This window comes from Chromohalobacter nigrandesensis, from assembly GCF_023061285.1.
In the GTDB taxonomy this organism is placed as follows: domain Bacteria; phylum Pseudomonadota; class Gammaproteobacteria; order Pseudomonadales; family Halomonadaceae; genus Chromohalobacter; species Chromohalobacter nigrandesensis.
On record NZ_JAKGAM010000001.1, the window covers coordinates 456,654 to 514,324 of the forward strand.

The 57,671-nt window shown below is 60.8% G+C and carries 48 protein-coding genes and 6 tRNA genes (2 of these 54 cut by a window edge); 22 read left to right on the top strand and 32 right to left on the bottom strand.

Features of this window, described 5'->3' with window-relative positions; all coding sequences use genetic code 11:
- Window positions 1–701, top strand: the 3' end of a protein-coding gene (locus L1073_RS02125; protein ID WP_246896601.1) for an efflux RND transporter permease subunit. 2,422 nt of this gene lie to the left of the window's left edge; the window shows 701 of its 3,123 coding nt (coding positions 2,423–3,123); its start codon lies off the left edge, out of view; the stop codon is at window positions 699–701.
- Between the two features lie 139 nt (window positions 702–840).
- Here the strand turns inward: L1073_RS02125 and L1073_RS02130 are convergent, their stop codons facing one another.
- Window positions 841–1,842 (bottom strand): aldo/keto reductase, encoded by a 1,002-nt coding sequence (locus L1073_RS02130; protein ID WP_246896602.1) that lies wholly within the window; start codon window positions 1,840–1,842, stop codon window positions 841–843.
- 353 nt (window positions 1,843–2,195) lie between these two features.
- Here L1073_RS02130 and L1073_RS02135 point away from each other — a divergent pair, with 353 nt between their 5' ends.
- The 7 genes from L1073_RS02135 to L1073_RS02170 all read left to right on the top strand — a co-directional run bounded on the left by L1073_RS02135 (window position 2,196) and on the right by L1073_RS02170 (window position 9,783).
- Window positions 2,196–3,950 carry a methyl-accepting chemotaxis protein gene (locus L1073_RS02135; RefSeq protein WP_246896603.1) on the top strand — a complete coding sequence of 585 codons (1,755 nt, stop codon included), beginning with the start codon at window positions 2,196–2,198 and terminating at the stop codon, window positions 3,948–3,950.
- 238 nt (window positions 3,951–4,188) lie between these two features.
- The gene (locus L1073_RS02140; RefSeq protein ID WP_246896604.1) at window positions 4,189–5,412 is read left to right on the top strand and encodes a multidrug effflux MFS transporter; all 1,224 of its coding nucleotides are present in this window, start codon (window positions 4,189–4,191) and stop codon (window positions 5,410–5,412) included.
- 149 nt (window positions 5,413–5,561) lie between these two features.
- On the top strand, window positions 5,562–6,086 hold the full coding sequence (locus tag L1073_RS02145) for a cytochrome b (protein WP_246896605.1): 525 nt from the start codon (window positions 5,562–5,564) through the stop codon (window positions 6,084–6,086).
- 289 nt (window positions 6,087–6,375) lie between these two features.
- On the top strand, window positions 6,376–7,848 hold the full coding sequence (locus L1073_RS02155) for a Na+/H+ antiporter NhaC family protein (RefSeq protein WP_246896606.1): 1,473 nt from the start codon (window positions 6,376–6,378) through the stop codon (window positions 7,846–7,848).
- Window positions 7,849–7,885: 37 nt separating this feature from the next.
- Window positions 7,886–8,443 carry a contractile injection system protein, VgrG/Pvc8 family gene (locus tag L1073_RS02160; protein ID WP_343322453.1) on the top strand — a complete coding sequence of 186 codons (558 nt, stop codon included), beginning with the start codon at window positions 7,886–7,888 and terminating at the stop codon, window positions 8,441–8,443.
- A 253-nt stretch (window positions 8,444–8,696) separates the two neighbouring features.
- The gene (locus tag L1073_RS02165) at window positions 8,697–9,380 is read left to right on the top strand and encodes a helix-turn-helix domain-containing protein (RefSeq protein ID WP_246896607.1); all 684 of its coding nucleotides are present in this window, start codon (window positions 8,697–8,699) and stop codon (window positions 9,378–9,380) included.
- Window positions 9,364–9,783, top strand: coding sequence for a PIN-like domain-containing protein (locus tag L1073_RS02170; RefSeq protein ID WP_246896608.1), 420 nt, complete (start codon window positions 9,364–9,366; stop codon window positions 9,781–9,783). Before L1073_RS02165 ends, L1073_RS02170 begins: the two co-directional genes overlap by 17 nt.
- Window positions 9,784–9,807: 24 nt before the next feature.
- Here L1073_RS02170 and L1073_RS02175 read toward each other — a convergent pair whose 3' ends face one another.
- Entirely contained in the window at window positions 9,808–10,038 is a 231-nt protein-coding gene (locus L1073_RS02175) for a hypothetical protein (protein WP_246896609.1), read from the bottom strand.
- Here L1073_RS02175 and L1073_RS02180 point away from each other — a divergent pair.
- Window positions 10,037–10,471, top strand: a complete 435-nt coding sequence (locus L1073_RS02180) for a very short patch repair endonuclease (protein WP_246896610.1) — start codon at window positions 10,037–10,039, stop codon at window positions 10,469–10,471. The two genes, L1073_RS02175 and L1073_RS02180, sit on opposite strands and share 2 nt — an antisense overlap.
- A 299-nt stretch (window positions 10,472–10,770) precedes the next feature.
- Here the strand turns inward: L1073_RS02180 and L1073_RS02185 are convergent, their stop codons facing one another.
- The 13 genes from L1073_RS02185 to L1073_RS02245 form a co-directional block, all read right to left on the bottom strand.
- Complete coding sequence (locus L1073_RS02185) at window positions 10,771–11,289, bottom strand: hypothetical protein (RefSeq protein WP_246896611.1); 519 nt, start codon at window positions 11,287–11,289, stop codon at window positions 10,771–10,773.
- Between the two features lie 14 nt (window positions 11,290–11,303).
- Window positions 11,304–12,383, bottom strand: coding sequence for a hypothetical protein (locus L1073_RS02190; protein ID WP_246896612.1), 1,080 nt, complete (start codon window positions 12,381–12,383; stop codon window positions 11,304–11,306).
- A gap of 483 nt (window positions 12,384–12,866) precedes the next feature.
- Window positions 12,867–12,954 (bottom strand) — tRNA-Ser (locus tag L1073_RS02195).
- 105 nt (window positions 12,955–13,059) lie between these two features.
- Window positions 13,060–13,539 (bottom strand): YiiD C-terminal domain-containing protein, encoded by a 480-nt coding sequence (locus L1073_RS02200; protein WP_246896949.1) that lies wholly within the window; start codon window positions 13,537–13,539, stop codon window positions 13,060–13,062.
- A gap of 26 nt (window positions 13,540–13,565) precedes the next feature.
- A complete protein-coding gene (locus tag L1073_RS02205; protein WP_246896613.1) occupies window positions 13,566–14,126 on the bottom strand; it encodes a nitroreductase family protein in 561 nt (186 codons plus the stop codon).
- A gap of 95 nt (window positions 14,127–14,221) precedes the next feature.
- Complete coding sequence (gene queF / locus L1073_RS02210) at window positions 14,222–15,055, bottom strand: NADPH-dependent 7-cyano-7-deazaguanine reductase QueF (protein ID WP_246896614.1); 834 nt, start codon at window positions 15,053–15,055, stop codon at window positions 14,222–14,224.
- Between the two features lies 1 nt (window position 15,056).
- Entirely contained in the window at window positions 15,057–15,830 is a 774-nt protein-coding gene (locus tag L1073_RS02215; RefSeq protein WP_246896615.1) for an ABC transporter permease, read from the bottom strand.
- Window positions 15,827–16,789: an ABC transporter ATP-binding protein gene (locus L1073_RS02220; RefSeq protein ID WP_246896616.1), complete on the bottom strand. Its 963-nt coding sequence runs from the start codon at window positions 16,787–16,789 to the stop codon at window positions 15,827–15,829. Before L1073_RS02220 ends, L1073_RS02215 begins: the two co-directional genes overlap by 4 nt.
- 127 nt (window positions 16,790–16,916) lie before the next feature.
- Window positions 16,917–16,992, bottom strand: a tRNA-Glu gene (locus tag L1073_RS02225).
- Between the two features lie 179 nt (window positions 16,993–17,171).
- A tRNA-Gly gene (locus tag L1073_RS02230) sits at window positions 17,172–17,246 on the bottom strand.
- A 39-nt stretch (window positions 17,247–17,285) separates the two neighbouring features.
- Window positions 17,286–17,361: transfer RNA gene (locus L1073_RS02235), tRNA-Glu, on the bottom strand.
- Between the two features lie 50 nt (window positions 17,362–17,411).
- Window positions 17,412–17,486 (bottom strand) — tRNA-Gly (locus tag L1073_RS02240).
- A 23-nt stretch (window positions 17,487–17,509) separates the two neighbouring features.
- Window positions 17,510–17,585: transfer RNA gene (locus L1073_RS02245), tRNA-Glu, on the bottom strand.
- 201 nt (window positions 17,586–17,786) lie between these two features.
- Between L1073_RS02245 and msrB the strand changes: the two genes are divergently transcribed.
- From msrB to htpX, 4 genes are all read left to right on the top strand, one after another.
- A complete protein-coding gene (gene msrB, locus L1073_RS02250) occupies window positions 17,787–18,188 on the top strand; it encodes a peptide-methionine (R)-S-oxide reductase MsrB (RefSeq protein ID WP_246896617.1) in 402 nt (133 codons plus the stop codon).
- A 108-nt stretch (window positions 18,189–18,296) separates the two neighbouring features.
- Complete coding sequence (gene ylqF / locus L1073_RS02255) at window positions 18,297–19,253, top strand: ribosome biogenesis GTPase YlqF (RefSeq protein ID WP_246896618.1); 957 nt, start codon at window positions 18,297–18,299, stop codon at window positions 19,251–19,253.
- A gap of 161 nt (window positions 19,254–19,414) precedes the next feature.
- Window positions 19,415–20,647: a pyridoxal phosphate-dependent aminotransferase gene (locus tag L1073_RS02260; protein WP_246896619.1), complete on the top strand. Its 1,233-nt coding sequence runs from the start codon at window positions 19,415–19,417 to the stop codon at window positions 20,645–20,647.
- A 176-nt stretch (window positions 20,648–20,823) separates the two neighbouring features.
- Window positions 20,824–21,726, top strand: a complete 903-nt coding sequence (htpX, locus tag L1073_RS02265; RefSeq protein WP_246896620.1) for a protease HtpX — start codon at window positions 20,824–20,826, stop codon at window positions 21,724–21,726.
- Between the two features lie 135 nt (window positions 21,727–21,861).
- On the opposite strand, the gene pdxB is transcribed toward htpX, so the two are convergent.
- Window positions 21,862–23,013 (bottom strand): 4-phosphoerythronate dehydrogenase PdxB, encoded by a 1,152-nt coding sequence (pdxB, locus tag L1073_RS02270; protein ID WP_246896621.1) that lies wholly within the window; start codon window positions 23,011–23,013, stop codon window positions 21,862–21,864.
- 193 nt (window positions 23,014–23,206) lie between these two features.
- On the opposite strand from pdxB, the gene L1073_RS02275 reads away from it, so the two are divergent.
- Window positions 23,207–23,491 (top strand): hypothetical protein, encoded by a 285-nt coding sequence (locus tag L1073_RS02275; RefSeq protein WP_246896622.1) that lies wholly within the window; start codon window positions 23,207–23,209, stop codon window positions 23,489–23,491.
- Window positions 23,492–23,527: 36 nt separating this feature from the next.
- On the opposite strand, the gene rlmKL is transcribed toward L1073_RS02275, so the two are convergent.
- A complete protein-coding gene (gene rlmKL / locus L1073_RS02280; protein WP_246896623.1) occupies window positions 23,528–25,741 on the bottom strand; it encodes a bifunctional 23S rRNA (guanine(2069)-N(7))-methyltransferase RlmK/23S rRNA (guanine(2445)-N(2))-methyltransferase RlmL in 2,214 nt (737 codons plus the stop codon).
- A gap of 238 nt (window positions 25,742–25,979) precedes the next feature.
- Between rlmKL and rmf the strand changes: the two genes are divergently transcribed.
- The gene (rmf, locus tag L1073_RS02285) at window positions 25,980–26,186 is read left to right on the top strand and encodes a ribosome modulation factor (RefSeq protein ID WP_246896624.1); all 207 of its coding nucleotides are present in this window, start codon (window positions 25,980–25,982) and stop codon (window positions 26,184–26,186) included.
- A gap of 128 nt (window positions 26,187–26,314) precedes the next feature.
- Here rmf and L1073_RS02290 read toward each other — a convergent pair whose 3' ends face one another.
- The 6 genes from L1073_RS02290 to L1073_RS02315 form a co-directional block, all read right to left on the bottom strand.
- Entirely contained in the window at window positions 26,315–27,319 is a 1,005-nt protein-coding gene (locus L1073_RS02290; RefSeq protein ID WP_246896625.1) for a quinone-dependent dihydroorotate dehydrogenase, read from the bottom strand.
- Window positions 27,320–27,468: 149 nt separating this feature from the next.
- Window positions 27,469–28,536: a hypothetical protein gene (locus tag L1073_RS02295; RefSeq protein WP_246896626.1), complete on the bottom strand. Its 1,068-nt coding sequence runs from the start codon at window positions 28,534–28,536 to the stop codon at window positions 27,469–27,471.
- A gap of 140 nt (window positions 28,537–28,676) precedes the next feature.
- Window positions 28,677–33,515, bottom strand: a complete 4,839-nt coding sequence (locus tag L1073_RS02300) for an NAD-glutamate dehydrogenase (protein WP_246896627.1) — start codon at window positions 33,513–33,515, stop codon at window positions 28,677–28,679.
- A gap of 173 nt (window positions 33,516–33,688) precedes the next feature.
- Window positions 33,689–34,810, bottom strand: coding sequence for a tRNA (uridine(54)-C5)-methyltransferase TrmA (gene trmA / locus L1073_RS02305; protein WP_246896628.1), 1,122 nt, complete (start codon window positions 34,808–34,810; stop codon window positions 33,689–33,691).
- Window positions 34,811–34,868: 58 nt separating this feature from the next.
- Window positions 34,869–35,681, bottom strand: a complete 813-nt coding sequence (gene murI / locus L1073_RS02310; RefSeq protein ID WP_246896629.1) for a glutamate racemase — start codon at window positions 35,679–35,681, stop codon at window positions 34,869–34,871.
- Window positions 35,678–36,571, bottom strand: a complete 894-nt coding sequence (locus L1073_RS02315) for a LysR family transcriptional regulator (RefSeq protein WP_246896630.1) — start codon at window positions 36,569–36,571, stop codon at window positions 35,678–35,680. The genes murI and L1073_RS02315 overlap by 4 nt, the downstream gene beginning before the upstream one ends.
- 129 nt (window positions 36,572–36,700) lie before the next feature.
- Here L1073_RS02315 and L1073_RS02320 point away from each other — a divergent pair, with 129 nt between their 5' ends.
- Together L1073_RS02320 and L1073_RS02325 are read left to right on the top strand one after the other, a co-directional pair.
- Window positions 36,701–37,165, top strand: coding sequence for a LexA family protein (locus tag L1073_RS02320; RefSeq protein WP_246896632.1), 465 nt, complete (start codon window positions 36,701–36,703; stop codon window positions 37,163–37,165).
- Window positions 37,153–38,412, top strand: coding sequence for a Y-family DNA polymerase (locus L1073_RS02325; RefSeq protein ID WP_246896633.1), 1,260 nt, complete (start codon window positions 37,153–37,155; stop codon window positions 38,410–38,412). Before L1073_RS02320 ends, L1073_RS02325 begins: the two co-directional genes overlap by 13 nt.
- 29 nt (window positions 38,413–38,441) lie before the next feature.
- Here the strand turns inward: L1073_RS02325 and L1073_RS02330 are convergent, their stop codons facing one another.
- Window positions 38,442–38,987 (bottom strand): hemerythrin domain-containing protein, encoded by a 546-nt coding sequence (locus tag L1073_RS02330; RefSeq protein ID WP_246896950.1) that lies wholly within the window; start codon window positions 38,985–38,987, stop codon window positions 38,442–38,444.
- A 362-nt stretch (window positions 38,988–39,349) separates the two neighbouring features.
- On the opposite strand from L1073_RS02330, the gene L1073_RS02335 reads away from it, so the two are divergent.
- Window positions 39,350–40,684, top strand: coding sequence for a replication-associated recombination protein A (locus L1073_RS02335; RefSeq protein ID WP_246896634.1), 1,335 nt, complete (start codon window positions 39,350–39,352; stop codon window positions 40,682–40,684).
- A 125-nt stretch (window positions 40,685–40,809) separates the two neighbouring features.
- On the opposite strand, the gene L1073_RS02340 is transcribed toward L1073_RS02335, so the two are convergent.
- The 4 genes from L1073_RS02340 to L1073_RS02355 all read right to left on the bottom strand — a co-directional run bounded on the left by L1073_RS02340 (window position 40,810) and on the right by L1073_RS02355 (window position 48,154).
- The gene (locus tag L1073_RS02340) at window positions 40,810–42,069 is read right to left on the bottom strand and encodes a hypothetical protein (RefSeq protein ID WP_246896635.1); all 1,260 of its coding nucleotides are present in this window, start codon (window positions 42,067–42,069) and stop codon (window positions 40,810–40,812) included.
- The gene (locus L1073_RS02345) at window positions 42,066–42,692 is read right to left on the bottom strand and encodes a condensin complex protein MksE (RefSeq protein ID WP_246896636.1); all 627 of its coding nucleotides are present in this window, start codon (window positions 42,690–42,692) and stop codon (window positions 42,066–42,068) included. The genes L1073_RS02340 and L1073_RS02345 overlap by 4 nt, the downstream gene beginning before the upstream one ends.
- A complete protein-coding gene (locus L1073_RS02350) occupies window positions 42,689–46,387 on the bottom strand; it encodes an ATP-binding protein (protein ID WP_246896637.1) in 3,699 nt (1,232 codons plus the stop codon). The genes L1073_RS02345 and L1073_RS02350 overlap by 4 nt, the downstream gene beginning before the upstream one ends.
- Before the next feature lie 156 nt (window positions 46,388–46,543).
- Window positions 46,544–48,154: a BCCT family transporter gene (locus L1073_RS02355; protein WP_246896638.1), complete on the bottom strand. Its 1,611-nt coding sequence runs from the start codon at window positions 48,152–48,154 to the stop codon at window positions 46,544–46,546.
- 180 nt (window positions 48,155–48,334) lie between these two features.
- Between L1073_RS02355 and L1073_RS02360 the strand changes: the two genes are divergently transcribed.
- The 3 genes from L1073_RS02360 (at window position 48,335) to L1073_RS02370 (ending at window position 51,919) form a co-directional block, all read left to right on the top strand.
- Window positions 48,335–50,308, top strand: coding sequence for a RecQ family ATP-dependent DNA helicase (locus tag L1073_RS02360; protein WP_246896639.1), 1,974 nt, complete (start codon window positions 48,335–48,337; stop codon window positions 50,306–50,308).
- 80 nt (window positions 50,309–50,388) lie between these two features.
- A complete protein-coding gene (locus L1073_RS02365) occupies window positions 50,389–50,745 on the top strand; it encodes a 4a-hydroxytetrahydrobiopterin dehydratase (RefSeq protein WP_246896640.1) in 357 nt (118 codons plus the stop codon).
- On the top strand, window positions 50,729–51,919 hold the full coding sequence (locus tag L1073_RS02370) for an amino acid aminotransferase (protein ID WP_246896641.1): 1,191 nt from the start codon (window positions 50,729–50,731) through the stop codon (window positions 51,917–51,919). Before L1073_RS02365 ends, L1073_RS02370 begins: the two co-directional genes overlap by 17 nt.
- A gap of 91 nt (window positions 51,920–52,010) precedes the next feature.
- Here the strand turns inward: L1073_RS02370 and L1073_RS02375 are convergent, their stop codons facing one another.
- The 4 genes from L1073_RS02375 to dkgB form a co-directional block, all read right to left on the bottom strand.
- Window positions 52,011–52,427 (bottom strand): hypothetical protein, encoded by a 417-nt coding sequence (locus tag L1073_RS02375; protein WP_246896642.1) that lies wholly within the window; start codon window positions 52,425–52,427, stop codon window positions 52,011–52,013.
- 142 nt (window positions 52,428–52,569) lie between these two features.
- Window positions 52,570–53,829 carry a D-amino acid dehydrogenase gene (locus tag L1073_RS02380; RefSeq protein WP_246896643.1) on the bottom strand — a complete coding sequence of 420 codons (1,260 nt, stop codon included), beginning with the start codon at window positions 53,827–53,829 and terminating at the stop codon, window positions 52,570–52,572.
- A gap of 153 nt (window positions 53,830–53,982) precedes the next feature.
- On the bottom strand, window positions 53,983–55,308 hold the full coding sequence (locus tag L1073_RS02385) for an MATE family efflux transporter (RefSeq protein ID WP_246896951.1): 1,326 nt from the start codon (window positions 55,306–55,308) through the stop codon (window positions 53,983–53,985).
- Between the two features lie 134 nt (window positions 55,309–55,442).
- Entirely contained in the window at window positions 55,443–56,258 is an 816-nt protein-coding gene (gene dkgB / locus L1073_RS02390; protein WP_246896644.1) for a 2,5-didehydrogluconate reductase DkgB, read from the bottom strand.
- A 294-nt stretch (window positions 56,259–56,552) separates the two neighbouring features.
- On the opposite strand from dkgB, the gene L1073_RS02395 reads away from it, so the two are divergent.
- Window positions 56,553–57,671 carry the 5' portion of a diguanylate cyclase gene (locus L1073_RS02395; RefSeq protein ID WP_246896646.1) on the top strand. It continues 696 nt past the right edge of the window, so the window shows 1,119 of its 1,815 coding nt (coding positions 1–1,119); the start codon lies at window positions 56,553–56,555; the stop codon falls past the right edge of the window.

Here is a 57,671-nt window from a genome sequence, read left to right on the forward strand (position 1 = left end):
TCACTCTGGAAGCCAATCTCGAAGACGGCACCTCCATGGGTGAGGCACTGGGGTATCTCAACGCCATCGCCGACGAGGAACTGCCCGCCGACGCCATGATCGATTACAAGGGTCCCTCGCGCGACTATCAGGAAGCCAGCGGTGCCACCGCCTTCCTGATGCTCATGGGTCTGCTGGTGGTCTTCCTGGTGCTCGCGGCGCAATTCGAGAGCTTCGTGCATCCGCTGGTCATCATGCTGACCGTGCCCCTGGCAATAAGCGGCGCCTTGCTCGGCCTGTGGCTGACCGGACAATCGCTGAACATCTACAGCCAGGTGGGCATCGTGATGCTGGTGGGGCTCGCCGCCAAGAACGGCATCCTCATCGTCGAGTTCGCCAACCAGCTCCGCGACGAGGGGCGTGCCTTCCGCGATGCCCTGATTGACGCCTCGGTAACACGCCTGCGCCCGATCCTGATGACCGCCGTGACCACCATGGCCGGCGCCGTGCCGTTGATTTTCGCCAGCGGTCCCGGCGCCGAGACGCGCCTGGTCATAGGCACGGTCATCTTCAGTGGCGTGGCCGCCGCGACGCTGTTTACGCTGCTCGTCGTGCCCGTCGCCTACGATCTGCTGGCACGCCACACCGGCTCGCCCGGCGACGTGACAAGGCGCCTCGAACGCGAAATGCGCACAACATCACATGATACGTCCGCGCCTTGATAAAAAAACCCCGGCCATCCTAGCCGGGCATTTGCACGGCGTGTCCTTTGCCGTACATTCATCATAGGCGGTATGGCGACGTTTACCTGTCAGTGATATCTGACACGCGATGTACGTTTAACGCTGACAGCGCCTTGCATCACGCAAACTCTTCGGTATCGACATCCGCCTGCTGAGCATCGTTGTAGCGTCCGCCACGCACTTGATCGGGCGTCATCATGGCATTCAACGTGGTGAGCGATGCAGCATCCAATTGCAATGTCTCGGCTGCCAGATTCTCGCGCATGTGCGCGATATCACGCGTGCCGGGGATGGGCACGATATCGCTCCCCTGCGCCTTCACCCATGCCAGCGCCAATTGCCCCGGCGTGATCTCCAGCTCATCGGCCAGCGCAGTGAAATCTGCCAACAGGCGCTGATTGTGCGGATAATGTTCGTCGCTGAAGCGCGGCATGCCGCGCCGCATGTCGCTTTCTTCCAGACGTGCCGGGTCCGGCACCGCATCCGCCAGAAAACCACGCCCCAACGGGCTGAACGCCACCAGCGTAGTGCCCCGTTCGCGACAGGCTTCAAGCAAGGCAATCTCGGGGTTGCGCGTCCACAGCGAATATTCCGACTGCACCGCCGCTACTAGATGCTCGGCGTGGGCACGGCTCAGCGTCTCGGCGGAGACCTCGGAAAGCCCCACCGCACGCAGCTTGCCCTCCTCGACCAGCCGCCCCAGCGCCCCGACGCTCTCCTCGATGGGCACCTGGCGATCCATGCGATGCAGGTAATAGAGATCCAGCCGGTCGGTACGCAGGCGCTGCAAGCTCGCCTCGCACTGGCGGCGCAGCGTCTCGGGACGCCCATCGATCACCTTGCGCCCCAATGCCGGATCGATCGCCATGCCGCACTTGCTGGCCAGCAGCAACTGATCGCGCCGCCCCTCGAGCGCCTTGCCCACCAGCGACTCATTCGCCGTCGCTCCGTAAAGCGTCGCGGTATCGAAATGGCGATAACCCATCTCGAACGCCGCCTGCAACGCCCGCACACCCTCGGCATCCGGCACCGGCGTCCCATAGCCATGGGACAAGTTCATGCAACCAAGCCCGATGATCGGCGACGCGACTTCCTCAAGAAGAGACAACACATTCGGCATGGGGAATCCTTGTAAACGGATGATAAAAAAGACTGGGCAGTAGCCTGGATGACAGAGACACAGCTTAGCAAGATAACGGCGTACAAGGCTGCGGTTCCACAGGTGTTGAAAAGCTTCGGCTGGTGTTTCTGGAGCGCATTCACCACTGCCAAGTCCATCAAGCATCTTAAGGGCGGTGCATTGGAAAAGGAACTCGATGACCAGGCGCCGGTAGTCTGCACGCTTAGTACGCCCCATGAATCTGACGGGAGGGTGACTTATGCATGGTTAACCAAAGTCGCATCCAGACGCTCTCGTGTATGCCGATAAACAATGAAATGAAGCATTCACGCTGAGTACGGGAGGTCGTCTGGATGGCCACGACAAAACACGGGTCACACCGCGGTATTTCGCTAAGCCTGCAGGGCAAGGTTCTGCTGCTGGTTCTGGTGCCACTCTTCCTGGTGACTGTCACCCTGATCGGGGTAGTCGCCTACGACCTGACGCAGGCATCGCGCAATGCGCTGGCCGAGCAGCGCGACATGTTGGTCGAATCGCGTAAAGCCGCCGTACAGAACGTTATAGAAACCGCCAAGTCTGCCATTGCCCCCATCGTCGCCGAGGCCGGTCCCGACGACGCCGAAGCCAAGGCCCGCGCCAAGGAGATCCTCAGCAGCATGCGCTTCGACGGCAGCAACTACGTCTTCGCCTACGCCTACGATGGCACCACCCTGGTGCAGCCGGTGAAGCCGGAAAGCATCGGAAAGAATGCCATCAAGACCCAGGACAAGCACGGCAACCTGCTGATCAGCGACATGATCGACCTCGCCAAGCAGGGTGGCGGGCATTACCAGTACGCCTGGCCGCATCCAGACAGCGGCGAGACCGAAACCAAGTATTCCTACGCCACCGGCATCGACAAGTGGAACTGGATGCTGGGCGCCGGCACTTATGTCACCGAAATCGACGCAGCCATGGCTGCTGTGGAGGCTACCCAAGCGGCCGAACTGCGCAGGGTTCTGATCGCTACCATACTGATCGGTGCAGCTATCTTCGCCATCGTGGCCCTCGTCGCCTACTGGCTGACTCGGCGCACCATTCAGCCCATCCGCCGCACCGCCCATGCCATGCAGGACATCGCCCAGGGCAAGGGTGACCTGACTCGGCGCCTCGCGGTTGAAAGTCGCGACGAGGTCGGCGAGCTGGCGACCCAATTCAATGCTTTCGTGGCACGCATGCAAGAGACCCTGCGCGAGGTGCGCGCCAGCACCGCCCATGTCACTCGCGCCTCGGACGAGATTGCCCACGGTAGCGAAGAATTGGCAACACGTACCGACCAGGCTGCCGCCAACCTGCAGGAAACGTCGGCCTCGATGGAAGAGATCACCTCCACCGTCACGCATAGCGCCGAATCGGCCCAGCAGGCCAATCAACTGGCCCAGACCACGGCCGACGTGGCACGCCGCGGCGAAACCTCGATGAACCAGGTCGAGCGCACCATGAACGATATCAACGCCTCGGCGACCAAGATCGGCGAGATCATCACCATGATCGACTCGATCGCCTTCCAGACCAATATCCTGGCACTCAACGCCTCGGTGGAAGCGGCCCGCGCCGGCGAGCACGGTCGCGGTTTCGCCGTAGTCGCCGAGGAAGTACGCACGCTCGCCAGCCGCTCCAGCGAGGCCTCGCGGGAGATACGCGAGCTGATCGATACTTCTGCAACGTACACCCGCTCGGGCACCGAACTGGTGCGCAATGCGGGCGAGACCATGCAGGAGATCGTCACCAGCGTGGCCCGCGTCACCGATGTGATCGGCGAGATCAGCGCGGGCGCGCGGGAGCAAAGCAGCGGCATCAGCCAGGTCAATGTCGCGGTGACGGAAATGGACACCATGACCCAGCAGAACGCCGCCATGGTCCAGCATACCGCCGCCAGCGCCGACGCCATGCGCGAACACGCTCAGCGCCTGAGCCAGTTGATCAACGGCTTCGTGCTCGGCGAAGACGAGGGGTCGTCGGCATCCCGTCCACCTGCAACGCAGCCGGCGGTACACTCGACATCGGCCCGAAACGAGAAAACCAAGTCGCCGGTATCCAGCGAGGGGGATGACTGGGAAGCGTTCTAGGTTTGTACGAATGATATCCCGACAAGCGGAACCGCGCTTCACTCGCAATACCGAGTGGCCGACAAATGTCCGTCACTCGGGCGAGACATCGGGAAATGGTTGTTTCTCGCGAATCCGCCCTCGAACATTCGCTAGGCTTTGGGCAAATAGTCATACAACGCCAATTCGCGTAAGGTGCTAATGGCTATCGCGCTATTTAATTCTGGCAGATTCTCATTTCACCTTCACGAGGCGCTTCGTGACCGACCCCGCCACTTCGACGCCCTCCCCCGACACGGGCACTCCCGCACGTGCGGTGCCGGCGTTATGGATGCTGGTGCTCATCACGCTGGCCGGCACATTGGCCATGCATATCTTCGTGCCGTCGCTACCCATTGCCGGCGAAGCCTTGCACGCCAACAACGCCCAGATGCAATTGACGATCAGCCTCTACATTCTGGGGCTTGCGCTCGGCCAACTCTTCTATGGGCCATTGTCCGATGCGCTGGGTAGAAGACCCGCACTGATGCTGGGCATGCTGATCTACAGCGTGGCCGGCATCGTCGCTTGGCAGGCTCAGAGCGTCGAAATGCTGATCACGGCCCGCTTCTTTCAAGCGTTCGGCGGATGCGCAGGCCTGGCATTGGGACGTGCGATGATCCGCGATACTGCCGCCCCGGACCGCGCCGTACAGCGGCTAGCGGTACTCAATCTGGTGGTGGCCATCGGCCCAGCGCTGGCGCCACTGGCCGGGAGCCTAATGACCATCACACTGGGCTGGCGTAGCGTACTACTAGCGTTGTGTTTGATGGGAATCGGTAACCTACTGTTCGTGTGGCGGCTGATGCCGGAAACCGCGCAAGCCACGGGCCGTGTCAATCTGCCCCGCCTGGCCCATGAGTATCGCACCTTGATTCGCTCCCCTGCTTTCATCGGCTATGCGATCGGCGGTGGCTGCGCCACCACCGCCATGTTTGCCTTCGTTGCCTCGGCGCCGTTCATCTTCGTCGAACAGTTGGGAAAGCCAGCGAGCCACGTGGCGTATTATCTTTCCTTGCTGATTCTGAGCATTTCTTTAGGCAACTTCATCACCAACCGCACCACTCATCGTATCGGGCTGGTTCGGTTGATGCTATCGGCGAGCCTGCTGAGCCTGGCCGGAGGCATCTCGATGCTGGTCGTCGTGTTCGCCGGCTGGGCATCCGTCGTCACCCTTGAGGCTTCGATGCTGCTGTTCACGCTGGGCGTGGGCATGACCGGCCCGACGGCACTGACGCTGGCCGTCGGCATCAACCCCAAGGTCGTGGGCTCGGCCGCTGGCCTCTACGGATTTGCTCAGATGGGCATCGGCGCTCTGTGCACCGCGCTCGCCGGGCTGGGTGACAATCCGGCTCAGGCAGCGGCCATGGTGCTGGCCACGGCCGCCATTATCGGGCAGATAGCGCTGAGAACCGCACTGCGGTTCGATCGCCAGGCAAAGTGACGGGGGTCGATTCGCTTTAAATAGCGGGGCCTCAAGAATTAGCAGTACCACAAAAGCTGGGTAAAACACCAAGTAGTAAGAACATCGATAAGGACACCCGAGTCCAAAGATGAGAATATTAAGTATTCTTGTTAATGCGGATTGACGTCATGTTGAGTGATTCACCCAGCCACTACGGCAGCATCACGCGATGCCTGCACTGGCTCATCGCGATTCTGGTCATTCTTCAACTGACCAGCGTGTTCTTCAATATTCTGTGGGAGGGGAACGTCTACAGTCAGGCTGTCGTCCAGTGGCATACGACCATTGGCGTCGGCATTCTGACATTGATGGCCATACGCACGCTGTGGGCCATCTCCCAACTCAGACACCGGCCAGAGCACCATGGCGCACTTCAAAAGGTGGCGATATGGGGTCACGCGCTGATGTATCTAGTGCTGTTGCTGATGCCGCTGTCGGGTATGGCATTCACTTGGGGATCGGGCTACGGCATCTCTGTATTCGATACGGCGTATTGGACCGACGCCGATGTGCCCTGGGCCGCCGCATTCGGCCAAATCCATGTGCCTCTTTCGTGGTTCCTCTCCGCGCTGGTGACCGGACATATCGTCATGGCGGATTATCACCGGTTGATTCGGCGCGACGACACGCTAGTTCGGATGCTCGGGCGCTAGGTTTGTACGAAAAGTCCGTTCTGCTAATTTTGCCCATATTGCAGCCGCATAGGTCCTTTATGGCAGGACGCTACGAGCTTTTCGAGTACAGTCGGTCGCTGATCAAGGACATCGTTTCACCGCAACAGCCGATGGGTCGACCAAGGCGGAATGACCGCCAGATATTGAACGGCATCTACACCTTAGCCTAGTGTTTAGGCTCGCTCCTGATACGCATCTGTCAACTACCAACAAAAGGATCAATCGCATGGATGCTCTAATATCGCTGGCTCCCCCCATCGCCGCTGTCGTGCTGGCGCTGCTCACGCGCCGAGTCAATATCTCGCTCTTCTTGAGCATTTTTCTGGGCGCCTGGATCGTGGCTGGCAATCCGTTTGCAGCCGTCGGCCAGACGTTCGATTGGTTCGCGGAGGTAATGACGGACGAATGGAACGCTCGCTTTCTCGTCCTCGTATCCTTGCTCGGCGCCGGTGCCGCCTTCATGCATACCACCGGCGGCTCCCAAGCCTTGGCAAAGTGGCTTTCAGGCAAAGTTTCCTCCTCGAGAGGCTCTCTCCTTCTCACCTGGCTGCTCGGCGTCGTGATCTTCTTCAACGACTACGTCAACTCGGTCATCGTGGGGAATGCCTCGCGCGACCTGACAGCCAGGCATAAAGTCTCGAGGGAAAAGCTGGCCTGGACCATCGACGCAACGTCCGCGCCCATGGCGACCCTGGGTCCCGTCTCCGACTGGATCGGTTACCAGGTCTCGCTCATCGCTGGCGCGTTCGCCGTGCTCAGCTTGACGAGCGAACAACCCTACTGGACCTTTCTGCAATCGATTCCCTGGAATTTTTACGCCCTGCTTTGCCTCGCCTCGGTGCCCATGATCCTCATCATGGGCGACTTCGGCCCCATGAAGCGCGCCGAGCATCGCGCGCAAACAACCGGCGAGCTCGTCGCACCCGGCGATAATCCATTATCCAGCGTCGAAGAAGACCTTGGCGACGTGCCCGAAGGCAGAGGACGCGTGTGGAATTTCTTGATCCCCCTTGTCGTGCTTATCGGCGTCGCATGTTGGGCGCTCTGGTATACGGGCGGGGGTAATGAAGGTAAGCCGCTGATGGAGGCGATTGCGGATACCGATGTCAGTGTCTCGCTCAGTTGGGCCGCCTTCGCGATGGTCGTCGTCGGGATCGTCATGGCACTGCTTCAGCGCCAATCATTGGAAGCCTGCGAGAACACCTTGTTGGCTGGCTTCAAGACCATGCTACCGGCGCTGGTCATTATGGTATTGGCCTGGTCGATCGGCACCGTCACAGGCGCTCTTGAAACCGGCGATCATGTCATAGCAGCAACACAGAGCTGGCTGTCGCCAGCACTACTGCCGATCATCATTTTCGCCATTGCCATGGTGATATCCTTCTCGACCGGGAGTTCCTGGGGCGCCATGGCGATTCTGACGCCCATTGGCGTGCCTCTGGCATACAACATCGGCGACATGACGCTCGTGAGCATGGCGATCGGCGCTATTTTCTCCGGCTCGATCTTCGGCGATCACTGCTCGCCCATCTCGGACACGACGGTGATGGCCTCCATCTTCTCTGGCTCCGATCACGTGGCCCACGTCAAAACCCAAATCCCTTATGCACTCGTTCCGGCCTCCGTCAGCGCCCTGCTCTATCTGGGGACGATCGTCATCGCCTCACCCTATATCCTGTTGGCTCTCGGCCTAATGATTCAGGCAGTAGTTATCAAGCTCTTAGCCTCGAGGCGCACCTGACGCAAGCACGATGTGAAGTGCTGAGCAACTGATCGATATCGACCAGACCGAAGAGAGCGATCTGAATTTCCTCACCCGCCTGGGCGAGCGGTTTGACGCCATCGCCGCCGTGAAAGCCAGCCGGATGCTGTTCACCAATGCCGGCGAAGCACTGACCGCGAGTGGCCTGGCCATGCCCGCCGTGACCCTCACGCGCCGCGACGGCGACCGGCACTGCTACAGCGTCACCGATCGCGACGCCTATACCGGCGTCGTCGCCTACTGGAGCGACAAGGCCAACGCCGAACGCCAGCGCGTCATTGCCGGCAGCGACGACGACGCCAAGGAACTGCGCCCCACCTACGCCAGCCAGGCCGACGCCCTGGACACCGCCCAAGCCGAATGGCGACGCGTGCAACGCGGCGAAGCCACATTCGACATCACCCTCGCCCAGGGGCGCCCGGACATCCTCCCCGAATCGCCACTCACGGCCAGCGGCTACAAGCCCGACATCGACGCCACGCCCTGGATGGTGACCGAGGTGGAACACTCGCTGGGCGACAGTGGCTTCGGAACTAGGTTGCAGTGTGAGGTGAGTGGGGCTGAGGCTGGCTGATCACCCAAGCCACAGACATACAGACTCAACCTACCGCTGTTGGCATGCACGCCTATCCATCAACACCTAAGAGATTGTTTTAAAATTGAAAAATAGGACGCATACACTTCTTTCCCTATCGATAGTACCTATTCTTTCGTTGAGCTAGCTTCACCATTTCTCTATAGTCCACCACACTGTAAGACAAACTACTTGAGAAGAACGAACTGGCATTCAGTCGGTCATAAAGCGTAGGGCAAAGACGGGAGGTGCCATGACGACATTAGCAGGCATAGGGCTATACAGCCCCAAACAAGCGGAGAGGCTCATCGGTGTCGATGCAGCCAAAATCCGTCGTTGGCTGCTCGCTGCGGATAGTCCGAACGGCCCTCTCTGGCATCCCGAGCCCGAAGCCCTGGGGCTTGAAGATACGCTGAGCTTCAAAGATCTTCTGGAAATCCGTGCCGTTGAGCAGTTTCGCAAGCATGGCGTATCGCTGCAGACCATTCGCGCCGCCTTGACCAACCTCAGTGAGCTAATGCAGAGAAACTACCCTCTCTTGCATCCTCAACTGGTGACGGATGGGAAGGATGTGATTCTCAGAGCAATGAAGGACGACGGCGAAACCGCCATGACTGACCTGACCAAGTTTCAGGACGTGATGGCTGAGGTCGTTGCTCCCTCAATTAAAGACCGCATCACTTTTGATGCCAGCAACAACCCGATTCGTTGGTCACCTGATCCCAGCGATCCCGGCATTGTGGTCGACCCGAAGTTCGCCTTCGGTAAGCCGATCGTCCTTCCGAGCCACATGTCTACCCTCGCTCTCTTCCAGGCATACGAAGCCGAAGATGGCGATGCTGATGCAGTGGCCAGGAACCTTGAAATCACCGTGGATGAGGTGGTTCGCGCCGTTAGCTTTGAAAAAAGGATAGCGGCGGTTGAATTTCTTCATTGATGAGAACCTCAGTCCTAGCCTTGCCGAAGCCCTGAACCATCTTGCCGACCTCTGTAAAGAGCGACATACCGTTGTGCCTGCCCGCAAGTTCAATGGTGGTCCTGGTACACCAGATCTGGAGTGGCTAGAAAGACTGCAGCAAGAAGGTGACTGGGCCATCATTTCTAAGGACCGCTTCAAAAAAGGCGATCCTGAGCGCCTTGCCTTCGAGCAGGCTGGCATCACCATCTTCAACTTGGGCAAAGAGTGGAATCGCAAAAAAGGCTGGGAGACCGCACTTCAGTTGATCCGGTGGTGGCCTTTCATATCCCGGGAGGTCCTCAAAACCAACGACCCCATGCTTTATGAGCTTCCCTGGGGAGTTAGGGAAACACTCAAGGGCCGCAGGCTAGCCAAGAAGTAATCCCGGCCATCATTAGCCGGGATCTCACCACCCATACCGCCGCGCCTGGCTCACCACCACGCCGCGTAGATCCGACTGCCGCGCCCATAGCGACTCACGCGGCCCGGTGGTCGGCATCAGCCGCAAACGCCCGCCGATGCGATGACTGCTGAATAGCAGCGTCTCGCCCTGCCAGTCCATCACCACCAGGTCGGAAGGCGAATGAGGTAACCTAGTGGTCGACCACGTTGACAGCGAGACACGCTCCAAAATCATGGCCACGGTCGGCGGTAAAAACACCGGCCCGGAAATGGTAGTGCGTCGCTATCTACACGCCAGAGGCTACCGTTTCCGCCTCCACCGTAAAGACCTACCCGGCAAGCCGGATTTGGTGCTTCCCAAATACCGGCTCGTCATCTTCGTCCACGGCTGCTACTGGCATCGCCATTCAGGCTGCTTCTACGCCAGCACGCCGAAAACGCGCATCGCCTTCTGGCAAGAGAAATTCGAGCGCAACCTCGCACGAGACTGGCGACAACAAGACGCGTTGATTGAGGCGGGATGGAGGGTACTCATCGTCTGGCAGTGCGGCTTGAGGCACAGCCGGGAGGATATCGACGCCATCGAAACTGCTATCGTCGGCAGTGACACCATGAACGAATGGCCGGCGCAGCCGCCCAGGACACGCAACGACGATGAGAGACCGTAGCCGTGCTCTGGTAGCGACTGAACAAAGGAAACGTGAGAAAGAATGTGAAGGCCCGTTGCCGGGCCTGTTGGCTACCCTACAATCCGAGTCGCGTCGCATCCTGCTAGCGCCCGGCATACCTTAGTCGACACTTATTAAAATAATACTAAAATAAAGGGATGGCAACCTTGAGGGTGAAGCATCAGTAGCTCAATGCTTGTGAATCAGACTGGTATCCACCTGCCAACCATCTACGCGCAGCTTATAATTTTCCAGGCATGTCCCCATAGAATCTAAAGATAAGAAGACAGCTTCATACATTAAGAATCGTTTTTAATTCTTTCCTGCCTCACACGCCGCCTCACTCTTTTTAATAATGAAAAATTCTTGCTAACTACTATCATTATGGAGTCGACTTGGGCATACGTAAGAGTCAGCAAAAAAACCACCGAAAAAGCCTTCAGTAGCTCAAGATCAGCTTCAAAGTAATCAAAGGCACGAAGCAGGGGAAAAGCAACTTGAGCGAGCACAACAAGAATTATAACCACAGCCGACATTAATACAATATGGAACAGCTCAGATAGATAATTAGCATCTTTTACCGTTTGCTTTAGCGATTCAGTGACGTCGCCACGATCACGACCTGCTTCACTTTTTATTGCATTAGGGAATATGATTGCAATCCATGCACCTATTATAGCAAATATAATAGAAGATATATTCAGGAGAACCCCTAGGACATTAATAAAGTCAGCGCCATGGAAATCCGAAAGATTTCCATAAGAAAACCAGCCTATGCCGGAAGACACCAAGATCACAACGAAGTATCTGAGAAGCATTCACAGCACTCCTTTCAAGGAAGGTTCTCTCGCGATGAGTCTAGGGCAGCATGTAAAGAAGATGCATTTATATAACCTTTAAAATCGGCTTGAAGCTCAATTTCCACATCGTTCCTAACAGCATTACCTAAAAACGATATGCTGGATCCATCTTTCAAAATGGCTGAAAAATTTTCAAGCTCCCCATTTTCATGAGCTTCAGCCACATTTGAATGTATCTCCCTCAACTCATCTTCTGTCGGCTTCCAGGAAATTTCACTTTTATATCTTACTGTAGAAATCTTCCTTGGACTTTCAAGCAAGCTTCTAAAAATGCCTCTGCCGCTGGCATGATTCTCTTTATAACGTTCACCAAAGCTTTGTTTCTCACCAGCATCACTAGTCATATAGAACTTCTCTATACGCCTCAATCTGGTGATATCTTCCTTCTTTTCCAAAAGTTTATCAAGCACCAAGCCGCTTTTCTCAATACCTAAATAAACCTTAGGGGTAATATTTTCAACTATTTTCTCAAAAGTCCCGTCTGGAGAATACCCTTTCACGGAGTGCTCGACATTACCCTCGGTTATAGCTTTGAATTTTGATACCACACAATCTGACCGGCTTCTCAAAAACCCTTCAATATAACTTACCAAATTCCCCTTGCCACGATCAGAATGGTCAAACTCCAAAGAAATCATCTTAAGATCATCAAACCTGAACCAAAAATAAACAGGAAATCCTGGTATCAACTTATCTATATCAAAATTTTGAGTTTCAACCCCACTTGTGACACCTGGCTCATTACCTCTTGGCAAACCATAAATATCACCCCTATTTGAGTTAACTTCTTTCCACAAAACCAACACTGCCTCATTCGAGGCCTGATCGAAATACCCGTCTGCGAAATATGTATTACGAGGTGTCCGTCCCAGTCCAGGCTTGTAGGTAAAGGTATTTTCGATGCAAGAAGTTTCGCCTCCCCACTTTATGAGGCTGGCAACAATTTCGAACGGACCAGGAAAACCCGGTTCGAAGTTGCGTCCTTTTTTATACCCCATGCCACCGAGTTTGTAAGCCGTGGCGGTAGCATCAAGTACAATATTATTTGCCATTTTTCCCTCGCGTACCCGGGTCTATGCCCAGTGTCAGTCTATAATTTATCGTTTCGCTGCATGCCTATAATTTTTTATGCAAATGCAGTTATGTCTTCAAAAAATTTTGCCAATCCTGACCCGGCACCGGCCCAGGATCTCCACGTCCTGCATCTCGTAGGACTTGATCATCTCTTTTTCGTAAGCGTGGTTGTCGCTGATCAGCAGCCAGGCCCCGCCCGCGACGCGTAGCACCCGCTGGAAGCTTACGTTTGAGCTAGTCCCCGAATAGCCAGGCCCCACTCACCCATCTATCACTACCCGACACTCAAAACACTTAGGAAACACTACCGAAAGCCACAGTCGCTGTCATTCCTAAATGAGCGGATATGCGACCAAACGGGGATGGTGAAGACGAGGGCGGGAACCCGGGAAGTGCTGGGTGGCCCTTCCAAAAGCCAGACACAAAAAAGCCGCTGATGGCTCAGCGGCTTTTCTAAATTCTGGCGGAGGGGGAGGGATTCGAACCCTCGAAGCCTTTCGACTTACGCGCTTTCCAGGCGCGCTCCTTCGACCACTCGGACACCCCTCCGCAAATTGTAGTCCCGCCGGGAGGCCTTGGCCTTGTCCGTCAGAACGGCGCACATACTATCGAGCTAAGTGCTGTTTTGCAAGCGATTTTCCCCTCTGCGGAGAATCACTTGAGTACGGCGTAGCTGCCTTGAGCTTCTATGCAGAGGGTGTCACCGCAGTAGACGCGCTGCACGAGTTTGATCCGCCCTCGCCCTTTCTCGGTGAGCGCGGTATCGAGCCTGGCAATGCCGTCGGCTTCGAGGGGAAAGCACTGCATGTGGTAGTCGGCCGTCACGGGGACGAGAAAACGCTGCTGGCCTTCGGCGATCACCACGTCTTGCGCCCTGCCCTGGGCGCGTAGCCAGAGCGTCGTCCAGCACCAGCCAAGCAAGGTGGTTTCACCGGCAAGGGCGCCGCCGAAGCCGGTGCCCTTGTCGTTGAGGTTGTCGGCCAGTGCCACCCGCCAACTCAGTGTTGAATCCTTCCAGGCGGGCTGTTGAATGCCGTAATGCGCGACTTGAGGGATCGCCTCATGCAGCCAGGCGAAAAAGGCGTCGAGGTCTTCCCCACCGCCTGCCTCGGGCAACGGCAAGCGGGGATGCATCACCCCCGGCTGACGCGGTGTCTCGTTCACGACCAGCGCTCGACGAAGTCTTCGGGATCGCGCTCTGGCAGCGGCTTGTGGCGCCCGCCCATCTGACCGAGGTAGAGAAAGCCAACCAGTTCGTCGTCATCGGCCAGGCCGAGACCTTCACGCACAGTGGAGTCGAAGGCGTAGTGACCGGTGCGCCACATGGCGCCCAGGCCTTGCGCCTGCGCGGCAAGCAGGATGCCATGCGCTGCACAGCCCGCGGAGAGCACCTGTTCGATACGCGGTACTTTAGGGTGATCAGGCGTAACCTTGGCGATCACTGCGATCAGCAACGGCGCCCGCTTGGGCTTCTTGCGCGCGGCGTCGAGGTGTCCGTCATCGATATGCGGATTGAGGCGCTGCTCGGCCTTGGCGTAGAGCTCGCCCAGTCGGTCGAGCCCCTCGCCGGAGAATTCGATGAACCGCCAGGGCGTCAGATCGCCGTGGTCGGGGGCTCGCAACGCGGCACGATAGAGTGCATCCAACTGCGCACGATCCGGCGCGGGGGCGGCCAGTTTTCCCATCGAGCTACGTTCATGAAGCAGGGTCATCGCCTCCACGGGCGTCTCCTTGGCCGTTGACTGTAATAAATACATGCGGTCGGCGGCGCGAGCGTTCAATGACGCTGGCGCTCGCTTTCCGGCAAAAATCCTGTCTACTGGCGCGCGAGGCGTAGCGGCAAGGGTGGGCGCTCGCCGGGAGTGCCGCGCCAGGGGCTGATATCCAGCCCGCCCCGCCGCACGTAGCGCGCCATGACCAGCAGCCGCTCCGGCCTGGCCCGCGCCATCAGATCGACGAACAGGTGCTCGACGCAGTGCTCGTGAAAGTCCTGATGCTGGCGGTAGGAAATCAAGTACTTGAGCAGCGCCTCGCGCACCAGTTTGGGGCCGCGATAGCGAATCAGCACGCTGCCCCAGTCGGGCTGACCGGTCACCGGGCAGTTGGACTTGAGCAGGTGCGAGTGCAGCGTTTCCTCGACGATTTCCTCGCCCACTTCGAGCAGCGCGGGCGTCGGCGTGTAGTGCTCGATGCTCACATCGAGGTCATCCAGACACTCGCCGGGCAGCGCTCGGGGCGTCAGGGCCTCGTCTTCGACGCCGAACAATTCTACCGTGACCGGCGCGCCCGCCGCCTGGGCCAGATCACGCTCGAGGATCTCGACCACCGCCGCACGGCTATCGAAGCGCGTCTGATTGAAGCTGTTGAGATACAGCTTCCAGGATTTCGATTCGATCAGCGACGGTGAATCGGCGGGCAGCCGAAAGCGCGCCACGGCGACGTGCGGTTTGCCCTTTGCGTCCAACCAGGAAAGCTCGAAGGCGTGCCATTCGTCCTCGCCGACGAACGGCAGCGCGGCATCGTCGAGCCCCAGCGGGGCGCGATTGGCCTGCCGGGGAATAGGAAACAGCAAGCCGGCATCGTAGTGCTCGGGATACGCGGACTCGCGTCCTAGCGGCGCATGCTCGAGCGTATCGGCGCGTTCATTCATGTCAGCTACGAATCCCCTTGCCACGCTCGAGCATCCACAGACCCACCATGAAGAACACCACGATGAATACGGCGATGGCCACCAGCGCCCCGCCGACCGGAATGTCCGAGACGCCGAGAATGCCGTAACGGAAGGCGTTCACCATGTACAGGATGGGATTGATCATCGACACGCCTTGCCAGAAATTCGGCAGCATATGGATCGAATAGAACACCCCGCCCAGATACGTCAGCGGCGTCAGCACGAAGATCGGCACGATCGAGATGTCATCGAACTTGTGCGCTACCAGCGCGTTGATGAAACCGCCGATGGAGAACAGCAACGCCGTCATGATCACGACCCCGATGGTCACTAAGGGATGATGAATCGAGAGGTCGGTGAAGAACATCGACACCACGGTGACGATCAAGCCCACCGCCAGGCCGCGCGACGCCCCACCGACCACGAAACCGCCGAGGATCACCCAGTTGGGCATCGGCGAGACCATCATCTCCTCGACGCTGCGCTGAAACTTGTTGGAGAAGAAGCTCGAGGCCACGTTGGAATAGCTGTTGGTGATCACTGCCATCATGATCAGCCCGGGGACGATGTAATCGATATAGGGGATATCGTCCATGGGCCCGATGCGCGAACCGATCAGATTGCCGAAAATAATGAAGTACATGGTCATGGTGATCGACGGCGGCAGCAGCGTCTGCGGCCAGATACGCATGTAGCGGCGCACTTCCTTGGTCACCAGCGTCCACAGGGCGATCCAGGTCTGCCAGGCATTCATGAGCGCACCTCCACCTTGTCGGTGGATCGGCCGCTTTCGGCGTTGGCGTGTTCGACCATCGACACGAACATCTCCTCCAGACGGTTGGCACGGTTGCGCATCGAGACGATTTCGAAGCCCTGCGCGGAAAGCTGCGCGAAGGCGTCGTTGAGCCGCTGCCCGCGTTCGACGGAAAGCGCCAGTTGCGTGGCGTCTACACGTTCCACACTGAAGCCTTCAAGCGTCGGCGCAGTCTCGACCGGATGCGCCAGATCGAGCAGGAAGGTCTCGGTATTGAGCTGGGCCAGCAGGTCACGCACGCTGGTGTTCTGAACGATATCGCCGTGATTGATGATGGCGATGTTACGACACAGGCTCTCGGCCTCTTCCAGATAATGCGTGGTGAGGATGATGGTGGTGCCTTCACGATTGATGCGCTTCATGAATTCCCACATGCTGCGGCGCAGCTCGATATCCACCCCGGCGGTGGGCTCATCGAGAATCAAAAGCCGTGGGCGATGAATCAACGCGCGCGCGATCATCAGGCGGCGCTTCATGCCCCCCGAGAGCATCCGGGCACTGCCCTTGCGCTTGTCCCACAGACCGAGATCGCGCAGCAACTGCTCGGCGCGGGGCTTGGCCTCGCGCATCGGCATGCCGTAGTAGCCGGCTTGGGTCAGGACGATATCCTCGACCTTCTCGAACTGGTTGAAGTTGAATTCCTGCGGCACCACGCCGAGGTGATACTTGGCCTTGGCGAAGTCACGGTCGATATCGATACCGAATACGCTTACGCTGCCACCGGTCTTCTGCACCAGGGACGAGACGACCCCTAGGGTGGTGGATTTGCCCGCGCCGTTAGGGCCGAGCAACGCAAAAAAGTCGCCTTCGGCGACGTCGAGATCGATGCCCTTGAGGGCCTGGAAGCCATTACCGTAGACCTTGGTCAGCCCGCGGATGGACAGTGCTGGTTCTGCCATCTGGCGCACCCAATTCTTGATATTCGAAAGAAACCTTGCAAAGACAGCTGACAATGCGGGCAAATCGAGAAAAATCAATGTCTCGAATGGTGCACTGCGCGGCAAGGCAAACACTGAGCATGCGAAGTGGCGTCCCATAGGGGGTTCGAACCCCTGTTACTGCCGTGAAAGGGCAGTGTCCTAGGCCACTAGACGAATGGGACGTATCAATACAGGTAGGGGTGTTGTTGGAGCGGGAAAGGAGATTCGACTGGGCTGGCACACCAGCTCCCGACCCTCACTTACCGTTTTGCTACTACCAAAAGTTGGAGCGGGAAAGGAGATCGACCGGGCTGGCGTTCCAGCTCCCGACCCATGCTGCCTATCCAATACTACCAAAATTTGGAGCGGGAAAGGAGATTCGAACTCCCGACCCTCGCCTTGGCAAGGCGATGCTCTACCGCTGAGCTATTCCCGCATCACGAACAATACTGCTACTGCAACCACAAACTGGAAGTGGCGTCCCATAGGGGGTTTGAACCCCTGTTACTGCCGTGAAAGGGCAGTGTCCTAGACCGCTAGACGAATGGGACGCATTTTGGAGCGTGACAGGCAATGCTGCCTATCCAATACTACCAAAATTTGGAGCGGGAAAGGAGATTCGAACTCCCGACCCTCGCCTTGGCAAGGCGATGCTCTACCGCTGAGCTATTCCCGCATTTCCAGCCACACGAGGTGAGTTGGCGTCCCATAGGGGGTTCGAACCCCTGTTACTGCCGTGAAAGGGCAGTGTCCTAGGCCACTAGACGAATGGGACGTGTCATCACTCGCCTCGTCGAGGTGCGGCGTATATTACTGGGCACCCCCGCGGGTGTCAACCCTCTGTCACGACACCCTTTTCTCATGGTCACTTTGTCCCCATATTGTCAATTAAGTAGCGCCCGGCCCATCACGTCCTTAGAGCGATTCAAGGGCCTTGGCATGGCGCATCACGGCATCCGCAACGCAGGAGGCGACAATGAGCGAGAAAGTACATAAAAGCGAGCACGAGTGGCAGCAGCAGTTAACGCCCGAGCAGTATCGCGTGACGCGCGAGAAAGGCACCGAACGCCCTTTCACCGGCGATCACCAGGTGTCCGGCGAACAAGGCATCTACCACTGCATCTGTTGCGGCGCCCCACTCTTCGAGAACGAGCATAAGTTCGATTCCGGATGCGGCTGGCCGAGCTTCGATCGTCCTCTTGCGGATGCCGCCGTCGAGGAGCACCTAGATACGTCCCACGGCATGCGCCGCGTCGAAGTTACATGCCGGCGCTGCGACTCGCACCTGGGGCATGTCTTCCCCGACGGCCCGCAGGAGACCACCGGGCAGCGCTATTGCATCAACTCGGTATCGCTCGACTTCCACCCCGGCGAATGATTCATCTGAAGAATCATTCAACCAAGCGTCGTTCATCTGGAGAATGATTCGTCACGGTCGCCGCTCTGCTACCATAGGCGGCCGTTTGTTCGAGCTGGAGTAAAGACGATGCTGGGTTGGTATCCCGGACACATGCACAAGGCCCGCCGTCAGATAACGGAGGCGCTGCCGGAAATCGACGTGGTACTCGAAGTCCTCGATGCCCGCCTGCCCTACTCCAGCGCCAATCCCATGCTGGCCGAGTTGACCGAGCACAAGCCGGTGCTCAAGGTACTCTCGCGCGCCGATCTCGCCGACCCCGAGCAGACCGAGCGCTGGGTGGAACACTTCAACGCTCAGACTGACATCCGCGCGCTGGCGGTCACTACCACCCAGTCGCGTGAGTTGAAGCGCATCCCCGCGCTGTGCCACGAGCTGGCCGGACAGGTGCGCGCCGACCGCGACGTGCGTGTGATGGTGATGGGCATTCCCAATGTCGGCAAATCGACGCTGATCAACGGCCTGGCCGGCAAGAAGCTCGCCAAGACCGGCAACGAGCCGGCGGTCACCAAGCGTCAGCAGAAGATACGCCTTGATGGTCGCGTTGCGCTGATCGACACCCCCGGTGTGCTCTGGCCGAAGATCGAGGATCAGGCCAGCGCCTATCGCCTGGCGGCGAGCGGCGCGATCCGCGATACCGCGATGGAATACAGCGATGTTGCCATCGTCGCCGCCGCCGAGCTGGCCAAGCGCTATCCGGAGGCCCTCAAGGCGCGTTACAAGCTAAAAACGTTGCCTGCCTACACCCCCAATCCGGAAGCCAGCAGCGTCGAGGCCGATGGACCGCCGCACCGTGATCTGCTGGCACTGGCCGGTTTCGATGGCCAAGCCATCGTCGAAGCCATCGCCGGCAAGCGGGGTGGCCTGCGTGCCGGCGGTGTCGTCGACATGCACCGCGGCGCCGAAGTGCTCCTGCACGAACTGCGCGACGGCAAGCTGGGGCGCCTGACGCTGGAGACGCCGGACGACATCCCTGCGCCCGAGGAAAACGATCCCTCACTGGACGAGTCCCCCTCCACGGCCTGAACAGCCAGGCTTTTACCCTTCTACTTCAAGCGCCTATTCCGGTGCGGGCCATTTGCGTGGCCCGCGCGCCACGGTATGCTAGGAAGCGGCGCGGCAGCCCGCCCCGAACGGTACGGAAACACCGCCTCCACCCCATCGGCTGCGCAGCAAACGGAAGTCCCATGGATACCGACACGCCCATTCGGAAATCGCACAAGCTGGATAACGTCTGTTACGACATTCGCGGCCCGGTACTCGACCACGCCAAGCGGCTCGAAGACGAAGGTCAGCGCATTCTCAAGCTCAACATCGGCAATCCCGCATCCTTCGGCTTCGAAGCCCCCGAAGAGATTCTTCAGGATGTGATGCGCAACTTGCCGACAGCCCAGGGCTACTGCGATTCCAAGGGGCTCTATTCGGCGCGCAAGGCGATCATGCAGGAATGCCAGCGCAAGAGCATTCCCGACGTCAGCGTCGAGGATGTCTTCGTCGGCAACGGCGTCTCCGAGTTGATCGCCATGGCCATGCAGGCGCTGCTCGACGACGGCGACGAGGTGTTGATTCCCGCCCCCGACTATCCCTTGTGGACGGCATCGGCCAACCTTTCCGGCGGGCGACCGGTGCATTACCTTTGCGATGAACAAGCCGACTGGGCGCCGGATCTGAACGATGTGCGCGACAAGATCACCGCGCGCACCAAGGCCATCGTCATCATCAATCCCAACAACCCTACCGGCGCGGTCTATCCGCCGGAAGTGGTCAAGGAACTGCTGGCGATCGCCCGGCGCCACGGCCTGGTGGTGTTCTCCGACGAGATCTACGACAAGATCCTCTACGACGACGCCGAGCATGTCTCCACCGGCGCGCTGGCCGACGACGACCAGCTCGTGGTAACGCTCAACGGGCTGTCCAAGAGCTATCGCTGCGCCGGGTTTCGCAGCGGCTGGATGATTCTCTCCGGGAATCGCGGCAAGCAGCGCGCCGACGACTTTATCCAGGGGCTCAACATGCTGGCCTCGATGCGCCTGTGCGCTAATGTACCCGCCCAGCACGCCATTCAGACAGCGCTCGGTGGCTATCAGTCGATCAATGACCTGGTGTTACCTGGTGGGCGCCTGCTCGCCCAACGCGACATCACCTATGACAAGCTCAACGCCATTCCCGGCGTCAGTTGCGTCAAGCCCAAGGGAGCGCTGTACGCCTTTCCGCGTCTCGACCCCGAAGTCTTCAACATTCAGGACGACCAGAAACTGGTGCTCGATTTGCTCTTGCAGGAGAAGATCTTGCTGGTCCAGGGCACGGCCTTCAACTGGCCGACGCCCGATCATGTGCGCATCGTCACCCTGCCCTGGGCCGACCAGCTCGACGATGCCCTAGAGCGCTTCGCCAACTTCTTGTCACGTTACCGCCAATAACACGCTATCGCCAATGAGCCGGCACGTCGCCCGAGCCGTACCCGGCTCGGGCGGCAATCATCGCACTTTCAACGATTATCGACATTTGTCTTGAAACCCAAGGCCAGACGCCGTATCTAATGGCCAACAAGAATCGACATGACCATTGCTGTCTCACTGATTGAGGGAACCCAACGATGATGCGAATCCTGCTGTTTCTGGCAACCAACCTGGCCGTGGTGATCGTGGCCAGTATCACCCTGCGAATACTCGGGGTGGAGCCCTACCTCAACGCCAACGGGCTCAACATGAACAGCCTGTTGATCTTCTGTTTCGTGTTCGGCATGGCAGGGTCGCTGATCTCGCTGTTCATCTCCAAGTGGATGGCGAAGATGAGCACCAAGGCCAAGGTGATCAAACAGCCCAGCAACGCGACCGAGCAGTGGCTACTCGACACCGTCGGCGAGCTGTCCCGCGATGCGGGCATCAAGATGCCCGAGGTGGCGATCTTTCCCGCGCAGCAATCCAACGCGTTCGCCACAGGCTGGAACAAGAACGATGCCCTGGTCGCGGTATCCGCCGGTCTGCTCGAGCGCATGCGTCCCGAGGAAATCCGCGCGGTACTAGCGCACGAGATCGGCCACGTTGCCAATGGCGACATGGTCACGCTGGCGCTCATTCAGGGCGTGCTCAACACCTTCGTGATGTTCTTCGCGCGCATCGTCGCGCAACTGGTGGATAGCTTCCTGCGCCGTGACGATGATGGCGGCGGCCTGGGCTTTTTCGGCTATATGGCGGTGGTCATCGTCGCCGAGATCGTCTTCGGCCTGGTGGCCTCGGTCGTCGTCGCCTGGTTCTCGCGCTTCCGCGAATACCGTGCCGACGCCGCCGGTGCCAAGCTCGCCGGTAGCGGGGCGATGATCAACGCCCTGGGGCGTCTCAAGGCCGAAACGCAGATGAAGGACCAGATGCCGGATACGCTGACGGCCTTTGCCATCACCTCCGGCCAGACCCGCAAGATCATGGAGCGCCTGTTTTCCAGCCACCCGCCGCTGGACGATCGCATTCGCGCCCTCAAGGAAAGCGCCTACCGCGAATAATTGCGGCACGCGACGGCGCAACGCAAAACACCCACCGGCCCTGAATCCATCACAGGTCGGTGGGTGTTTTTATATCGGCGCGGGTTAAGGCGCCAAGCTACTTTTTAGAAACCAAGCTACTTTTTAGAAACCAAGCTACTTGTTGGAAAGCTTGACCTTGAAACCGAAGCCTTCGAGAGCATCGCGCAAGCCGCCCTTGTTCTGCTTGAGCTCGACACGCAGGGTGGAAAACTCACGGCGCAGCGGATACTCGGCGCGGTAGGCGTCAAAACCTGCCGCCATGCCCATGCGCCGTCGATAGCGATCGAACGCCAGCATATCGCGGCGCACGTCGTAGCAGGCCCGCGTGCATAGCGATAGTGCTTCCAGCGGCGGCGACCAGGGCGTGAGAACGATCTTGCGCAGCCACGGGTCCGGCTTGAGCTGGCCGAGCTTCTTGCGCGCCGGCAAGCCAAAATGGCGCATCGCCGCCTGGTAGACCAGCTCGGTGCCACGCATCTTGCCGTCGATGCTGTGCCCGGCAATATGCGGCGTGGCGATATCGATGAGATCGTAGAGGCCGTGATCGATGCCCGGCTCGTTCTCCCACACATCGAGCACCACGCGTAGATCATTGACGCGTTCGAGACGCTCGCGCAGCGCCTGGTTGTCGAGACAAGCACCACGCCCGGCGTTGATCAGCACGGTGCCCGGTGCCAGGGCCTCGATACGCGCTGCATCCAGCAAATGCCGCGTCGGGTGTTCCCCGTCTTTCACCAGCGGGGTATGCAAGCAGACGATATCGGCACGCTCAAGCAGGCTATCCAGCGCCAGGAAGTCCTCGCGGCCTTCCGCCTCGGCACGTGGCGGATCGCTGATCAGGCACGTCACGTCGAGATCGTCCAGGCGCTCCGCCAAACGGCTGCCCACGTTGCCGGCCCCGACGATGCCGATGGTCTTGCCGGCTAGATGAAAGCCGTCTTCCTCGGCCAGCAACAGCAGGCTCGAGAGTACGTAGTCGACCACCGAATCGGCGTTGCAGCCCGGCGCATTGGCGAAGCCGATGCCCGCTTCCTGCAGGTAGTCGAGGTCGACATGGTCGGTACCGATGGTACAGGTGCCCACGAAGCGTACGCGGGAGCCATCGAGCAGCGCCGCGTTCACCGGCGTGATCGAACGCACGACCAACAGGTCCTGATCGCGGACCGCCGCCGCATCGATGTCGCGCCCAGGCAAGCGGGTGATATCGCCCAGCTCACCGAAGAATTCGTCGGCCAGAGGAATGTTTTCATCGACCAGGATGCGCATGACCTTCTCTTTTCTCCCTTGTTCACGTCCGACGGCCGGTTACAATACGCGCGGGGCGCACTTGCCCGCCCACGGCCACGCCGGGGACGGCACTTGCCGGGGATTCGATACCCGCCGGGAATGTCGATAGTAGGCCCGCGAAAGACACGTCACAAGCCCATTGCCAACCACAACGGCGCCACCAGGAGTTCTCGTGATCGTCCGCTGGGAAAGTGAACACGACTACGTTCTCGTGCATGTCCACCAGGATATGTTCGGTGACTGGATATTCAGCCGCGCCTGGGGTCAGATCGGCACCCAGTTCGGCGGCCTCAAGCATCAACTGGCCGACAGCTATGCGCAGGCCATGACATGGCTCGAGGATGTCGCGCATATCCAATCTTCACGCGGCTTCGCCAAGGTCTTCGAGGCCAGCGATGACACCAGCCCCGAGGCCCAGGCAGCGGTGCGCCAACTGTCGCTGCTCGACGGCCTCTGACCCCGCGCCCGCACGCACCATGCGCGGCCGCGGCCCTCAGCGGTGACGGATCAGAAAGCAATGGTGCAAATCCGGGCGCCGCGCGAAGTCCGGATCGAACGTCCGCGCCGAGATGTCTTCCACCGCGAAACGCTCGCCGATGGCGGCATCGAGCGTGAAGCGTCGCTGATTGTTGGAGAATACCAACGTACCGTCCGCTGAAAGGCGTGCCATCGCCAGTTCGATGAGCCGTGCGTGATCGCGCTGCACGTCGAGCACGTCATCCATCTTCTTGGAATTGGAGAACGTCGGCGGGTCCATGAAGATCAGGTCGAACTCGCTACCTGCGGTTTCCAGCCACCGCAGGCAGTCGTCACGGATCACCCGATGCCGGCTGGGATCGAGGCGGTTGAGCGCGAAATTATCGCGCGCCCAGGTCAGGTAGGTATTGGAAAGATCGACGCTGACACTGTCGCTCGCCCCGCCCAATGCCGCCTGAACCGTGGCCGTTCCCGTATAGCAGAACAAATTGAGAAAGCGCTTGCCATCGGCCATGTCACGCAGCATCCGGCGTACGGGACGATGATCCAGAAACAAGCCGGTATCCAGGTAGTCGCGCAGATTGACCCACAACCGCGCCGGCCCTTCGCTGACCTCGAAACGCTCGCCGCTGGCTCCCTGCTTGGCGTACTGCGCCTTGCCCGATTGCCGCGCGCGCTGCTTGTAATGCACATCCTCCGGACGCACGCCGAGCACCTGGGGAATGACCTCCAGCGCATCGAACAAACGACGCTGTGCCTGGCGCGGGTCTACCGAGCGCGGTGGCGCGTATTCCTGCACGTGTACATGCTCGCCGTACACATCCACCGCCAGGGCGTATTCCGGCATATCCGCATCGTAGAGCCGATAGCAACTCTCGCCGGATTGTTTGAGCCACTTCTTCAGTCGCTTGCGGTTCTTCTCCAGCCGGTTGGCAAACATCTGCGCGCCTTCATTGCGCGGGGCGCGATCCGGCGCCTCCTGAGCGCCCTGTTCACCTGCCGAATCGCTCTTGGTCGAGCCCCGGGAATCGGCGCCGCGCGCGGCGCTCTCCGCGACGACCGGGATCAGCAGCAACTTGCAATCCAGCGGCCCGTTCTTGAATGCATACTGCTTGGTGGCCCGCAGCCCGGTGCGGTGGCCCAAGTCGGGGTTGCCGGTGAACAGCGCCAGTTGCCAGCCCTCGAACTCGGCGCGAAGACGTTCACCGAGAGCGGTGTAGATGGGCACCACCTCGGGCAGCTCGCCCAGACGCTCGCCATACGGCGGATTGGTGATGACCAGCCCCGGCCCGTCGATGCCTTCCGGGCGCGTGAGCTGCGCGACCTCGGCGCCTTGCAGCTCGATCAAGGCGGGAATCCCCGCGCGCATGGCGTTGGCCTTGGCGGCCGCGATGGCCGGCGGGCTCTGGTCGCGACCGAACAGCGTTGATTTCACGCGGCGACGCCCCACGCTAGCACGGGCGTCTGCCTCGCGCTTGAGCTCCTGCCATACGCCGTGATCGTGACCCGCCCAGGCCTGGAAGGCGAAATGAGGCCTGGCCAGTTGGGGGGCGATGTCCGCCGCCATCAATGCCGCCTCGATGAGCAGTGTGCCCGCTCCGCACATGGGATCGAGCAAGGGTTCGCCACGCCGTGCCCGCGCCGGCCAGTCGGCACGTATCAGCAAGGCGGCAGCGAGGTTCTCCTTGAGCGGCGCGTGGCCAGCATCGAGGCGATAGCCCCGCTGATGCAGACTACCGCCGACCAGGTCGAGCCCTAGCAGCAAGCGGCCACGATGCAGGTGCGCGTAAATACGCATATCGGGGTTTTTGAGCTCGATCGTCGGGCGCTCGTGACCGGCCGCCTGCAGCGAATCGACGATGCCATCCTTGACGCTCTGAGCCCCGAAGCGCGTATGACGGATATGCTCGGATTGGCCGTGGAAATCCACGGCCAGGCTATTTCCGGTACGCAGGTGCGCGCGCCAATCGACCCGGCGGGCGGCCTCGACCAGCGCCTCGGGACGCTCGATATCCTGCTCGCGCAGAAGACACAGCACCACGCGATTCGCCAGACGCGACCACAGGCAGATGCGATAGGTCATCGCGACATCGGCCTGAACGTGGACACCCGCCACGGTGGTGCCAGTCACCTCCGCGCCGAAGCCCGCGAGTTCGTCGGCCAGCAAGCCCTCGAGACCACGGGGGGAGGTGACGTAGAGCGTCAAGGATGGAGGTTGTACATCGGTCATAAAGTCGTCATCCCGGCGCCATGCACCGGTCATATTCCTGTGGTTTACATGGAACGTTTGGCTTATGCCAAATCGCTGGTCGACAAATTCGCGTCAAAGCACTAAACATTAAAACTAGTAGCTACTGAAAACGCATGCGTTTCGTGTCCGGACGTTCCGGTTCATGGCGGTGATGGTATCCCATTGTCGGCATGTACTGTCAGATCTCAACAATCGGTTCTTGACAAGAGGCTATCCGATGAAACGACAGAAACGTGATCGCTTTCAGCGTGCATATGTCCACGGATATAAAGCTGGCATGATAGGGCGCTCTCGCGATGACTGCCCCAGCCAGGACATCAACCTCCGTGAATACTGGATGAGCGGTTGGCGTGAAGGTCGCGGGGATCAATGGGCCGGCATGACGGGGATTTCCGGCATCCATCGCAACCCCTTGGTACTGTGATGAAAGAACCCTTCTTGGCACCTGGATCGACACCCCATTGACAGGTCCCTGACAAGGCCCGCATCGCGGGCCTTTTTATTTCAAAACACACTACTTATGTCAAAGCACGTTACTTATATAAAAGCACACTACGCCAGCGCCCCAGCGCATTCGCCTACCAGTGCCGGTCCGCGATAGATGAAGCCGGTATACAGCTGCACGAGATCGGCCCCCGCCTCGCACTTGGTACGCGCCGCATGTCCGCTATCGATACCGCCGACGCCAATGATCGGCAGCGTCGGTAGATGACGGCGCAACTCGTGAATCACCCGATTGGAAGGCTCGAACACCGGGAGTCCGGAAAGCCCGCCCTGCTCCTCGGCATGCTCGAGCCCCGCCACTGCCTCACGCGACACCGTGGTATTGGTGGCGATGACCGCATCGACAGCGTTGGCCGTCAACGCCTGTGAAACGAGTGCGACTTCGTCGTCACTCATGTCGGGCGCGATCTTCACAGCCAGAGGCACGCGCCGGCCATTGGCATCGTCGAGGCGGTGCTTTTCAGCAACCAGCGCGCCCAGCAACGCCTCCAGATGCTCGCCGAACTGTAGGTTGCGAAGCCCCGGCGTATTAGGCGACGACAGATTCACCGTCACGTAATGCGCATGCGCATGTACCTTGCGCAGACACGTCAGATAATCGTCTACCGCGTTCTCGACCGGTGTGGTCAGGTTCTTGCCGATATTGATGCCGATCACGCCGGCGTAACGACTCATGCGAACATTGGCGACCAGCGCGTCGACACCGGCATTATTGAACCCCATACGATTGATGATCGCCCCCTTCGACGGCAGCCTGAACAGGCGCGGCCTGGGATTGCCCGGCTGCGGCTTGGGCGTCACCGTGCCCACTTCGACAAAGCCGAAGCCCAGTGCTCCAAGCGCATCGAGATGCTCGGCATTCTTGTCGAGCCCCGCCGCCAGCCCCACGCGATTGGGGAATGTCAGCCCCATCAGCGTGACCGGCGCCTCGACATGCTTGCCCACCCACCTGTCCAATCCCAGGCGATGGCCGGCATCGAGTGACGTCAGTGCAACGCCGTGGGCGGTTTCGGGGTCGAGTCGGAAAAGTAGCGAACGGGCCAGGAGGTACATGGATCCTCGGACAACAAAGTGAGCGGCAAGAGATGAAACCGGCGCGCAGTATAGCGTAGCCACGCCCAAAAGCGCAGAGCCCCGCATTCGCGCATGGCGAAGCGGGGCTCACGTCGAGATGCATCAACATCCCGACACTGCAGCGAGCCTTACGGCTGGGTATCGAGTTGCTGCACGCGGAGCGTATAGTTGTTGACGCCGCTCATCGCGCTGCCGAACTTCTGGCCCTTCACCCAGACGGTGTAGCGCCCGGGTTGCAGCGTGGTCTCGATATCGAAATCACCTTCGAAGCCTTCGCCTTCATCGCTGGCCACGACATCACCGCTCTCGTCGAGGATCCGCGCTTCGAGACGATAGGTGCCCTCGTTGCCAGGGAAGGTCGAGCTGGTCACAGAAACGGTACCCGCTTCGGCGACATCGAAGCTGAGCACTTCGCCATGCTGGCGAATCGCCACATCAGCCACGATTTCGTCGAATGCATCGGGCAAGGCCTCTTCGTCGTCCTGCGTGGCCGCCGAGGCACCGCTGTTTGACGTGGAGTCCGACGACGCATCGTCCGCTGCCGACGACGTCGCGGCGGCGTCCGAGGCCACGGCAGACGCCGCCTCGGTCGCTTCACGGCGCGGTGCGGCGATGGTCGCCACGTCATCTTCATCATTGACGAAGGCCGTCGTGCGGCCATCTTCACCCGGCCCGCCGAACATGATGCCACCGCCGGCATCGACACCGCTTTCATCGCTTGAAAGCCGGTTTCCCTGGGCATCCAACCCATTGACGGAAATGACAAAGCTATTGCCGCCCGTCTTGCTGGTGCCGAATTTACGACCGGAGACACGCAGCACGTAATCGCCAGGCTCCAGGCGTTGCTCCATGGTCAAGCCACCGTTCTGACCTAGCCCCGACGCGGACGCGACCTCATTGCCCTGCTCATCGAGCAAGGTCGCTTCGATGCGGTAATCGTCGGAGTCGCCCGGCAAGGTCGAACTCTGGAATTGATAGCGTCCTGCCTTTTCGACGGTGAAGGGATGCGTCTGCGTCCCGCCGAAGAAAAAGCTCTGGCTACGTGCATCGGAACTCGACTGGAAGAAATCGGTAAGATCGATTTTAGCCGCCGCTTCGTGCGCCTTCTGCTGTGCAGCGCTCTGGGCCATGGCCAGTGACGACGTACCGGCCAGTCCCAAGGCCACAAGCATTGTGGTAATCACGCGATGATTCATGGGGCTTCTCTACTTGGCTTCGAACCTGAGTCGAGCACAGCATATCAGAGACATAAGCGCCAATGCTTCACTTGCAGGTTCAACGAGGAAGGAAAATCGGTAGCGCCCCGAGCACGATGCTCGGGGCGCTACTTGCGGGCTTATCCCTCGCCGTTGCTCTCGGCGAGATCGACCAGTTCGCGAATGGCCACCGCGAATAGCGGGAAACCACCCTGAGCTCCCGAACGCACTTCATCGAGCAGCCCGCACCAGCGTTCGACCAGGCCCGCGTGGCGTTCCAGCCACTGCTCGACACGAGGCTCCACACCACTTGGCGCGCCATCCATCTTGAGCACGCTGACCGTCAGTGCCAGTTGCTGGCGGTCGAGATCGTCGCGGAAGGTTTCGCGCGCCTGCGCCTGCCAGCTATCGCGCACTTTCAGCGCGTTGATCTGACTATTCATCCACGGCAGCTCCAGGCGATGACCGATGTCGTAATAGACCTCGGCGACACGCTGGATCTTTTCGTCAGTGGCGCGAGCGGCCTCGATGATGCCCAGCCCGGCATACAGGCTGTCGGCCGCCGCGACGACGTTCGCCAGAGAAGTCGGCACGCCGGCTTTTTCCAGCTCACCACGACGCGCATCCCACATTTCATGGTCCTCGCCGCGCAGGCGCTTGCCGATGCCCTCTTGCAACTGCGTGATACGCGGCGCGAAGTATTCCACCGCCTCCTGGATGCTCTGGTTGGTACGGTGGCGCAGGAACCAACGTGTGGCCCGGCGCAGCAGCCGCATCAGATCGAGCATCATGCTGTACTGAACGCGGCTATCGATCTGATGATCGAGTGCCTCGATCTGCTCCCAGAGGCCTTCGAGATTGAAGCAATCGCGCACGATGAGATAAGCGCGCGTCACTTCCGCTCGCGTGGCCCCAGTGGAGTCACGCAGACGCCGCACGAAGGTAATGCCCATGTGATCGACCAGGTCGTTGGCGATCTGCGTTGCGGTGATCTCGCGCTTCAAGCGATGCTGATACATCTCGTCGGGGAAGCGCTCGACCAGCGTCTGCGGGAAGGCCCGCGCCATGTGCCGCTGGACATGTGGATTGTCCGGCAGATCGGAGGCGATCATGTCGGTCTTCAACGCGCTCTTGGCATAAGAAATCAACACTGACAGCTCGGGCAGCGTCAGCCCTTTCTCTGCATTGGAACGTTCGACCAGCGCCTCGTCAGAAGGCAGGAACTCTAGCTCGCGATCCAGCCCGCCGGCGGCTTCCAATTCATTGATGAAACGCCGATAAGGGCCCATGCCTTGCTGACTGAGAATCTCCGACAAGGAAAGTGCCTGGGTCTGGCGATAGTTATCGCGCAGTACCAGTTCACTCACTTCCTCGGTCATGCTCGCCAGCAACTCATTGCGCTGCTTGTCGGTCATGTCGCCGGCTTTGACGATGTCGTCGAGCAGGATCTTGATATTGACTTCGTGGTCGGAGCAGTTGACCCCGCCGGCATTATCGATGAAGTCGGTCGTGACGCGTACGCCCTGCTCTGCAGCTTCCATGCGCCCGAGCTGGGTAAAGCCGAGATTGCCACCTTCACCGATCACCCGGCAGCGCAATTCATGACCATCGACACGCAAGGTGTCGTTGGCCTTGTCGCCCACCTCGGCATGCGTCTCGTCGGAAGCCTTGACGTAGGTGCCGATACCGCCATTCCAGAGCAGATCGCAACGCGAGGTCAGAATCGCGCGAATCAGCTCGTTGGGCGACAACTTGCCGGCCTTGATGCCGAAGGCCTTTTTCATCTGCGGCGTGATGTTGATGGACTTGGCATCGCGCGAGAACACACCGCCACCCTCGGAGATCAAGGCAGTGTCGTAATCCTCCCAGCTCGAGCGCGCCAGTTCGAACATGCGCTTGCGTTCCTTGAACGAGGCCGCCGGATCCGGATCGGGGTCGACGAAGATATGCCGGTGGTTGAAGGCGGCGATGAGGCGGATCTTGTCCGACAGCAGCATGCCGTTGCCGAACACGTCGCCCGCCATGTCGCCGATCCCCACCACACTGAACGGTGTCTCCTGGGTGTTGAGGCCCATTTCACGGAAGTGGCGCTTGACCGATTCCCAAGCACCCTTGGCAGTGATCCCCATCTTCTTGTGGTCATAGCCATGCTCACCGCCGGAGGCGAAGGCATCGCCCAGCCAGTGGCCATATTCCAGCGAAATGGCATTGGCGATGTCAGAGAAGGTTGCGGTGCCCTTGTCGGCGGCCACTACCAGGTAGGGATCGTCATCGTCGTGACGCACCACACGCTCGGGCGGTACGGTCTCGCCACCTTCCAGGTTATCCGTCACGTCGAGCAACGCGCGGATGAAGGTCTGATAGCAGGCAATACCTTCCTTCTGCACCGTGTCGCGGTCGGCGCCATCGGGCATGCGCTTGCAGATGAAACCGCCCTTGGCACCTACCGGGACGATGACGGCGTTCTTGACCTGCTGCGCCTTGGCCAGGCCTAGGATCTCGGTCCGGAAGTCCTCGTGACGATCGGACCAGCGCAGCCCGCCGCGCGCGACCTTGCCACTGCGCAGGTGAACGCCCTCGACGCGCGGCGAGTAGACGAAGATCTCGAACATCGGGCGCGGCTTGGGCATGTCCGGCACTTGCGTCGGCTCGAGCTTGAGGGCGATGTATTCCTTGGCCTCGCCGTCTTCACGTCGTTGATAATAGTTGGTGCGCAACGTCGCCTGGATCAACGCCATGTAGCGACGCAACAGCAGATCGTCATTGAGGCTGGCCACCTCATCGAGCAGGCCCTCGATACGCGCCACGCACGCTTCGATCTCACTGTCGCCGGCGGTATCGTCGGGATCGAAGCGCAGCTCGAACAGCGTCACCAGCTCGCGGGTAATTTCTGGATAGCTGGTCAGGGTATTGGCAATGTAATCCTGCGACAGCCCGAAGCGCAATTGCTTGAGATAGCGCGCATAGGCACGCAACACCGCCACTTCGCGCCATGCCAGGTTGGCACCGATGACCAGGCGATTGAAGGCATCGCTTTCGGCATCGCCGGTCCAGATTCGCGTGAATGCCTCGATGAAGACATCACGCATTTCCTGCAGATTGACGACCCCGTCACCACGGTGCTCGAGGGTGAAGTCATGAATCCAGTAGGCCTGATCGGGGCACTCGATCTCGTAGGGACGTTCGCTGATCACCCGAAGCCCCAGGTTTTCGAGCACCGGCAGCACATCGGAGAGCGGAATGGGCTGACCCGCATGAAACAACTTGAGGTTGACCCCGTCGATGTTCTTCTCGACCAGCCGATAAAGACTCAGGCTGATCGGCATGTTGGCATTCAATTCGCCGAGATGATGAATGTCGTAGACGGCGGTGCGCGCCGAGAAATCATCACGATAGCTGCTGGGAAACGCCTCACGATATTGCTGCATCAGGCGATTGGCCTGTTCCTCCCCGTAGCCTTCGACCATCGCCGTGTGAAGATCGTCCCGCCAGCTACGCGAAAGCGCCACGAGCTTCTTCTCCAGACGTCGTATATCGTATTCGGCCGGACGCTCGCCGTTGAAGCGCAGGATGAACTGGATCCGTGCCAGCACCGACTCTGAGAGATAGGTATTGAAATCGCCGAAGGTCGCATCGAGCTCTTCGCAGAGCAGATTCTGGATACGTACGCGCAACTCGGTGGAGAACACATCACGCGGCACGAACGCCAGGCACGAATAGAACTTGCCGAAACGGTCCTCACGAATGAACAGACGCGCCTTGCGCCGTTCACGGATATTGAGGATCCCGAAAGCCGTCTTCGCCAGCTCGTCGGTATCGATCTGAAACAGGTCATCACGCGGATAGACCTCGAGGATCTGCGTTAGCTTATTGCCATCATGCCCCTTGGGATTGACACCTGCGACGTCGATAACGGTCTCGATCTTCTTGCGTAGCACCGGTACGTTACGCGGCGACTCATTGTAGACCGTCGAGGTATAAAGCCCCAGAAAACGCCGCTCGCCAATGACGCGACCATCCTTGTCGTAGCGATCGACGGAGATGTAATCCGGATAGGCGGGACGATGCACGCGCGCATGATAGGCGCTCTTGGCGAAGGACAGAAGCTCCGGCACCAGCACATACTGATCTTCCTCGACGCCCTCGTCGGTACTGATGCGCTCGCGATAACGCGGCTGGTCGAGCTTGAAAACGCCCAGCTCGCTCTTGGGTATCTGGCGCAGATGGTCCTGGCCATCTTCCTGCAAGACCTCGTATTCGTCATAGCCCAGGAAGGTGAAATGATCCTCGAGCAGCCACTCGAGAAAGGCGATGGCTTCCTTGTGGTCATCGGCCTTGACCTGTTTCGGTCGCTGCGCCTTGAGTTCCTTGATCGCCTCGCGCACCCGCTCACGCATGGGATCGAAATCTTCCACCGCCACACGTACGTCGCGCAGTACCTCCTCGAGGCTGGCGTGAAGGTCGTTCAGCGTCGCCGGGTCGGAATGGCGGTCGACCTCGACCAGAATAATCGACTCGCGCGCCGCCGGTGCATCCTTGGCCTGGCTCGAGGTCACGCGCTTGAGATGATGCTTGGCATCGCGCTCCACCGCCAGCACAGCGTTGTGGATCGCGTGCACGGTCAGCCCGCGGCGGTTTAGCTCGATGCGCACCGAGTCGACGAGAAACGGCATGTCTTCGTGCAGTACGGCCACGACGGTATGCGGCGACTGCCAGCCATGTTCCTCGAAATCGGCGTTGAAGACGCGCACCTTGGCTTCGCTGGGATCGTGGGTCTGCATGAAATGCCACGCCGACAATGTCGCGCCGTAGATATCATCCAGACCGCGCTCGGCGGCTTCTTCGAACGGCGCCGAGGCATACAGGTCCTCGGCGAAAGCAGCGATCTGCTCCACCTTGTCGTGGGGCAGGCGCTTGGCCAGTTGTTCCTTGAGCTGGGCGAGGAAATCTTCCTTACCCTCGATCGCGACGTGTTGCATCAAGCACCTCGGCTACGACCGGCCACCCTTCACGGCGACCGATGAATGATTCCTCGGCGGCACGCACGCGTATTGCGTGTACCACCACGATGGCACGAGCTTACGCCTATCGCGCGTCAAGCCCCATCAATGTGACGCACCCTCATGGCGTATGCCAGTTGTGCATGGGCTTGTCATGCGCTCGCTGGCGCTTCCCGGCGCTCCAGCAGCACGCCACATTCGCAGTGGTCGGTATACGGGAACTGATCGAACAATGCGAAACGCGTCACGGCATGGGTCGCACTCAATGTCTCGAGGTTCGCCTCGAGCGTGTTCGGGTTACAGGAAATATAGACGATACGCGAATAGGCCTTGAGCTGCTCGCAGCTATGCGCATCGAGCCCAGCCCTCGGCGGGTCGACCAGCGCCGTGGTGAAGGCATGCTCGTCGAGCGCCAGCGCTGCCACGCGCCGCCCGCTTTTCTCGCCGGCCAGAGCTTCGCTGAATTCCTCGGCGGACATCCTCGCCACCACAGCGTTGACCACGCCATTGGCCTCGAGATTGACGTTGGCCGAGGCCACCGAGGTCCGCGAGATTTCGGTGGCCACCACGCGGCGAAAGTTCTCGGCCAGTGCAATCGTGAAATTGCCATTGCCGCAATAGAACTCCACCAGATCGCCATCACGGCTCTCGCGGGTCACATCCCGCGCCCACCCCAGCATCGACCGGCAAATCGCCGCATTGGGCTGGGTGAAACTGTTCTCCACCTGCTGATAGACGAAGTCGCGACCTTCGACGTTCAGCCGCTCCCAGACATGATCGCGTTCGAGTACCAGACGCTGCTTGCGTGCCCGGCCGATGATCGATACGTCCAAGGCTTCCTGCAACGCTCGTGCTTCTTGTTCCCAAGCTTCGTCGAGTTGGCGGTGATAGATCAAGGTCACCAACGCCTCACCACTCAGCGTGGTCAAGAATTCGACCTGGAACAACTTGCGCCGCAAGGTATCGCTGGCCAACAGCGCATCGCGCAGGACCGGCATGAGCGCATTGATGCGCTCGCCCGCCACCGGATAATCGTCCAGGCGTACGACCTCCTTGCGCTTGGGATCGGCAGGGTCGACCTCGAACATGGCATAGAACAGATCATCGCCGTCATGCCAGATACGAAACTCGCAGCGTTGCCGATAATGACGCGGCGGCGAGGGAAACACCTCCAGCGGCGGTGGAGAGAAGCGCGCGAATTGCGCCGTAATGCGCTCGCGTTTGGTGTCGAGCTGGGACTCATAACGTTCGGGGTCGACGACGGGTACGGCCACGAAAACTCCTTTCAGCAAAAACTCGCGATGTCGCCGCAGCGACACCGTCACATGGAAATCAGAAGGTTAAAACAGTGTCAGGCAATGCCAAAGAGTACGGTGCACTGAAGCCGTATCCCGCCAGGGTGCATGCCAGGCCCGCTTGTTGCGCCGCGCTGGCCCAGCTCGCGTCGCTGGCCGGCGTATCACGCCAGAGTTTAGAAGCGACCTGCGGAACGACCTGCGCCACACGACGCGCGATGGCGTCGCCGGAATCGATCCACACGATTTCGCGCGGCGCATGCCGCTCGAGGGCCTCTCGCAGCAGCGGAAAGTGCGTGCATCCCAGCACCACGGTATCGAGCCGCGGCGCTTCCCATAACGGCGCCAGGCTCGCGGCGATGACCGCATCGTCCCACGGCATCCCGGTCAGGACGCGTTCGGCCTGCGCAACCAAAGGATCGGCGGCCAGCCTCACTACCGTGCAATCCGGCGCGAACTCATCGATCAAACGCTGCGTATAAGGACGCGACACCGTCGCCGAGGTCGCCAGTAACCCGAACACGCCGCTGCGTGAGGCATGGGCCGCCGGCTTGATCGCCGGCACGGTCCCGATCACCGGAATACTCAGGCTCTCGCGCAAGGCGTTTAGCGCCAAGGTGCTGGCCGTATTGCAGGCCACTACCAGGGCGCGCGCGCCACTCGCCGCCACCGCCGCGCGACACACCGCGACGATCCGCGCCACCAGCCAGTCATCGGGCTTGGTGCCGTACGGCAACGCGGCGTTGTCACACACATACGCCAGCGGTGCGCCGGGCAGGTGCGCGCGCAAGGCGCCCACCACTGAGAGCCCGCCGACGCCCGAGTCGAAGATCAGAATCGGCGCCGTCATGCGCGAGTCTCCGCGAAGTGCTCAAGCAACGTATCCACCAAGGCCCGCAGGCGCGCGGGGATGAATTCACGTTCGGCATACAACAGGTGGACACTGATCGGCGCCACGCTGAACTCGTCCAACACGCGAACCAGCCGCCCGGCTTCGACTTCCGGTTCACCCAGGAACGCCGGTTTGTAGACCAGCCCCATGCCGCGTATCGCCGCCTCGGTCAGAGCGCGGCCGTTGTTGCAGGCCATGACCGGGCGGATGCGCACCCGGAGAGGCGCTCCATCGACCTGGAAGTGCCAATAGTGCCCTTCGCGCGCCAGGCTGTAGTGCAGACAGCGATGCCCACGCAGCTCGGCAGGATGCGTCGGCGTCCCATGCCGCGCCAGATACTCCGGCGCGGCGTAAACATGACGTGGCATGTCCATTAACGGCCGCGCGATCAGGCTGGAATCTTCCAGCTCGCCGATACGCACCACCAGATCGAAGTCCTCAGCCACCGGATCGACACGGCGATCCTCGAGAACGACATCGAGCATTACCGCCGGATGGCGGCGCTCGAATGCCTGCAAGGCGGGCATCAACGCACGCACGCCGAAATCCAGCGGTGCGGAAAGCCGTAACCGGCCACGCACTTCACCGCGCTGCTCGCCGAGACCGGCTTCCAATTCCTGCAGCTCGTCGAGCAGACGACTCGCCCCATTGAGATAACGTTCGCCCTCGGCGGTCAGTTGCAAGCGCCGCGTGGTACGCGTCAGCAAGCGTACCCCCAGACTGGCCTCCAGCTTGGCGATGTGCTTGCTGACCATGGCATTGGAGAGTTCCAGCTTGCGCGCCCCTCCGGCGAAACTGCCAGCCTCGACGACCGCGCGAAAGGTGTACATCGCCTGCAGGCGGTCCATACGACTTCCTCGAAAACGCGTGCATTCATTCTACCTTACCCGCCCAAGGGATGAGATGCCTCGACTTGCCTCGAAGAAAAATACTGGTTATTTTTACAGTATTCGTCATTTCGTTTTCGAGGTTCCGCCATGTCCATGACGCCTATCGCTCTTGCCGCATCGACCTCGGCGCCCGCATCGGGCGATACCCTGACACGCGGCGCCAGCGGCTTCCCCTCCCCGGCCGACGACTACCGAGAAGCCCCGCTGGATCTACATCACCACCTGGTGCGTCGCCCGGCCTCGACGTTCTTCATGCGCCTGGAGGGCGATGACCACCGCCACGCCGGCCTGTATCACGGCGACTTGCTGGTGATCGACCGCGCCATTTCACCGCGCCCCGGGCATTGGCTGGTCGTGGTCATCGACGGCGAGCTGAGCGTGTTGCGCCTAGAGCGCCGCGAGGCCCGGCTGTATCTCGCGCCGTCACGCCCCGGCCTGGCGAGGATGCCCTTCGAGGCCGATGACGACCGCTTGTGGGGCGTCATCTGCTACGCCATTCACGCCTTGCCCGCCACGGGCGAGGAACCGGCTTCTCCCTCATGTTCGCGCTGATCGACTGCAACAACTTCTATGCTGCCTGCGAGCGCCTGTTCGAGCCGCGCCTGGAGGGCGTTCCGGTGGGCGTTCTATCCAACAACGACGGCTGTGTCATCGCGCGTTCCGAGGAGTTCAAGGCGCTCGAAATACCCATGGGCATCCCCACCCACAAGATCGAGCCGGCACTGCGGCGTCGCGTGGTGTTGAAGTCCTCCAACTACACGCTTTACGGCGATCTCTCGGCACGCGCGCAGCAGGTCCTGGCGCGTCAGGTCCCCACGCTGGAGCCTTATTCCATCGACGAGTGTTTCCTCGATCTACGCGGCATGCAGGAAGACTGGCACGCTCTGGGCGCGCGCCTGGTACGTAGCGTGATGCGAGAAGTAGGGCTGCCGGTCTCCATCGGCATCGCCCCGACACGTACCCTGGCCAAACTCGCCAACCGACAGGCCAAGGCACAGTCGAGTCGCCCCCAGGTGTGTGTCTGGACGCATGCCGACGCCCCCGAATTGAGGACGTACCTGAAGCGGCTATCGCCGCGCGAGGTGTGGGGCGTAGGCGAACGGCTCAACGCGCGCCTGGCCGGCATCGGTGTGCTCACCGCCGCCGCGCTGCGCGAGACACCCAACAGCGAACTACGGCGTCATTTCAGCGTGGTGCTGGCGCGCACCGCCGCCGAACTCAACGGCTATCCCTGCCTGTCGATGAGCGACCTGGAAACCCCGCGCCGCAGCATTCTCTGCTCGCGCTCGTTCGGGCGCCCCCTGCGCGACCGTGCCGCCCTCGCCGGTGCCTTGCGCCATCACTGCCAACGCGCCGGCGAAAAGCTGCGACGCGACGCCATGCAAGCCTCGGCCATCGGCGTCTATCTGCGCACCAATCCACATCACGACACGCCCTATCATCACGCCTGCGAGTGGACCGCACTGCCCTTTCCAAGTGCTGACACGCAGCAGCTCAACCGCGCGGCGCAACGTCTTCTCGCGCGCTTATGGCAGCCACTGGCGTATCAGAAGCTCGGGGTGATGCTCAGCGACCTGGCCCCGCGCCAACAAAGCCAGACGACGCTCTTCGATGGCGCCGAGCCAGCCCGGCAAGAGGCGCTGATGCACGTCTGGGACACGATCCGCGCCCGCTACGGCCGTCAGGCGCTGACCCTAGGTCCGCAGCCCGCCGATGCCTCCTGGCAGATGAACAGTGCCTACCGCTCGGCATGCTACACAACACGCTGGGATGAACTACCCCATGTGCGCGCCCGATAACCACGATGACGTTCACGTGGCGGCATAGCTCAACTCAACGGCGAAGGCGCTTCACGGAATTCGGCGTAAAGCTCCGGATAGCCTTCCTGCAGACGCGCCAGCTCGGCTTCGGCCCCTTCCGGCAGTGCCTTGGCCAACCGATCCAGGTCGTCTTCGTCGAAGTGCTCGCGGATCAACGGGAACAATTCCTCGCGCTCACCGCGCAGATAAGCCCGATGCGCTTCGAGATAGGCTTTGAGATCTTCGCTGAAGCGGTCCATGGGTACTACCGCATCCATCAGGATCATGTCGAGATCCTGGGAGAGTTTCGCCAGGCGTTCATTGAGCGCCCGGTAATCCTCGGACAACCGCTGGCACAGCACGTCGGCTTGCGGCGCCCGCGTATTCAACTGCTCGGTGCACATGCGTTCCAGCGGTTCGGTGAACCCACTCATGTAGTCGAGGATGTAATCAACGACCTCGCGTATCAGTTGAAAATTGGGGCGCTCACCTTCCGCCAGGGTCTTCTGCTTGAGCTGCAACACGTGCAGCAGACGCGCCATGTTGGCGTGGTCTTGGCGCAGTTGGGTCAGCATGGGCATGTACAGGCCTCCTTTGCTGTCGAAGCATGGCAGCGCGGGGTATCCGGCAGCCTTGTTTGCCAGTCTAGTCGAGGACTTTCACCTTCCCCGACGGGAAACACCCCACTGGGACTCGAATGTTTTACCCTAGCGGGTATGACAAGATTACGCCTGTTGGCCGAAAGTCTAAAAACGGTTTTTGGCGACTCGACCCAGAGGGTCGTTACAAAACAGGCGAACGAAGACAAAACAAGGCAAAATTGGCCGAAAACACGGAGTTTACATGGGGTAAATGAGTATTTTTAGGCCGATTTTAACGCCGGATTGTCGAGTGCAGCCCTTTTGTAAACACCCTCTCACCCACCGGTGGCATACACATGGACCTGTTCGCTTCATCCCAATCCGATAACACGCCGCTGGCCTATCGCATGCGCCCACGCCAGCTCGATGACTACGTCGGCCAGGAAGCGCTGGTCGGTCCCGACAAGCCGCTGCGCCGCATGGCGGAAAGCGGCGCGGTACGCTCGATGATCCTGTGGGGGCCGCCGGGCGTGGGCAAGACCACCCTGGCCGATATCCTCGCCGATGCCTCGGGCGCCATGCTCGAACGCCTGTCGGCGGTGATGGCCGGCGTCAAGGATATCCGCGCCGCCGTGGAACGCGCTCGCGAGGGCCAGGTCCGCGGGCAGCCGACGCTGTTGTTTCTCGACGAGATCCACCGTCTCAACAAGAGCCAGCAGGATGCCCTGCTGCCGCACGTCGAATCCGGGCTGCTGACCCTGATCGGCGCGACCACCGAGAATCCCTCCTTCGAGGTCAATTCGGCGCTGCTCTCGCGGGCACGCGTCTATGTGCTGCGCAAGCTGGAGGTGGACGACCTGCTGCGTGTGCTGCATCAGGCCCTGACGGATACTCAACGTGGCCTGGGAGAGCGCCATATCGAGGCCGACGAAGACGTGCTGGAAACGCTCGCACGCTCGGCCTCGGGCGACGCACGTCGCGCACTGGGTCTGCTGGAGACGGCTTGCGATTTCGCCACGCCCACCGAGAACGGCGAACACCTGACCCTGCAGGCGCTGCATGAAGTCCTGGGACATCAGGGCAGCGCCTTCGACAAGCAGGGCGATCATTATTACGACCTGCTCTCGGCGATCCACAAGTCGATACGCTCGTCACGCGCCGATGCTGCGCTTTTGTACATCGCGCAATTCGTGCAGGGCGGCGGCGACCCGCTCGATGTAGTGCGCCGCCTCGCCGCCATCGCCTCGGAGGATGTCGGCAATGCCGAGCCCCGTGCCCTGCCGCTGGTGATGGCCGCCTGGGACGCCTACCTGCGTCTGGGCGACTACGAAGGCCAGCGCGCCATCGCCCATGCCGCCTTGCACCTCGCCATCGCGCCCAAGAGCAACGCCATCGACCAGGCCTGGAACGCCGCCAAGCAATTCGTCGCTGCGAATCCCGACTTCGAGGTGCCCACCTACTTGCGCAACGCCCCCACCAAGTTGATGGAATCCCTCGGCCATGGCGAGGGCTACCGCTATGCGCACAACGAACCCAACGGCTATCCCGCCGGGCACGCGCATGACTGCTGGCCATCGGAACTGCCCGAAACCACCTTTTTCAACCCCACGGAATACGGCCAGGAAAAACGCTTCAAGCAAATGCAGGCCTGGCGCGCCGAACTCGACGCCCACGCCGACGGGACGTCATGAGCCCCGCCGCCCTCAACGGCATCGGCATCGGCATCGGCATCGGCATCGGCATCGGCATCGGCATCGGCGCAGCCTATCGTGAATGTCGCTGAGCCAACGATGGGTCTTGGGCGATAACGCTTCATTCATGCCGAATTCGCCAGTTGCAGGGTGACGTCGTGGATCAGCCGAAGGTCGTTGAAGCGGCTGGCGCGGCTCTCCAATTGATGCAACTCAAAGGCCTTTTGCTCGCTGCGCGGCAAGCTCTGGTACTCGGCAATCACCTGGAAGAGCCAGATCTCCTCACCCCATTCCATGTCACTTTCCTGCAGGTAGGCCAGCGCACTGATGCCGGTGGGATCGGGATGGTCGATCACCGTCAGATAGAAGCTTTCCACGTCCTGCTTGAGGGCCTGTTGGCGCGCCGCCACCAGGCTCTGCTCCTCGGCTTCGGCGGGCCGTGCGGCAGCGACGGTCTGCGGCTTGTGCAGCGGCGTCGGCAACTGGTGCACGAGGTCGGTCAGTACGCGAATATCCGGCTCATGATCCACGGCCGGCGCGGCAGCAGCGATCAACGGGACGGCCTGGTTGATCAGGTCGGGCACGTCGCTGCGCCGTGCATAGTTGCCGGGAACGAAATTGGGATGCTCACGCAGAAACGCCGCCATGCCACTGATCAACCGACTGCGCGATTGCTGCTGGCGGAAGCGGGCCATCAGCTCGGTCAAACGACTCTGGACCTCCCGCAAGCTGGTGTAGTGCTGGCTGATCTGGCGCTGCAATTGACTTATCAGCAGCTTGCGCAGGGTGCCATCGCCGCCGACCAGTTCGATCAGCTCGTCGAAGTCGATCAGTTGCAGGCCATCCAGCAGGCGCACGATCTGCTTCTGGGCACGCTCGTTTTCGCGAATCTTGTCGTTCAGGCGACTGACGAAGCCGAAGTCGCTGTTGAGGCGCTGCCAGAGACTGTCGATGGCGTCGGCGAAACGTCCGTTGAGATCATCGACGGCCTGGCGCAGACGCAGCAACTGCTGCTCCTGACGCCAGTATTCGCCCTGGCTCTGGGCCTCGCGGTAGCTCTGCACCAGCGTGCGCACCAGCTCCAGGGTTTCGCCCACATCGGCGTTGACCTGGCGGCGGGTTTCGTCGGCCAGCATCTCGGCGATCAACTCGCGCACCCTGGGCGCCAGCTTGACGCCCCCCTGATCATCAGGCCGCCAGACGATGCGCGCGGCCAGCAGCCGCCGCAGCGCACTGTCGCTCAGGGCCTCCAGCGGCACTTCATCGCGACTGTAGCCCTGCATCAGGACGTCGGCGTGCTTGCCAAGCAGCGCCAGACGTTCCACGCCGGTGCCGATCAGGCGACTTTCCAGCTCATGCTCGTCGCTCACCGCAAACTCTTTCATAACAAGCTTTCCTGCGTCTGCGGGCGCTCGTCGTCGACGGGCAGGTTTTCTTCGTCGCGAATGAGCCGCACCAGATCGACGAGGTAATCGATCTTGCCGGTGACCAGATAGACCTGGCGGTCGGCATGCGGCTGCAGCAGATAGCCGTGTTCCCTGAGGCGTTTGAAGACTTGCTTCATCTGGGCGTCGAGCTGTTCGCTCTGGGAACCGAAGAAGCTGTCGCCGGCGAGACGTTCGAGCTGTTCGCGCAGGCTCTGGTTGTCCTCGCAGCGGGCACTGAGTTCGGCGGGTTTGAGCACGTCGCCAGGTGCCACCAGGGCGTCATGGCCCAGGGCTTCCTGCATCAACTGCAGCCATTCGAGCATCGGCATCAGGCTATGCAGCACCTCGCCGAGCTGCCGCGATAGCTGCTCGCGGGCCTCATCGTTGAGCTGCCGCCAGGCCAGGAAGTAGACACTGCCCTCGGCGTTGGTGGCCAAGCGGCGATTGAGCGGCCGCAAGTAAGTGTCGATCTGCTCGCGCACTTCCTCGTCTTCGAGACGCCGGAAGGCTCTATCATCGCTCACGGCGCAGACGAACTCGCCGGCCAGCAAGCGCTCCAGCAACGGACCATGTTCGATCATGACGTAACCTCCTCGGCGGTACGTTCCTGCAGGCGTTCGGCCAGGCGACTCAGACGCGGTTCGATGCGCTTCAGGCGGCGGCGACTCGGTTGCTCGGCGTCACGATCGATCAGATAGCGATTATGGAACAATAGCAAGACGTCGGACTCGGGGTTGGGAAACGCGCCGACGATATGGATGCGGTTGCTATCGCAGGCGTCGAACAGCATCTCGACATTGTGATAAGCCAGCGTACCGATCTCATCGATGGGCCAGTGAATGGCGATCTCCGATGGCCCGCGCAGCAACCGCGTGAAGGCAAGCAGGAACTTGCACAGGATCAGATAAGCCATGCCGTGACTCGAAGATTCGAGTAGCTGACGATCGCTCTTGATCACCAGGTCGGTGCCACCCTCGTTCAAGTGCAACTCGAGGCGTAACAGGCTTTCGAAACTGTATTGCTGGTCGTGGCGCAGCAGATCGACGACATCGGCCAGCGCATCCAGATAGTCATCACCGGGCAGCGTCTGGTTGGCGTTCTCCCAGTCGCGATAAAGCTGAGCGAAGCGCTTGAGTGGCTCCCAGAAGCCCAGCTCGTCGATGGTCGACTGAATGCGTACCTCGGCCTTGTTGATGCCCTCGAGGCGCAGGTCATCGGCCACTTCTTCGGACAAGCGGCGGCTCTGGGCGCTGATGCGTCGATTGAGGTCGCGGAAGACGGTGAAGAACTTGTCCAGGTCGGCCCCCAGGTTGCGCCCCTGCTGGATCAATTGCTGCTGCTGATCTTCGAGCAACTGCAGCATGCCCCGCAGCAACGGAAGCTGACGGCGCGGATCGATGCTCTGCTCGCCAGCCCCGCTTAACAGCTTGGCGCGTTCGGCTTCCAGAGTCTCGACGAAGCCCTGACTGGCGCCCTTGATCAGCTCGCTTTCGACCTGCTCGCAACCCTTGCGCAGGGTTTCCACCTCCCTGCTGCGGCTGCCCAGCGCCTGACGTGTGCGCTCGATACGTTCATGCACATCGCCCAGCGCTTCCCGGGTGGGCTCGCCGGCGGCATTCGGCGCTGAAGTAAGTCCTAGCCCATCGACCTGACCGAGCAGTGGTTTGAGAGCGTCGATGACTTCGCGTTCGCCATTGCAGCGTGCCTTAAGCGTCTTGGCGGCTTGCTGGTGCGCCACCTTGGCAGCCTGATAATCGCTGCGACACTGCTCGCGCTGGTGCTCGGCGGCCTGCTTGTCACGCGTCAGCGTCGCTTCGCGGTCGACCAGTTGCGGCTTGCGCTCGCCCCATTCGACACGCATGAAACGCGTGTAGGCATCGAGCTCTTCGCGGCGGCTTTCGGTAACGCGAATGCGCTCCTGCAAATCGCTGATGCGCTGGCGCGTCAAGCGCAGGGTTTCAGGGTCACCGCCCTGATCCTGAAGCTCCTGGTCGAAGGCCGCTTCCAGTTCCTGGCGTTGACGCTGGTGCTCGGCCTTGAAGTCTTCGAGTTGTTGCTTGTACTGATCGATGCGTGCGTCGAAGCTGGCCAGTTGGCTCTGACCATCGGCCTTGAGTTCCAAGAGTTGCGCCTGATGGGTCTCATCGAGCGTGCTCAGTGCCTCGCGCTTTTCATCGCGCAGGGCCTTGTCGGCGGCCTGCTGACTGGCCAGCGCTTCTTCGGCGACTCGCCGGCGCTCTTTCTGCTGCCGCGCATGACGCTCCTGACATTGATGTCGGGCATCCAGGGCATATTCGACTTCATCATCGGCATGCTTGAGGGCGAGACGCGCCTGGCTGAGGGGCTCCTCGGCCCCCTGCACCCGGTCATGGCAGGCCTTGAGTTGTTTCTCGGCGGCCTGAAGATCGGTTTCGGCGCGCGCTTGTTCGGCCTCGGCGACATCGATGGCAGCATTGAGGCTCGCCTCGTCGCGGGCGTGATCGGGCAGCTCGATGGCGGCAAGATCGAGTGCCACGCCGTACAGGTCGTCGTGCTCGGTGTCACCGAGCTGTGGCGAAAGATCGCGACGCTCAAGCAGTTCGGGCGCGATGATCTTGCCCAGGCGGTGCTCCCAGCCAGGGCGATGGTAACGCATGAAATAGCGCAGGCTGCCCTCGTCAGGATCGCGCTGCCGCTGGAGTTCCTGAGAGCGCTGATTCGCCCGATTGAGTTGCTGTTTGGCGCTTTCTCGCTGCTGCTCTGCCGTGTCGCGTTCGCGGCGCAGGGTTTCGTGCTCACGGCGCAAGCCTTCAAGACGACTGGCGGCAGCGTTGCGATCGCTCTGGGCCTGATCGACCCTGGACTGGGCGAGTTCCGCTTCCTGAATCTCCTCGGGCACCTGACCGGTCGAGGCAAGTTGCGCCTTGAGATCGGCCAAGCGTTCGATGCCTTGCTCGAGCCGCGTCTGATAGCCGGCGTCCAGTTCGCTGCGCTGCGTGTGGTACTGGGCTTCCAGTTCACGCTCGGACGCCCACTGCTGCTCCTGGCACGCCGACTTCTCGTCGCCCAGTTCATTGATGAGCGCCTGGATTTCATCGCTGCGCCGCGAGAGGTTATCGGCAAGCTCGCGCAGGCGACCGTCAAGGCGTGAGCGGTTGGCCGCAGAGGCTTCCTGCATCACCGCCAGATGCTCCTGCAACTGCTGGGCCTGTTCGCGCCATTGCGGCAGCTCGGCCAGGTCCCGCTCCAGGGCGGGCATATCGGCCTCGGCATACTGTTCATATTGCTGCTGCAGGTCGTTCAGGCTGCGCTGGGTGCGATCCAGCTCGCTGGCAAGCTCACTGATGCGATCGTTGAGGGTGTCGCGAGCCTGCTCGTATTCCTGCTCGCGCGCCTGAAAGGCTTCCTGCTGCGTGTTCAGCTCGGCCTCGGTGTCGGCCAGCACGCGCTCCGCGCGATGGCGATCGGCATCCAGTTGTGGCTTGAGCTGCCAGAGCGTCGCTTCCAGATCGACGATATTGCGGTCGACGTCGGCCAGTTCCGCCAGTGACTGTTGCAGCGGCTCCAGGCGCATCGACTGGCGCATCTGCGCGATCCAGTCGCGCGCCTTGGTATTGCGAATGCGGGTCACCGGCAGTTCGACGCCGTCTTCCTCGAAGATCGCCGCCAGCATGGTCTTGAGGGTGTCCATCTTGCCCTCTTTGGCATGCACCGCCGAAATCAGCTTTTCCATATGGCGGATGCGCCGCTCGGGCTTGACCAGGCTGAATTTCGCGGCGGTCTGGCGCAGCTTCAACGCCTCGCGCCGGTTACCCTGCTGCTGGGTAAAGTCGTTCTGGATCACCGCACGGTATTCAGAAGTCGCCCCGAACTTGGCCGAGAAGTCGATACCGGCGCGACGCAACCCCGCCAACCAGTCGCCGTACTCCAGCGCCACCACACCGTCCTCGCTTTCCACCAGGTAGTCTTCGGGCTGATACGGCGCAGCGACGAAGCGATATTCCAGGCCGCCCTCTTTCTTGCGCGTCAGCACGGCCTGGCAGACATTGCCTGCCTCGCGACGGTATTCGTAGATCAGATAGCTGTTGCGATGCGGCAGGTAGAAGGCATCGAACTTCATCCGTGTCTTGGGGACGACCTTGTTGGGCAGTTCGCCGTAGAAGACCGGCACCAATCGCTGAAGCGTGGTCTTGCCCGAAGCGTTGGTGCCACAGATATTGGTGTGGCCATCGACATCCAATTCGACCACGCCTTCCAGATGGCCGTGGATCATCACGATACGTAGCAGGTGGGCCATGCCGGGTCCTTGGTAGTTTGCGCTTTTTTGCAAAAGGCCATTCTACCCACCGCCGGCAGGCACAACCAAGTTGGCTCCTCCTCCACGCTTTACATTGCGAGGGGCGCCCGCTCACTCACATCGGACAGTCCCCGTTCTCTTTCTGCCCAAGCCTGCTTACAGGTCGTCGGCCCGCGGCGGTTTGCCGACGGTCACCTCACTGAGTTTCTCGTGGGACAAGCCGCGCAGCAACGCGAACATCATGGCGAACACCAGGATGAACATCGGCAGACCGACGACGGTGATGACCTGCTGCAAGGCGGTCAACCCGGCATCGCCGGCAAGCACGATCAACATGGCGGCTAGCATCCCTTCGGACACGCCCCAGAACACCCGCTGATACCAGGGGCCCGGCTCGGGCGTCCCGGTACATAGCATGTCGACCACCAGCGAAGCCGAATCCGACGAGGTGGCAAAGAATATCGCTACGATGACCACCGCCAGGCCCTGGATCAGGGTCGCCGCCGGGAAGTTCTCGAAAAAGGCGAACATCGCCAGCGGAATGCTCTCCTCCACTGCCGTAGACAGCGATCCGGCCTGCGCGCCGAGTGCCGCACGTGCATCTTCGCCGATACCGTCGATCTGCATTGCCGACCAGCCGAAGATCGCGAACCACACCAAGGTAAATATCGACGGGGCGAACAACACACCGAGTACGAATTCACGGATCGTGCGGCCGCGGGAGATACGCGCCACGAAGATGCCGATGAAAGGCGACCAGGTCACCGTCCACGCCCAATAGAAGACGGTCCACCCTCCTTGCCATCCCCAGCCTCCCTCTTCGTGGGTATATTGCGCCAACGCATCGTTCCAGAACGCCATCGGCACGATGTTGGAGACGTAGATGCCGACCGTTTCGATGATCGAGCGCAGCAGAAACACGGTCGCCCCGGTGACCAGCACGAACAGCATCAGGCCGACGGCCATGCCGATATTGATGTTGGACAGCACCCTCACGCCCTTGTCCAGACCCGCCACGATCGAACACACCGCCACCGTCGTTAGAACGGCAATGATGATGACCTTGGGCATGACGCCATTGGAGACACCGAGCAGCTCACTCAAGCCGGCATTGATCTGCTGAGTGCCCAGACCGATCGACACGGCCACACCGAACAGGGTGCCGAGAATCGCGAAGACATCCAGCGCTTTACCCAGTGGCCCGTAGATACGATCACCGATCAGCGAATAGAACACCGAGGAAAAGCGCATCGGCAGGTCATAGCGGTAGATGAAATACGCGAATGCCAACCCGGGCAGCGTGAAGATCGCCCAGGTATGCAGCCCCAGGTGATAGATCGCGAACCCCATCGCGTCGTCGGCGGCCTGTACTGAGAAGGCCTCGACATCCGGCCGCGGCGGGTTGGCGAAATGCGACATGGGTTCGGCCACCCCCCAGAACATCAGCACCGTGCCGATGCCCCCGGCAAACAGCATGGTGAACCAGGAGACGTTGCCATAAGCCGGCTTGGCGTCATTGCCACCGAGACGAATCGCACCGAAACGACTGAAGGCCACCCACAGCAGAAACACCACCCAACTGGTCACCCCGAAGATGAAAAACCAGCCGAGATTGGTGACGATCCAGGTTCGGCCGGCCCCGAAGGCAGCGCCGATGGGTTCAGGCGCCACGAGTAGAGCGACCAGAAAAACCACCATGATGCCGGCCGATACGAAGAATATCGTCGGATCGGTTTGCAGCCCGAGTCTACGCGCCAGTTTTTCCATGGGTTGTTCCTTTATCTTTTGTTGTCCTTCTAGGAATACCGTAGAAGCAGACGGGCAAGGCGTCGAATGGCACACGCCTTCCCGGCATCACCGACCCCGACGATATGCGAGAATAGGCATCTGCCAATCGCCACGCCCCCGATATCCCGGCCATACTCAGTTCTGCAGCGAGAGCGATCGATGATTCAGGAAACCTTGCAACGCGTCTTCGGCTACGCCGATTTTCGCCCCGGCCAACGCCCAGTGGTGGAAGCCGTTACCCAGGGACGTTCGGCGGCAGCCATCTTCCCTACGGGCTCCGGCAAGTCGCTGTGCTATCAGTTGCCGGCACTGCATCTGCCTCACCTGACACTGGTGGTCTCGCCGCTGCTCGCGCTGATGCAGGATCAGCTCGATTTCCTGGCGCGTCACGGCATCGCCGCGGCGAGCCTCGATTCGCGCCAGACCCGCGAGGAGGCCTCGGCGGTGATGCGTGGCGTCAAGCAAGGCGAGATCCGCATCCTGATGATCTCGGTGGAGCGCCTCAAGAACGAGCGTTTCCGTGCCTTCCTGCGCCAGGTGCCGGTGTCGCTACTGGTCGTCGACGAGGCGCACTGTCTCTCCGAATGGGGCCATAACTTTCGTCCCGACTATCTCAAGCTGCCCGACTACCAGCGCGAATTTGCCATTCCCCAGGCGCTGTTGCTCACCGCCACGGCGACGCCCCGCGTCATCGAGGATATGCGTGAAAGCTTTGCCATCGACGCCGAAGACGTCACCGCCACCGGCTTCTATCGCGCCAATCTCGAGCTCGAGGTATGGCCCACCGCCGCCGACCGACGCGCTCGCACCCTGGCCGAGTGGCTCGGCCCTCGCCTGGCGCAGACACCGCCGCAGCCGAGCATCGTGTATGTCACCTTGCAGAAGACCGCCGAACGCCTGGCCGCCTATCTCGGCAAGGCGGGCATCGACGCGCGGGCGTATCACGCCGGGCTCGATAGCCAGACCCGCGATACGCTGCAACAGGCCTTCATGAGCGGCGAGGTGAATTGCATCGTCGCCACCATCGCCTTCGGCATGGGCATCGACAAGGCCGATATCCGCAACGTGGTGCACTTCGACTTGCCCAAGTCGATCGAGAACTACAGCCAGGAGATCGGCCGCGCCGGGCGCGATGGCCAACCGTCTCAGTGCCTGATGCTGGGCGGACGCGACGCCCTCGGGGCGCTGGAAAACTTCGTCTACGGCGATACCCCGGAGCGCGACGGCATCGAACGTGTGCTGCGCGACATCAGCGATGCCGCCCCCCACGGCCAATGGGAGGTACGCCTCAACGCGCTCTCGCAGCACAGCAACATTCGGCCGCTACCGCTCAAGACGCTGCTGGTGAGGCTCGAGCTCGAAGGCATCATCGCGCCTCGCTATGCCTATTTCGCCGAGTACCGCTTCAAGTATCTGCTCGACCCAACGGCGCTGATCGAGCGTTTCAGCGGTGAGCGTCGCGACTTCGTCGCCGCGTTGATCGACGCCTCGCCCCGCGCGCGGACCTGGTGTGAGCTGGATCAGGATGCGCTGGCGGCGCTCGGCGCCGAGCGCGGCCTCGATACCTCGCGAGGTCGTGTCATCAGTGCGCTGGAGTACTTCAATGATCAGGGCTTCATCCAACTCGAAAGCAAGCAGATGACCGAGGTCTACGCCGTAATGGCCAGCGAGGTCGATGTACCCCTGCTAGCCGAACGGCTAACGGCGTATTTTCAGCACAAGGAGCGCGCCGAGATCGAACGCCTGCAGGCCATGCTGTCGTTGTTCGAGTCGACGACCTGTCTCAGCCGGCGCCTGGCCGACTATTTCGGCGACGCCAATGCGCCCGAACACTGCGGCCATTGCTCAGTGTGTCGTGGCCATGTCGCGCAGTGGCCGGCAGACACAACGCGCGCACCGCTCGACCCACGCCAGGTAGCCTCGCTGTGCGCGCCGCTGCATGAACGGCTAACCGCGCTGTCAGATGCACCGCCACCCAGTGCCGCGTTGTTCACACGCTTTCTCGCGGGGCTCACCAACCCCGTGCTGACGCGGCTCAAGGCACGCCAGCTCGAAGGCTTCGCGGCGCTGGAAGACTGGCCCTATCCGGAGATTCACGCGGCCGTGATGGCCACATCTTCGATCGAGTCGTAAATCATGTTTCGTTACGGTAGGCCCGCCCCGGCGCTGGCTTCTACACTGATATAAATCACTCGAAGGAGGCGAAAAACACCATGAGCGAGCTTGCCGAACTGAAGTGCGAAGCCTGCAGCGCCGACGCCCCCACCGTCAGCGAAGGGGAAATGCATAGCCTCGGTGCGGAGATTCCCGAGTGGCGGATCGTGGAGCGCGATGGCATCATGCAGTTGGAGCGTGAATTCACGTTCCGCAACTTCAAGCAGGCCCTGGCGTTCACCAACCAGGTGGGCGATATCGCCGAGGCAGAAGGTCATCACCCGGCGCTGACCACCGAATGGGGCAAAGTCACCGTTACCTGGTGGTCGCACAAGATCAAGGGCTTGCATCAAAACGATTTCATCATGGCCGCCAGAACCGACGAGGTAGCTCAGTCCCATGTTCGAGCAGATTGAACGCGTACCCGGGGATGCCATCCTCGGGCTTATCGAAGCCTTCAAAAAGGATCCCAATCCCCAGAAAGTCGACCTGGGGGTCGGCGTTTACCGTGACGCGCACGGCAATACGCCCGTCATGCGGGCCGTCAAGGAGGCCGAGACGCGGCTGCTGAGCAACGAGACGACCAAGAGCTATATCGGCTCGCACGGCGATCCGCGTTACGGCCAGGCGGTACTCGAACTGGTGTTGGGTAAAGATTCACCGGTGCTGATCGCCAACCGCGCCAGTGCCACGCAATCCCCCGGCGGCACGGGCGCGCTGCGTCTGGCGGCGGACTTCATCAAGTCGCAACTGCCCGGCAAGGGTATCTGGGTCTCCGATCCCACCTGGCCCAACCACTTGGGTATCTTTCATGCGGCGGGCGTCGAGCTGAAGAAGTACCCGTACGTGGACGCCGACAACCGTCTCGACTTTGACGGCATGCTGGGCGCGCTGCAGCAGATTCCCGAAGGCGATGTGGTGCTGCTGCACGCCTGCTGCCACAACCCGTCGGGCTTCGACCTGTCACGTGAGCAATGGCAACGCGTGCTGGAGGTCGTACGCGAGCGCCGCCTGCTGCCGCTGGTCGACTTCGCCTATCAAGGCTTCGGCGATGGCCTCGATGCCGACGCCTACGGGCCGCGCCTGCTGGCCGAGAATCTCGACGAAGTGCTGATCACCAGCTCGTGCTCCAAGAACTTCGGGGTCTATCGCGAGCGTACCGGCTGCATGATCATGATCGCCCGCGATGGCGAGCAGATGGAGAACGTGCGTTCGCAGATGGCCATCGTCGCCCGCGAGAACTACTCCAATCCGCCCGCCCACGGCGGCGCAGTGGTCGCCGAGATCCTCCATGACGAGGCGTTGGCCAGCGTATGGCGCGAGGAACTCACCGAGATGCGTGACCGCATCAACGGACTGCGACGCGATTTCGTGGAAGCGCTCAAGCCTTACGGGCTGGACGAACGGTTCGCCTTCATCGCCGAACAACGTGGCATGTTCTCCTACACCGGCCTGAGCCCGGAACAGGTCGACCGCCTGCGCGACGAGTTCGGCATCTACATGGTGCGCTCCGGCCGGGCCAACGTTGCCGGTCTGGCGCAGGAAAACCTGCCCTACGTGGCCAAGGCCATCGCCACCGTCGTGGGCTAAGATACGTAGGCTGACACAAAAGTCCCGGTACACAAACGCCCGCCATGCACACGCATGACGGGCATTTTATTGTGCGCTTACTTATTGACGCTCACTTCTCCTGAGCGTCGGGTAGCGTGTCCGAGCCGACTTCGTCGCGGAATGCCTCTCGCGTCACCTCACCATCACCCTCATCGAGGCGCTCGAACAAATCGAGTCGGTCGGCCTGACGTGCCTCTTCTTCGCTGAGCACACCATCCTCGTCGACATCCATCTGATCGAAGGTCACCGCATTGCGGCGTTGGTCGAGCGGAGTTTGCGCGCCGCCCTGACCGAAACTGGCCTCTTCATCGCTGACCCCGGTCGCCTTCTCGCTGACCTCGTCTGCCTCGGTCGCTTGGCCCTTCTGGTCCGCAGATATCGCGGTCTCGTCCTGGGCGAGTACCGCCCCACTCATCAACACCGAACTGCTCAATAACAACGCCAGCATGCCGGCACTTGCGGCACGCCCGCCCGAGCGAATCGTCATCGCTGCCTCCTCAATGGCTCTCATCGCACTCTCAAGAGTACCCGGTATGGATGGACCCGGTATGGATGGACCCGGTACGGATAGACCGGGTCTGATGCGAGTTTGGACAAGCGATGCGCGCAGGGATTCCCTACGGAATGGGTCACGCAGCGTAACGCGCCACACCCAGCCCCTGGGGGTCGATTTCCGGGCGACGCCCCGCCATCAGGTCGGCCAGCAAGTGCGCGCTACCGCAACTCATCGTCCAGCCCAGAGTGCCATGTCCGGTATTGAGCCACAGGTTGTCATACTGCGTGGCGCCGATGATCGGCGTCGAATCCGGCGTCATTGGTCGCAGGCCGGTCCAGAACTCGGCCTTGGCCATATCGCCGCCTTCCGGAAAGACATCCCGCACCACCATGCTGATGGTCGCGCGGCGTTTTTCCAGCAGGCTCAAATCGTAGGACGCCAACTCAGCGGTACCGCCGACGCGGATCCGGTCGTCGAAGCGCGAGATAGCCACCTTGAAGGTTTCATCCATCACCGTGGACTGTGGCGCACCACCGTCGTCGACCACCGGCAGCGTCAGGCTGTAGCCCTTGACCGGGTAGATCGGCAAGCGGATATCGAGATCCTTGACCAGCAGCGGCGAGAAACTGCCCAGGCACACCACGTACGCATCGGCGCTCAGCGCGCCTGCCGAGGTCATGACGCGTTCGACGCGACCCGCCTGACGCTCGATGCGCTGGATATCGACATTGAAGCGGAATTCGACGCCCAACTGCTGGCGGCAATAATCGGCCAGACGTTGGGTGAACAGATGGCAATCGCCGGTCTGATCGTCCGGCAGATGAAGTCCGCCCACGAACTTGCCCGGCACCCGCGCCAGCGCCGGTTCCACGGCGGTCACTTCCTGGGCATCGAGCAGCCGGTGGCGTACGCCACAATCGCTCAATACGCGCATGTCCTTGGCCACTGCCTCGACCTGGGAATCGTAACGAAAGAGCTGCAGCAGGCCGCGTTGACGATCCTCGTAGCGGATGCCCGTGTCGCGGCGCAAGGTGTCGATGCACTGCCGGCTGTACTCGGCGACACGCACCATGCGTTCCTTGTTAACGACGTAGCGCTCGGGCGTGCAGTTATTGAACATCGCCATCATGAAACGCGCCATGGCAGGATCGGCCTTAGGCTGAATCTTCAACGGCGCGTGTTCCTGAAACATCCACTTGAGCGCCTTGCGCGGGATGCCCGGGGCCGCCCAGGGCGAGGAAAAACCGAAGGAGACCTGACCGGCATTGCCATAGCTGGTCTCCATGGCGGGTCCCGCCTGGCGATCCACCACCGCGACCTCGTGCCCCTGCGATGCCAGGTAATAGGCGCTGGTGACACCGACGACACCACTGCCGAGAATGAGTACGTGCATGGCCTTCCCCTGCTTGGCGCTGATTGGATGCGAAGCGAAGCGCCAGTATAGGATGGAGAGGCTAGAAAATTATGGGGTAATCAATTTCATGACCAGATGATAGAATCGATTTTTATCCATCATCTGGTCTTTACGACTTAAAGAACGGCGTTTTCAAGTATTGCCATGGGCCGCCATACGCAGCGTCAGGGAGCGTCGGAAGATACCCCAGGCGAGACCGCCCGCCAGCACGTTGCCCAGCGCAGCTCCCCAGGCGACGCCAAAGATCCCCGACAACCAGGCGCCCACCGCCAGACACGGCAAGTAACACACGAACAAGCGCATGAAAGACAGCAGCATGGCGCGTACCGGCCAACCCAGCGCATTGGAGGCGGACACCACCAGCATGCAAAGGCCCAGCAGGCTATAGCTGGGTAGCAACCAGCGTATCAAGGTCGCGAGTTCATCGCGTATTTCCGGATTGCCCGACAAGGCGACCGCTATCCAAGGCGCCGCCAGTGCCATGACACACCCCAGCACCAGTTGCCAGATCACGGCCGTACGCGCCGCCAGCTTCATCAAGGCATCGATACGCGGCCAGTCACCGGCACCGTAACAACGTCCCAGCCAGGGCGGCAGCGACATGGTCAGCGCCAGCACCACCATCAACGAAAGCGTTTCCAGACGACTGGCCAGGCCCCAGGCCGCAACAGCGGTCTCGCCCAGTTTGGCGACGATCGAGGTCGCCAGCATCGCCGAGAGCGGCGGCATCAACTGACTGATCATCGCAGGTCCGGCAATCGCCATGAATGGCACGGCCGAGGCCCGCATTTCCTCGCGCAACCCACTACGCGCCAGCCAGTCGTGGGCCCGCAAGCGCACCACCAGAAACCAGATGCCGATGGCAAACGCCAACGCCGTCGCCCAGGCCGCGCCAGGTAGCCCCCAGCCCGACCAGTCGCCGACGCCGAAGATCAGCAAAGGGTCGAGGACCAGATTGATCAGGCTGGTCAGCACCATGAGCTTGCCGGGCAAGCGCGTATCGCCGTGCGCCCGGAACAGGCTATAGCCGAAATACAGCACCGCCCCTAGCCAGTTAGCCACCAACTGCGGGCCCCAGTAGGCGCGAATCAGCTCCCGCGTGGGGACATCGGCCCCCAGCAGCGTGAAGATCGGCGTCTGCGCAGCCCACATGATCAGCATCAGCAATGCCATCAATGCGCTTCCACCGACCAGCACCAGGCTGCCCAGGCGCCTGGCACGCGCTGTATCGCCGGCACCCAGGGTGCGCGAGATCAGCGCCGCGATGGCAATACCTAGTCCCACCTGCACGCCGATGATCAGAAACGACAGCGGAAAGGTGAAGGATTGCGCCGCGAGCGGCTGGGTGCCCAAACGGGCGATAAAAGCACTGTCGACAAGCTGAAAGCCCAGCAGCGAGAGCACACCAATGGCCATGGGCCAGGTCTGCTGCCACAGCTGGCGACGCAGCGAGGACATGGATTCCGTCACGGAAACCTCTTCATGAGTCAACGGTCAAGGTATCAAACAGGGCGCCCCCGGTATCGCTCGATACCGGGGGCGACAAGTCTAACAGGCTACTAGCAAAAAGCGCCTTCGTGAGTGATGACGATTCAGGCGTCCCACTGAGGGGCAAAATCCGGATTGGCGATGCGTTCGCCGCGATCCAGCGCATCGATGCGCGCCATCTCGTCGGCACTCAAGGTGATCGCCATCGCGTCAAGATTCGATTGCTGGTGCTCGGGCTTCGTGGACGACGGGATCACCACGATGTCGCGCGCCGCGACCCAGGCGAGTGCGATCTGCGCCGGACTCGCGCCGTGCGCCTCGGCGATGTCCTTGAGCACGGGCTCGTCCATCACCTTGCCCACCGCCAGCGGCATGAAACCGGTGACTTGCAGGCCCAGGTCGTGGCAATGCTCGACTACGGTGCGATTGGCCAGGAAGGGATGCACTTCAATCTGGTTGGTGATCAGGTGCTCGCCACCGGGGACCGAGAGCGCCTGGTCGAGCTGGGCCACCGTGAAGTTGGAGACGCCGATCTCGCGCGTGAGGCCTTTTCCGCGCGCCTGATTCAAGGCGCCGATGTAATCGGCCATCGGTACCTCGTCGCCGGGTGACGGCCAGTGCACCAACGCCAGGTCGACGTATTCGACACCGAGTTGCCGGCAGCTCTCTTCGAGACTCTCCAGCAATGCCTGCGGCTGCAATTGATCCCACCACACCTTGGTGGTCAGGAAGATCTCGTCGCGGGGCACATCGCTTTGCTTGAGCGCCTCACCCACGGCGCGCTCGTTGTCGTAAAACTTAGCGGTATCGATATGCCGGTAGCCGAGTGACAGCGCTGACATGACCGAGTCGATGACGTCTTGATCCTTGAGGCGAAAGGTCCCCAGACCAATGCGGGGCAACGTGCGTTGATTGAGCATGATGACTCCTTGTCAGATGGAAAAAGACAGCACAAAAACCCAGTTACAAGATGAAACATGGCGCCAGGCAATTTGTCGTACTTCTATCTCGCGTATCTCGCGTATCTCGCGTATCTCGCGTATCTCGCGTATCTCGCGTATCTCGCGTATCTCGCGTATTTCTAAAAGAGTTGGGGACCGTTAAATTGACTTTCAACACCCGCCTCATGCTAGATCGCGTTGAGATTGGCCATTTCGCCCTTTATGATCAACCTAAACGTGATCATTAGTTACATTTTGAGAAAGATCCGCCTCATGCCTCATTCGCTCTACGCACGCATGATAGTTGCCGCCATCGTGCCGTTCATGATCATGCTGACGGGATGCCTCGCCCTCTATCATGCGTCGCAGGTCGAGCAGCATACGGCACGCAGCGTCGCCCAGACCCTAGAGGTGATCGCCGACGCCAACCACTTGATGCGCCTGTTCATGGATGCCGAGACGGCGCAGCGCGGCTATGCCCTGACCCGAGATGGCGATTACCTGGCGCCCTACCAGCGTGCCTTGAGCACTTTTCCACTTACCCTGAGACGCTTGAAAGAAGCCTCGAATGACGAAATACAATATCGACGCCTCGAGCAGGCCAACCATCTATTCCGGCAGTGGATAAAAGACGTCGCCACCGACAGCATCATCAAGACGCGTAGCGAAAATACCGAACTGCTCCCTCTAGACGATAAAGCCAGCAAACGCCTGGTCGATGACTTCCGCACCGTCATGAGGACCTTCATCGATACCGAGCAGGACGCCTTCCATGCGCGCCAGGTCGATAGTCAGGATGCCGCGAAACGCGCACAGCACATCATGGTATGGAGCATCTTGCTGGCGCTGGTGAGCGCCCTGCTGACCTGGTGGCCGCTGTTTCGTCGCACCCGCCACGCTGTTTCGGAAATCACCCAGCGCTCGCAACGCATGGTCGCAGGAGATCTCAGCCAGCGGGTAGCGCTCCGGGGGCGCGATGAGTTCGCCTGGATGGCGAATACCTTCAACGCCATGGCGGCGCGTCTCGAGGCCCTGGTCGCCACCGAACAACGCACCAGCCGCGAGCTCGCCGAACGCGTCAATGTGCTGGTGCGTGACCGAACCCGCGAGATGCGGGCCCGCCATGATCTTGTCGAAGCTCTGCAAGCCTGCCGCAGCACGCAGGAAGCGCAGTCGACGCTCCGCGACCAGCTACCGAGGGTCTTTGCCAACACGCTCGGCGGCACCTTGTGGTGCCTCGATGCACACACTGCCGTTCCCCATCGCATTTGCCAGTGGGGCGAGGACAAAGGCGATGTCAACGGAGACGAATGCCTGACCCTGAACGATGGCGGAATACGCGATGTCACTCTTCCCGCGGCGCAGGATGCGGAAGTTTGTTCGCACCTGCGT

Bases quoted from the DNA above. Each gene is read 5' to 3' on its own strand.
- msrB (WP_246896617.1), top strand. From the start codon at position 17,787: ATGAGCGAGAAAGTACATAAAAGCGAGCACGAGTGGCAGCAGCAGTTA.
- L1073_RS02355 (WP_246896638.1), bottom strand. From the start codon at position 48,154: ATGGAAAAACTGGCGCGTAGACTCGGGCTGCAAACCGATCCGACGATA.
- L1073_RS02325 (WP_246896633.1), top strand. From the start codon at position 37,153: ATGTTCGCGCTGATCGACTGCAACAACTTCTATGCTGCCTGCGAGCGC.
- L1073_RS02300 (WP_246896627.1), bottom strand. From the start codon at position 33,515: ATGCAACACGTCGCGATCGAGGGTAAGGAAGATTTCCTCGCCCAGCTC.
- L1073_RS02380 (WP_246896643.1), bottom strand. From the start codon at position 53,829: ATGCACGTACTCATTCTCGGCAGTGGTGTCGTCGGTGTCACCAGCGCC.
- L1073_RS02190 (WP_246896612.1), bottom strand. From the start codon at position 12,383: ATGGCAAATAATATTGTACTTGATGCTACCGCCACGGCTTACAAACTC.
- L1073_RS02345 (WP_246896636.1), bottom strand. From the start codon at position 42,692: ATGATCGAACATGGTCCGTTGCTGGAGCGCTTGCTGGCCGGCGAGTTC.
- L1073_RS02385 (WP_246896951.1), bottom strand. From the start codon at position 55,308: ATGTCCTCGCTGCGTCGCCAGCTGTGGCAGCAGACCTGGCCCATGGCC.
- L1073_RS02260 (WP_246896619.1), top strand. From the start codon at position 19,415: ATGGATACCGACACGCCCATTCGGAAATCGCACAAGCTGGATAACGTC.
- L1073_RS02220 (WP_246896616.1), bottom strand. From the start codon at position 16,789: ATGGCAGAACCAGCACTGTCCATCCGCGGGCTGACCAAGGTCTACGGT.
- htpX (WP_246896620.1), top strand. From the start codon at position 20,824: ATGATGCGAATCCTGCTGTTTCTGGCAACCAACCTGGCCGTGGTGATC.
- L1073_RS02330 (WP_246896950.1), bottom strand. From the start codon at position 38,987: ATGCTGACCCAACTGCGCCAAGACCACGCCAACATGGCGCGTCTGCTG.
- L1073_RS02365 (WP_246896640.1), top strand. From the start codon at position 50,389: ATGAGCGAGCTTGCCGAACTGAAGTGCGAAGCCTGCAGCGCCGACGCC.
- rmf (WP_246896624.1), top strand. From the start codon at position 25,980: ATGAAACGACAGAAACGTGATCGCTTTCAGCGTGCATATGTCCACGGA.
- L1073_RS02165 (WP_246896607.1), top strand. From the start codon at position 8,697: ATGACGACATTAGCAGGCATAGGGCTATACAGCCCCAAACAAGCGGAG.
- L1073_RS02185 (WP_246896611.1), bottom strand. From the start codon at position 11,289: ATGCTTCTCAGATACTTCGTTGTGATCTTGGTGTCTTCCGGCATAGGC.
- L1073_RS02175 (WP_246896609.1), bottom strand. From the start codon at position 10,038: ATGATTTTGGAGCGTGTCTCGCTGTCAACGTGGTCGACCACTAGGTTA.
- L1073_RS02315 (WP_246896630.1), bottom strand. From the start codon at position 36,571: ATGGACCGCCTGCAGGCGATGTACACCTTTCGCGCGGTCGTCGAGGCT.
- rlmKL (WP_246896623.1), bottom strand. From the start codon at position 25,741: ATGACCGATGTACAACCTCCATCCTTGACGCTCTACGTCACCTCCCCC.
- L1073_RS02340 (WP_246896635.1), bottom strand. From the start codon at position 42,069: ATGAAAGAGTTTGCGGTGAGCGACGAGCATGAGCTGGAAAGTCGCCTG.
- pdxB (WP_246896621.1), bottom strand. From the start codon at position 23,013: ATGCGCATCCTGGTCGATGAAAACATTCCTCTGGCCGACGAATTCTTC.
- L1073_RS02360 (WP_246896639.1), top strand. From the start codon at position 48,335: ATGATTCAGGAAACCTTGCAACGCGTCTTCGGCTACGCCGATTTTCGC.
- ylqF (WP_246896618.1), top strand. From the start codon at position 18,297: ATGCTGGGTTGGTATCCCGGACACATGCACAAGGCCCGCCGTCAGATA.
- L1073_RS02335 (WP_246896634.1), top strand. From the start codon at position 39,350: ATGGACCTGTTCGCTTCATCCCAATCCGATAACACGCCGCTGGCCTAT.
- dkgB (WP_246896644.1), bottom strand. From the start codon at position 56,258: ATGCTCAATCAACGCACGTTGCCCCGCATTGGTCTGGGGACCTTTCGC.
- L1073_RS02350 (WP_246896637.1), bottom strand. From the start codon at position 46,387: ATGGCCCACCTGCTACGTATCGTGATGATCCACGGCCATCTGGAAGGC.
- L1073_RS02145 (WP_246896605.1), top strand. From the start codon at position 5,562: ATGTTGAGTGATTCACCCAGCCACTACGGCAGCATCACGCGATGCCTG.
- L1073_RS02200 (WP_246896949.1), bottom strand. From the start codon at position 13,539: ATGCATCCCCGCTTGCCGTTGCCCGAGGCAGGCGGTGGGGAAGACCTC.
- L1073_RS02320 (WP_246896632.1), top strand. From the start codon at position 36,701: ATGTCCATGACGCCTATCGCTCTTGCCGCATCGACCTCGGCGCCCGCA.
- murI (WP_246896629.1), bottom strand. From the start codon at position 35,681: ATGACGGCGCCGATTCTGATCTTCGACTCGGGCGTCGGCGGGCTCTCA.
- L1073_RS02135 (WP_246896603.1), top strand. From the start codon at position 2,196: ATGGCCACGACAAAACACGGGTCACACCGCGGTATTTCGCTAAGCCTG.
- L1073_RS02295 (WP_246896626.1), bottom strand. From the start codon at position 28,536: ATGAATCATCGCGTGATTACCACAATGCTTGTGGCCTTGGGACTGGCC.
- L1073_RS02290 (WP_246896625.1), bottom strand. From the start codon at position 27,319: ATGTACCTCCTGGCCCGTTCGCTACTTTTCCGACTCGACCCCGAAACC.
- L1073_RS02370 (WP_246896641.1), top strand. From the start codon at position 50,729: ATGTTCGAGCAGATTGAACGCGTACCCGGGGATGCCATCCTCGGGCTT.
- queF (WP_246896614.1), bottom strand. From the start codon at position 15,055: ATGAATGAACGCGCCGATACGCTCGAGCATGCGCCGCTAGGACGCGAG.
- L1073_RS02215 (WP_246896615.1), bottom strand. From the start codon at position 15,830: ATGAATGCCTGGCAGACCTGGATCGCCCTGTGGACGCTGGTGACCAAG.
- L1073_RS02130 (WP_246896602.1), bottom strand. From the start codon at position 1,842: ATGCCGAATGTGTTGTCTCTTCTTGAGGAAGTCGCGTCGCCGATCATC.
- L1073_RS02180 (WP_246896610.1), top strand. From the start codon at position 10,037: ATGGCCACGGTCGGCGGTAAAAACACCGGCCCGGAAATGGTAGTGCGT.
- L1073_RS02375 (WP_246896642.1), bottom strand. From the start codon at position 52,427: ATGACGATTCGCTCGGGCGGGCGTGCCGCAAGTGCCGGCATGCTGGCG.